The following is a 55,669-nucleotide window of genomic DNA, read 5'->3' as shown; positions in this document are numbered from 1 at the left end:
CGCGGCCGGCAGCGCGGCCACGGAGCGCACGAACGAACCCAGCCGCTGGTAGACCTCCTGCGATTCGGGGTGCCGGGCATCCTGCTGCCAGGTGTGCCGGGTGTTGGTCCGGTGGCGCCCGTAGATCACCGTGTCGACGAGCACCGACCGGCGACGCAGCGCCTCGATGAAGTTGAGGTTGGCCCGGTAGAAGTAGTCCCGCTCCGAGGTGGTGATGAACACCGGCGGGAAGCCCTTGTCGAGCCACTCGATCGGCGAGAGGAACTTGGCAGCGTCGCGCAGGGACATGCCGCGGCTTCGCTCGGGCAGCAGCATCCTCAGGAAGTTGAGGCTGAGCACGAACCCACGCTCGAACATCACCGAGAAGTCGGCAATGCTGCAGTGCTGGACGAGACCGCGCAGATGCGCCGGCTCGATCTGGAGGTCGATGTCGTAGTGCTCGGCGAGGGCCTGGTCGCTGGCCGCGGCCGTGAGCAACGCCGCGATGTGACCGCCGGCCGAGTCGCCGCCGATGACGATGCGGGTCGGGTCGCCGCCGTAGTCGACGATGTTGCGCTTGACCCAGGTGAGCACCGCATTGGCGTCGTGCAGCATGTGGCCGATCTTGAACCGGGTGGCCATCCGGTAGTTCGCGTTGACCACCACCATGCCCTCGACCGCCTGACTGGCGGCGTACTTGGTGAGCGGTGCTTTGTCGCCGGAGGTCCAGCCGCCGCCGTGGAAGTAGATGTACACCGGCAACGGATCGCCGGCGGCGTGGGCGTCCGTGTCGTCGTGCGGCACGAGAACGTCGAGGCGGTGGTCCCGGATTCCGTCGCCCACGTAGTCGAGGTCGAAATGGTAGTCGACGGCGTCGATCGGGTCGGAATTGAACTTGTGCAGCTCCCCCGGTGCGACGCGGGTCATGATGGCCTTCCAGAGCCAGACCGGCACCCTCGCCAGCCCGGTTTCCCGGTGGGTGAGGTGGGCATCCGCTGCGGGGCCCGCGGCCGGATCGAACGTGTCGCTGGAGTGCGGTGTCTTCTGGAACATGGTGCCTTACTGCCGATGTGGCGCTGCCGGACGCGGCCAGGTTCTGCCGAGCTGGCGCTGGTAGCGCTTGCATCGTTTTACGGCCGCCAGACGAAGATAGGCGTCGTACTTTGAGATGACCTGAGAATCCCTCATCTCGTTCGGCACTGGCGTTGCGCGGGGGAGGCGCCGCTCGCGCTCCGTGTAATCCGGGCCGGCCGGGGGCGCGTCGACGGGCTAGGCGGCCGCGCCGCCGGCCACCCCGGTGGCCTCGAGCACGCCGCGGGCCAGGGTGTTGAAGTGCACGGTGAAGCCGAGCACGGCCGGGGTGGCCTGCGGGTCGACGTCGAGGCTGGCCACACTCAGGGCGTGCACCACGAACTGGTAACGGTGTGTGCCCGTTCCGGGAGGCGGGCCTGCACCGATGAAGGACGGCTGGCGGGCCTCGTTGGGCATCACGATCGCGCCGGCGGGCAGCAACGGCGAGTTCTCCACGCCGGCCCCGGTGGGCAGGCTGTCGACGTGCGCGGGAATATCGAAGAGCGCCCAGTGCCAGTAACCGGAGCCGGTCGGGGCGTCCGGGTCGTACACGGTGAGAGCGAAACTCTGGGTCTCGGCCGGGAACCCGCTCCACTGCAGGTCGGGTGAGACGTTCGCGCCGCCGGCACCGGTACCGTACTGGGCCGCGGCCAGCGGGCCGCCGTCGGTCATCACCGAACTGGTCAGGCTGAACTGGGGCACCTCGCCGAAACGGGCGAAGGGATCGATCGTTGTCATGCACACTCCATGGGACTGGTGGCGGTCTGGTTGGCCCAGCCTACGGTGGCCGCTGCCGAGCACGATTGCACCCGCGCCATAAAATGGACGGATGGCCATTCCGAAGATCCTGCTCTACTACGTCTTCACCCCCTTGGGCGACCCGGACGCCATCCGCCTGTGGCAGCGCGACCTTTGCGAGGCACTGGGCCTGCGCGGCCGCATCCTGATCTCGAAGGACGGCCTCAACGGCACCCTCGGCGGCGACCTGCCCGCACTCAAGCGCTACGTGCGCAAGACCCGCCAGTACCCGGCATTCGCCGGCATCGACTTCAAGTGGAGCGAAGGCACCGGCATCGACGAGTCCGGTGCGAGCGCGGACTTCCCCCGCCTGGTCGTGAAGGTGCGCGACGAGATCGTGAGCTTCGGCGCCCCCGACACCCTCACCGTGGACGCCGGCGGCGTCGTGGGCGGCGGCACCCGACTGGCCCCGGCCGAGCTGCACCAGCTCGTGGCCGAGCGGGGCGACGACGTGGTCTTCTTCGACGGCCGCAACGCGTTCGAGGCCGAGATCGGCCGGTTCCGCGGCGCCGTCGTGCCGGATGTCGCCAACACCCGGGAGTTCGCGGCCGAACTCGACAGCGGCAAGTACGACCACCTCAAAGGCCAGCCGGTGGTGACCTACTGCACCGGCGGCATCCGTTGCGAAGTGCTCAGCTCGCTGATGCGGGACCGCGGCTTCGGCGAGGTCTACCAACTCGAGGGCGGAATCGTGCGCTACGGCGAGGCCTACGGCGATGACGGACTCTGGGACGGCTCTCTCTACGTCTTCGACCAGCGGATGTCGGTGGACTTCAGCAATCACGCCGCGGTGCTCGGTCACTGCCGAGTCTGCGGCCAGGGCACCAAGAACATGCTCAATTGCCGCGACCTCTCCTGCCGCGAACAGCTCGTGGTCTGTCCGGACTGTGTGGCCATGGCAGCCCCGTCCTGCGCGGCGCACCCGGCGTAGACGGCCCGCTCCCGGGCCGGGCCGGTTCCCGGGCCGGGCCGGTTCCCGGGCCCATCGCCCTCACGCACACAGTAGTTGCTTGCGCACTTACCTAGCGTGTGCAATCATTTAGACCGCGCCTGCAACTACCAGCGTGAGCACGCAATGTGGATGCCCAAATTGCGCCCCCGAACCGTGAAGGAACCAGCATGCCCATTGGATTGATCGCACTCGCCCTCGGCGGCTTCGGGATCGGCCTGACGGAATTCGTCATCGCCGGCCTGCTGCCCGAGGTGGCCGCCGACTTCGCTGTGAGCGAGGCCGCCGCGGGCTGGCTCATCTCCGGTTATGCCCTGAGCGTCGCCGTCGGCGCGATCCTGCTCACCGCCGCCATGACCCGGCTGCCCCGCACGCACGTGCTCGTGGGCCTGATGGTGCTCTTTATCATCGGCAACCTGGTCTCGGCCCTCGCCCCGACTTACTCGATCATGCTGCTCGGCCGCGTCATCGCCGCCCTCTGCCACGGCGCCTTCTTCGGCATCGGTGCCGTCGTCGCGGCCGGCCTGGTGCCGCAGAGCAAGAAGTCCGGCGCCATCGCCATCATGTTCACCGGCCTCACCCTCGCCAACGTGCTCGGCGTGCCATTCGGCACGTTCATCGGCCAGAGCTTCGGCTGGCGGGCCACCTTCTGGGCCATCACCGTGATCGGTGTGATCGCCCTGGCCGGCATTGTGGCGCTCGTGCCGCAGGCCACCGACGACACCGCGCACGTGAGCAACCTTCGCGGGGAGCTGCGCGCATTCCGCTCGAGCCAGGTCTGGTTCTCGCTGGTGGTGACGGTCCTCGGCTTCGGCGGCATGTTCGGTGCCTTCACCTACATCGCGTACACCCTCACCGAGGTGAGCGGGTTCGGCAGCGCGGCCGTGCCGTGGCTGCTCGTGGTCTTCGGTGCCGGCCTGTTCGTCGGCAACATCCTCGGCGGCAGGGCCGCCGACCGACGCCTGGACCCCACCCTGGTGGTGCTCCTGATCGGGCTCGCCGTCGTGATGGCCCTCTTCGCCCTGACCGCCGCGAACCCCCTCGCCACCGTGATCGCGCTGGTCCTCATGGGCGGCTTCGGCTTCGGCACCGTGCCGGGCCTGCAGACCCGCATCATGCTCTATGCCGACAGCGCGCCCACCCTGGCCTCCAGCGCCAACATCGCCGCCTTCAACGTGGGCAACGCCCTCGGCGCCTGGATCGGCGGCATCACCATCAGCCTGGGCCTCGGCTACACCTCGCCGCTCTGGACGGGCGCGGCGATCACCGCCGCCGCCGCGCTCGTGATGATCCTCGCCGCCACCCGCCGCAGCGTGCTCCCGGCGAGCGCGCCGCTGGTGGAAGCGCCCGGGCAACCTGATTGGCCGGGCCGCCCCGCCGGGCGGCCCGGGCGGAACGAAGCCGGATCGCTTTCGATGCTTGGATGTCAGGGTGACCTATGACGTCGAGGCGATCCGCGCCCACTTCCCCGCCCTGTCCGCCGGCTCCACGCACTTCGACAGCCCCGGCGGCACGCAGACCCCGCGCGCCGTCGGCCAGGCCATCTACGACGTGCTCACCGGGCCGCTGTCGATCCGCGGCCGCCGCAGCCCCTCCGAGCGCAATGCCGACGACGCGGTCACCGAGTTCCGGGCCGCGATGGCCGACCTGCTCGGCGCCGACCCGCTCGGCATCGTCTACGGTCGAAGCGCCACCCAGCTGACCTACGACTTCTCCCGCCACCTCTCCCGGGGATGGGCCCCGGGCGACGAGGTCGTGGTGTCCCGGCTCGACCATGACGCCAATATCCGCCCGTGGGTGCAGGCCGCCGCCGCCGCCGGCGCGACCGTGGTGTGGGTCGACTTCGACCCGGCCACCGGCGAGCTGCCCGCGGCCGCCGTCGCCGCGGTTCTCACCGACCGCACCCGCCTGGTGGCCGCCACGGCTGCCTCCAATCTGATCGGCACCCGACCATCGATCGCCGAAATCGCCACCGTGGTGCATGCCGCCGGCGCCCTCTTGTTCGTCGACGGCGTGCACTACACGGCCCACGCCTACGTGGACCTCGCCGCGCTCGGTGCCGACTTCTTCGTCTGCTCGCCCTACAAATTCTTCGGGCCGCACTGCGGCGTGCTGGCGGCCGACCCGGCATTGTTGGCCGGCATCCGCCCGGACAAGCTGCTGCCGTCGACGGATGTGGTGCCGGAGCGCTTCGAGCTCGGCACGCTGCCCTACGAGACCCTCGCGGGTGTCCGCGCCGCCGTCGACTTCCTCGCCGGGCTCGGTGACCTCGCCACCGGCGTGCCGTCGCGGCCGACCGTCAGCCGCCGCGAGCGCCTTCGGGTCTCGCAGCGCCTGGTCGAGGCGCACGAGGATGCGCTGCGCGAACGGCTGGAGACCGGCCTGGCCGCCCTGCCCGGCGTGACCGTCTACTCCCGGGCCGCCGAGCGCACCGCCACGGTGCTGGTGGGATTCCACGGCCGGCCGGCCGCCGCCGCGGCCGAGCAGCTGGCCGAACGCGGCATCCTCGCGCCCGCCGGCTCCTTCTACGCGTTGGAAGCATCCCGCCACCTCGGGCTGGGCGATGACGGCGCACTGCGCGTCGGCCTGGCCCCGTACAGCACTCCGGCCGAGATCGACGCGCTGCTGGACGGCATCGCCGCGTTCATCGCCGGCTGACCTGAATCGCCGCTGTTTCCGCCGGCGGCCAGCGAAATGCCCGCGGACCGGCCACTCTTTCGAATAAACTGACGCAAGCGACAGAGGGGACACGGATGCCAACCGGCGCTGTCATCGAATTCAGGAACATCACCAAGAGGTTCGGCCAGACCACGGCCGTCACAGACCTCTCCTTCACCGTCGAACCCGGCCGGGTCACCGGCTTCCTGGGGCCCAACGGCGCCGGTAAGACCACCACCCTGCGGATGCTGCTCGGCCTGGTGGCGCCGACCTCCGGAACCGCTACCTTCGGCGGACTGCGCTACCGGGACCTGTCCCAACCGCTCGGCACTGTCGGGGCAGCCCTGGAGGCCGCCAGCTTCCACAGCGGCCGCACCGCCGCCCGGCACCTGGCCGCGTACACCCTGGCCGCGGGGCTCCCGCGCACCAGGGTTGCCGAGGTGCTGCGCACTGTGGGCCTGGCCGATCACGCGGACCAGCGCGTCGGCGGATACTCCCTTGGCATGCGCCAACGCCTGAGCCTGGCCTACTCGCTACTGGGCGACCCCGGCGTGCTGGTGCTCGACGAACCGATCAACGGCCTCGACCCAGAGGGCATCAAGTGGATTCGCGGGTTCCTCAGCAGCATGGCCGCCGAGGGACGCACCGTGCTGGTGAGTTCGCACCTGCTCAGCGAGGTGCAGCAGAGCGTCGACGACGTCATCATCATCGCCAAGGGCGAACTCGTGCACTCCGGTCCGCTGTCGAGCCTGGACACCAACGTCGCACCACAGGTCATCGTGGACTCCCCGAACCGGGACGCCCTCGTCACCGCCCTCACCGACGCGGGCCTGGCCTTCACGTCCGGTCGCACCGGCCTGATCGTGGCGGTGCCGGATCCGGGCCAGGTGGGACACATCGCCTTCGCCGCCGGCGTCGAGTTGAGCGTCCTGCACCGGCAGAAGGCGGGCCTGGAAGACTCCTTCCTCGCCCTCGTCGACGGAGGGGACTCCCTGTGAACCCGATCCTGCGCCCGGTGGCCGCCGAATTCAGCAAGATATTCAGCACCCGCATCTGGTGGATCCTCGCCCTCGTGCTGTTCGGCTACATCGCGCTGATCGCCGGCGGCCTGGCCGCCTTCCTGGGCGGTGTGGAGAACGGCTCCATCAGCCCGGATGCCGTCAACTCCGGCGGCGGTGCAGACCTGTCCACCCTGGGCGACCTGCCGCCGCTGATCTACAGCTTCGCGGCTTCCGTCGGCTACGTTTTCCCGGTGCTCCTGGGCGCCCTGGCCACCACGGGCGAGTTCCGCCACCAGACCCTCACGCCCACCTTCCTGGCCACCCCGAAGCGGGGCCGGGTCCTCAGCGCCAAGATCATCAGCATGTTCACCGTGGGTGCCGGCCTCGGCCTGGTCGGGCTGGCGGCATCCGCCGGCCTCGGCGCGCTGGTGCTGAACGGATTCGGGATCGACCCGATGCTCGCCGACGGTGAGACCTGGGCGCTGATCGGGCGCACCGTGCTCGCGATGGCGCTGTGGGCTGTGATCGGCGTCGGCCTGGGCGTGCTGGTGCCCAGCCAGGTCGCCTCGATCGTGATCGTGCTCGCCTTCACCCAGTTCGTCGAGCCGCTGTTGCGCTTCGCGTCCGCCGTCACCCAGATCACCGCCGACATCGGCAAGTTCCTGCCCGGCGCAGCCTCGGACGCCCTCGTCGGGGCGAGCTTCTTCACCCTCGCCAGTCCCGGCGGTGCGGTGCTGGAGAGCTGGCAGGGTGGCCTGGTGCTGCTGGCCTACGGGCTGCTGGCCACAGCGGGCGGCTACTTCACCAGTTGGAAGCGAGACGTCACCTAACCCTTGAGGGAGGCATCCGCCGGGCAGAAAGGCCCGGTGCCCGGCCGGCTCCTGGAATCGCGCCGGGTCTAGGGTGAAGTATGGCTGCCAACGAGTTCCGCGCGATCATCGTCACCCGCACCGAAGACGAGACGGGCAAGCGCCACCAGTCCGCCGAGCTGACGACGGTGACTGATGACGTGCTGATGGATGGCGACGTCACCGTCGCCGTCGAGTTCTCCAGCATCAACTACAAGGACGGCCTGGCCCTGATGGGCAAGCCCGGCGTCGCCAGGGTCTGGCCGCTGATCGCCGGCATCGACCTGGTCGGCACCGTCGAGTCCAGCACCGACCCGCGCTGGGCGCCTGGCGACCAGGTCATCCTCAACGGCGCCGGCATCGGCGAGAGCCACCACGGCGGTCTCGCCGAACGCGCCCGCGTCGCCGGCACCTCCCTGGTGCGCCGACCGGATGCCGTGAGCGCCGTGCGCGCGGCCGCCATCGGCACCGCCGGCTTCACCGCCATGCTTGCCGTGCTCGCCCTCGAACGCGCCGGGGTCGCCCCCGACTCCGGCGACATCCTCGTGACCGGCGCCTCCGGCGGGGTCGGCGGGGTCGCGATCGCCCTGCTCGCGGCGCGCGGCTACCGCGTGGTGGCCTCCACCGGTCGCGGTGGGGAGCTCGGCGACTACCTGCGTGGTCTGGGAGCCGCCGAGATCCTCGACCGCCACACCCTCGACGAAGCCGGCAAGCCGTTGCAGGCCCAGCGCTGGGCCGGCGCCATCGACTCGGTGGGCAGCTTCACCCTCGCCAACATCCTCGCCCAGACGCACCAGGGCGGCGTTGTGGCCGCCTGCGGGCTGGCCCAGGGACCCGACCTGCCCGCCACCGTGATGCCGTTCATCCTGCGGGCCGTCACCCTGGCCGGGATCAACTCGGTGGAGGCGCCGCCGGCCCTCCGCGTTCAGGCCTGGGACCGCCTTGCCGCCGACCTGGACTTCGACCTGCTGGACGGCCTCACCGAGGTCATTCCGCTGGCCGGATCCTTCGACGCGGCCGAGCGCATCCTGGCCGGCCGGGTGCACGGGCGCACCGTCGTGGACGTGCGCCGGTAATCCCTCCGGACGCTGAGGGAACGCCCAGCTAGGCTTCAGGAATGGCCCTTCTCGCTTCAGTCTTCGTCGCCCTCGCGGGCCTCCTGCACGTCTACATCTTCCTGATGGAAAGCACTTGGTGGACCCGGCCGAAGATCTGGCAGCGGTTCGGTCTGGCCAACCAGGCCGAAGCCGAGACGACCCGGCCGCTGGCCTACAACCAGGGCTTCTACAACCTGTTCCTGGCCGTCGGCGCGATCCTCGGACTGCTCCTCTACGTCGGCGGCCTCCAGCAGGCCGGCGCGGCCCTGATCCTGTTCAGCACGGCGTCGATGTTCCTCGCCGCGATCGTGCTCACCACCACCGGCCCCGGACGGGTGAAGTCCGCACTCACGCAGGGTACGCTGCCGCTGATCGGATTCATCCTATTCCTGTTCGCCTAGGCCAGGCGCCCGGGCGGCCCCCGCCGAAAGGACCGTTATGACCCACGTCATCCTCTTCGACCACGCCCAGGGCCTCACCGACGGGGTCGAGGAATTCGCCCAGCGGCTGCGCGACGCCGGCCACGACGTCGTCGTTCCCGACCTCTACGAAGGCCGCACCTTCGACACTCTCGACGCGGGCGTCGCCAACGCCGAAGCCATCGGCTTCGAGACCATCATCGAGCGCGGCGAGCTGGCGGCGGATGCCCTGCCCGAGAACACCGTCTACGCCGGTTTCTCGCTCGGCACCCTGCCTGCCCAGAAGCTGGCGCAGAGCCGCCCGGGCGCTCTGGGTGCGCTTCTGTTCCACGGCGGTATTCCGGCCGCCACCTTCGGGTCGGACTGGCCGAAGACGGCGCCGTTGCAGATGCACGTCGCCGAGGGCGACGAATGGGTGGAACTGGACGAGGTCGAGCAGCTGGCGGGAGACGCCAATCACGCCGAGCTGTCCATCTACCCCGGCTCGGCGCACCTGGTGGCGGACTCGAGCCTCGGAGAGTACGACGAGGACCTGGCCGAGCTCATCATTGAGCGCTCCATCCGGTTCCTCGACCGCCTGGCGTAGGTTCCTACTGGCAAGCGGGGTTGCTGGTCTGGCAGGATGGTCGCATGACCAGCGACGCGCCATCCGTTTTGCAGACCGTGGGCGCACGGCTGCGGGAGCTCAGGCTGCAGAGCGCGAGCACGACCTGATCCTCGGCGTGGGCGAGGTGGCCGAGTTCGACACCCGGGTGCCGCACGCCTTCGGCAGCGCCGACGCACAGCCGGCGGAGATCCTCACCTTGTTCGGCCAGACGGGCGAGCGCATCCACGTGCGCGCCAGCACCGTCCGCTGACTCAGCGAGGGCTCCTAGTCGGTCGAGTCCGGGGCCGCGGGCGCGTCGGGTACCTCCGGCACCACGGTCGGCTCGGCCGGCTCGGCCGGCTCGGCCGGCTTGGCGGGCCGGGGCCGTCTGGCCGGGGTGGCGGGTTTGACCGGCTTCGACGGGTCGGCTGGGTCGGCCAGTGCGACCGGCTTGGCCGGCGTGGCCGGCTTCGGCGTACGCGCCCGCTTGACGGGCTTGGCCGGGACGGCGCCGGGCGCGTCGGCGGTAGCGACCGGTTCGGCCTGCTCCGGCGCGTCGTCGGCCGCGGTGCCCTCGAGCTTGAGCGAGGCGATGAGGTCGGGCGCGTGGTTTGTGGAGAGGATCAACCGGGCGAAGTCGTCACCGATCAGGTCGATCACCACCGCCTGGCGCTTGCGCTTGATGGCCAGGAAGTCCTTGCCGCCGTGGAACTTCCAGGTGCCGATCGCCAGCACGAGGGGCACGAGCGCCCCGGGGGCGCGGATGCCGCGCATCCAGATCCACGGGTCGTCCGTGATCGTCACCGAGCGGATGGTGTCCCGCGCGATCACCAGGTTCTCCCGGCGGAACGCCAGCGTTTTCTCCGCGGGCGTCAGGTGAATCTCCAGCCGGTCCGGGTGCACGCGCAAAGAAGCCATGCGCATAGTCTGCCCGGTCCGGCTGGAAATCCCCCTGTCGGTTCCCCACAAGGCCCCAACTCAGGCCACCCAACCGTTGCCCGTGCGGACAATTGCGCCCGGTGCGCCGGGCGCAATTGTCCGGTTGGGCAACAGTTGGCGCGGGTGAGCCGCGGGTCAGACCGCCGGGCTGGCTTCGGCGGCGGCCTTCGCCGCGGCCGGCAGGGCCTCAAGGATGCGGCCGATCGAGTCACCGTCGTGTGCGGCGGAGACGAACCAGGCCTCGAAGACCGACGGCGGCAGTGAGACGCCGCTGGCGAGCATCGAGTGGAAGAACGGCCCGTACCGGAAGGCCTCCTGGCGCTGCACCTCGGCGTAGTTGCGCGGCGGGGTGATCGCCGCCTCCTGGCCGAAGACGAAACTGAACAGGTTGCCGGCGTGCTGCACGCTGTGCGCGACCCCCTCCGCGAAGAGGGCGCTCGAGACGGCGTCGGCGAGCAGCTCGGCCGTCTCGTCGAGGCGGGTGTACACCTGGCTGTCGGCCGCGGTGAGGGTGGCGATGCCGGCGGCCACGGCCACCGGGTTGCCCGAGAGCGTTCCGGCCTGGTAGACCGGGCCGGCCGGTGCAAGGAAGTCCATCACGTCGGCCCGGCCACCGAGCGCGGCGACCGGCAGGCCGCCGCCGATGACCTTGCCGTACGTGAACAGGTCGGGGGTGTACGTCTCGCCGTCCTCGGCCTGGAGGGCCCAATAGCCGCCCGGGTGCACCCGGAAGCCGGTGAGGACCTCGTCGACGATGAGCAGCGCACCGTACTCGTGCGCAAGGTCAGAGAGGGCGGCGTTGAGGCCGGCATCCGGCGCGACGACACCCATGTTGGCGGCGGCGGCCTCGGTGATCACCGCGGCGATCTGCCCGGGGTACGCCTCGAACGCGGTGCGCACGGCGTCGAGGTCGTTATAGGGCAGCACCAGGGTCTGCGCTGCGGTGGCGGCGGTGACGCCCGCCGAGCCGGGGAGCGCGAGCGTGGCCAGGCCGCTTCCGGCCTCGGCCAGGAGGCCGTCCGAGTGACCGTGGTAGTGGCCGGCGAACTTGATCAGCAGGTCGCGCTGGGTGAACCCGCGGGCGAGGCGGATGGCGGTCATGGTGGCCTCGGTGCCGGTGGAGACCAGGCGGAGCTTCTCGATCGCGCCCACCCTGCCCTTGACCAGCTCGGCCAGCTGGGTCTCACCGGGGGTGGAGGCGCCGAAGGACAGCCCGAGCGCGGCCGCCTCCTGCACGGCGGCGACGACGGCGGGATGCGCGTGACCGAGGATCGCGGGCCCCCAGGAGCTGACCAGGTCGACGTAGTCGCGGCCGTCGGAATCGGTGACGTAGGCGCCGGCGGCCTTCACCAGGAACAGCGGCGTGCCGCCGACCGAGCGGAAGGCGCGCACCGGCGAGTTGACGCCGCCGGGGATGGACAGCTGGGCGCGGGCGAACAGGTCGTCGTTGTGTGTGCCGGCGGTCATCGGGCATCCGTTTCGGTCAGCCAGGCGGCGAGTTCGACCGCCCAGTAGGTGAGAATGGCGTCGGCACCGGCGCGGCGGATGCTGAGCACCGACTCCTCGATGGCGCGGCGGCGGTCGATCCAGCCCTGCGCGGCGGCGGCCTCGATCATGGCGTACTCGCCGGAGACCTGGTACGCCCAGACGGGCACCTCGCTCTCGGCGGCAACGGCGGCGAGCACGTCGAGGTAACTTCCCGCGGGCTTCACCATGACGACGTCGGCGCCCTCGGCGATGTCGATGCGGGCCTCGCGCACGCCCTCGCGGCGGTTGGCGGGGTCGAGCTGGTAGGTGCGGCGGTCGCCGACGAGGGTGGACTGCACGGCCTCGCGGAACGGGCCGTAGTAGGCGGAGGCGTACTTGGCCGAGTAGGCGAGGACGGCGGTGTCGGCGTAGCCGGCTGCGTCGAGGGTGGCGCGCACGGAGGCGACTTGACCGTCCATCATGCCGGAGAGGCCGAGCAGCGCCGAGCCGGCCTCGGCCTGGGCGAGAGCCATGTCGTTGTAGCGCAGCAGGGTGGCGTCGTTGTCGACGGAGCCGTCGGCGGCGAGCACACCGCAGTGGCCGTGGTCGGTGAACTCGTCCAGGCACAGGTCGGTCTGCACAACGAGAGCGTCGCCCACCTCGGCCACGACGGCGCGGGTGGCGGCATTCAGGATGCCGTCCGGGTCGGTCGCGCCGGTGCCGGTGGCGTCACGCACCTCGGGCACGCCGAAGAGCATCACCCCGCCGATGCCGGCGGCGGCGGCCTCGGTCACCGCGCGACGGGCCCCGTCGATGCTGTGCTGCACGATGCCGGGCATCGAGGAGATCGGGGTGGAATCGTTCCCTTCGCGTACGAACAGCGGCAGGACGAGCTCGGCGGGGTGGACACGGGTTTCGCTGGCCAGGCGACGCAATGCGGGGGTGCTGCGCAGTCGTCGCGGGCGGATGACGGGGTTTATCACCCGACCAGCCTAGGCCTCCTGCCTGAGTGCGGCTCCGGGTCAGTGCACCGGACTACGCCTGAGGTACCCCGGAGTGGCCACGCCCGCTCGGCCGGACCGCCGTGATCGCGTCGACGATTCGCGTCACGCCGAAGTCCCAGGCCCGGTCGACATCACCGCCCAGCTGAAAGGTGCCGTTCAGTTCCATACTGATGAAGCCAGTGGCCCACGCGGTCAGGGTGCGGGCGGCCTCGAGGGCATGGTCGGCACCCGCGAGGTCCCCGGCTGCGCGCAGGATGGCTTCACTCGCCGCGGCCGCGACAGCCCGGTCGGCGACCGGCGTGCCGGCCCCCGGCGTCATGACCAGCTGGAAGGCGGCAGGCCGCTCATGGCCGAATGCACGGAGGATGTTCGCGAGCCGCACCGGATTCGCGCCGGTGGTCATCCGCCCGGCCAGCTCGGTCAGCGTCGCCTCCGCCACCAACTGGATCAGCGAGTCGCGACTCTGCACTCGCTTGTAGAGCGAGGGCGTGCGCACGCCGACCCGCTGGGCGACGGCGTGCATGGTGAGCCCGGCGAGTCCGTCCTGCTCCAGCAGGTCGCGCGCGGCGAGCACGATGGCGTCGAGGGAAGTCCGGTCTGGTGTGGGCATGTCGCCAGTATAGCTATTGACGATAGCCATGATGGCTATGTAGCATAGCCATCATGAAACTAACCTCCGCTGTTCATCGCATCGGCAACGACATCGTCGCCGTCTACCTCGTCGACACCCCGGAGGGGGTGACCATCATCGATGCCGGGCTGGCCGGTCATTGGAAAGAGCTGCTCGCCGAGCTCACCACAATGGGCCGCACGCTGTCAGACGTCAAGGGACTGATCCTCACCCACGGTGACTCCGATCACCTCGGTTTCGCGGAGCGCCTGCGGCGTGACCACGGCGTGCCGGTCTACGTGCACCCCGGCGATGCCGACCGGGCGAAGGGCGGCGCGAAGCCCGCGACCGCGAAGCAGACGATGAAACCGGTCGCCGTGCTGAAGTTCGCCGTGTACACGCTCCGGAAGGGCGGCCTGCGCACCACGCATCTCACCGAGGTCCTCGAGGCGCACGACGGCGAGACCCTCGACCTGCCGGGCACACCGCAGATCATCGGGCTGCCCGGTCACTCCGCGGGCAGCATCGCGATCTACGTTCCCGTCGCCGACGCCGTGTTCGTGGGGGACGGCCTCACCACCCGGCACGTTCTCACCGGCGTCGACGGCCCCCAACCGGCGCCGTTCACCGACGAACCTGAGCGGGCGATCGCCTCGCTCCGAGCCCTCGTCGCCACCGGGGCGACGTGGGTGCTGCCCGGCCATGGCGCGCCGTACAACGGCGGCGTCCAGGCCGCGGTCGTCGCGGTCGAGAAGGCGGCGCGGGACGCGCGATAACGCGCCGGCGCGCCGTCGGATCGCGGCGGCGGACCGGACAGGGGAACCGGCGCGCTACAGGTCCCGGGGGGCGAGGCCCACGAGGGCCTCGATGAGGGCCTCGGCGCTGGGCGAGTCGGCGACCACGTCCACGTGCAGGCCCAGAACGGATGCGTCCTTCGCCGTGCGCGGGCCGATGCAGGCGATCAGCGTGGTCCGTGGAATCGGGCCGAGCTGGTCCTGCACCTGCTGGGCGACGCTGCCGCTGGTGACGAGCACGGCATGCACCCGGCCCGCCTTGACGTCAGCGACGACGCGATCGGCAACCGGAACCCCGACGGTGCGGTAGGCGACGACGGACTCCACATCGTGGCCGATCCGGCGCAGGCCCTCGGAAAGCAGCGGCTTGGCGATCTCGGAGCGCAGGGTGAGCACGCGTAGGGGGATGACGCCCTGGGTGGCCGCTTCCCACTCCGAGAGCAGGCCCTTGGCCGAGTTGTCGTCCGACGGCACCAGGTCGACGTGGTAGCCGGCGGCGATGAGCGCCGCAGCGGTGGTCTCCCCGACTGCGGCGATGCGAGTGCCCGGGGCCACGACGGCGCGGTGCGACGACAGCACGTCGACGGTGGTGGCGCTGGTCACGGTCATCCAGTCGAAGTCGCCGGCGGCGAGCCTGGCCAGGGCCGCCTCGAGTGCGGGGGCGTCGTCGGTGGGCGCGAAATTGATCATCGGCGCGACGATCGGCAGCGCACCGCGGGTGCGCAGGTTGGCGGCGACCTGGTCACCCCAGGGACCGCCGCGCGGCACGAGAACGCGCCAACCGGCGAGGGGCTTGTCGGGATTGTGGCTCATGAGGTCACCTTCAGCGGGGCGAACTCGGCGGCACCACCGGCGAGGAGCTCCTTCGCGGCGCGCTCGGCGACGTCGAAAGCGGCATCCTGCAGGTCGGCAATCGAGTGCGACCCGGGGGTAGCAGCGTGCGAAGCCGTGATCCGGCGGGTGCCGTCGGGGCTGTACACGGTGGCAGTGAGGAAGAGCAGACCGTCGTCGATCACGGCGGTCGCCCCGATCGGCGCGGCGCACCCCGCTTCGAGCCGGGCGAGCACGTGGCGCTCGGCGGCCACGGTGGCCTGGGTGGTGGCGTGGTTGAGCACGGCGAGGGCCTTGGCGAGCAGCCGGTCGGGCTTGCCATCCCGCACCTCGATCGCCAGGGCGCCCTGGCCGGGCGCGGTGGGCCAGTCGGAGAGTTCGAGGTAGTCGGTGGCCATGTTCTCGAGCAGGCCCAGCCGGCCGAGGCCGGCGGCGGCGAGCACGACGGCGTCCAGCGTCCCATCGGCGACCAGGGAGAGCCTGGTGCCGACGTTGCCGCGGATGTCGACCACGGCGAGGTCCGGGCGCAACTGGCGCAACTGGGCGGCCCGGCGGGGCGAACCGGTGCCGACCTTGGCGCCCTCCGGCAGGGTGGCCAGGGTGAAGCCGGCGCGGGCGCAGAGCACGTCCCTGGCGTCGGCACGCTTGGGCGTGGCGCCGATGGCCAGGCCCGGGAAGACATCCGTCGGCAGGTCCTTGAACGAGTGCACCACGACATCGCACTCGTCGTTGAGCAGTGCCTCCCGGAGCGCGCTGGCGAAGACGCCGGTGCCGCCCAGGCTGGAGAGGGATTCGCGGGACACGTCACCGTGCGTGGTGATCGGGATGATCTCGACCTCGCCGCCGATCGCCGCCTGGATGCGGTTGGCGACCGTGGTGGTCTGGGCCATCGCGAGGTCGCTGCCCCGGGTGCCGACGCGGATGACGCTCACGGCGCCACTCCGGCGACCGCCGGCTTGAAGCCGAGGCGCACGTTCTCGCAGCAACCCGGCCGGCAGATGTCGTACCAGGGACCGAGGTCGGTCAGCGCGGGCCGCTCGTCGGCGGGGACGTCGTTCAGGCGCTCCTCGACAAGGTCGATGAGCCCGGAAACGTAGACCGGGTCGGCGCCGGGGGTGGGCACGCGCACCGAGAACAGGCCGTGTTCCTTCGCGGTTTCGGTGGCCTCATTGTCGAGGTCCCACATCACCTCCATATGGTCGCTGACGAAGCCGAGCGGCACGATGACCACGGCGCGAATGCCGCGGGCGGGCAGCAGCGCGATGGCGTCGTTGATGTCGGGCTCCAGCCACGGCATGCTGGGCGGCCCGCTGCGGGACTGGTAGACCAGCTGCCACGGCGACTCGAGGCCCCGCATGACCACGTCGGCGACGGCGAGGTGCTGGGCGGCGTAGGCGCCACCCTCCCCGAAGCCGCGCTCGGCGGGGCCGCTCTTGGCGGCATCCGTGGACGGGATCGAGTGCGTGGAGAACAGCACCTCGACCTCGGTGGCGAGGTTGATGCCGGGGTTCGCCGCAACGACATCGGCCAGGCCCTGGCGCACCCCGGCGATGAACGGGGTGACGAAGCCGGGGTGATCGAAGAACTGGCGGACCTTGTCGATCTGCACGGTGCCGGTGAGCCCGGTGCTCTCCAGCGCCGCGGCGAAGTCCTCGCGGTACTGACGGCAGCCGGAGTAGGAACTGTAGGCGCTGGTCGCGATGGCGAGCAGTCGATCCTGGCCGGCGGTGTGCGCCTCGGCGATGGTGTCCGGCAGGTAGGGAGCCCAGTTGCGGTTGCCCCAGAGCACCGGGAGGTCGATGCCGCGACGGTCGAGCTCGGCCTGCAGGGCGGCGCGCAAGATGCGGTTCTGGTTGTTGATCGGGCTGATGCCGCCGAAGTGGCGATAGTGCACCGCGACCTCTTCGAGCCGTTCCTCGGGGATGCCGCGGCCGCGCGTGACGTTACGCAGGAACGGGATCACGTCGTCCTGGCCCTCTGGCCCGCCGAAACCAGCGAGCAGGATGGCGTCGTAGTCGGTCATTACTGCAGGACCTCCACCAGTTCAGCGGTAGTGATTCGGCGGCCGGTGTAGAAGGGCACCTCTTCGCGCACGTGGCGGCGGGCCTCGGTGGCGCGGAGTTCGCGCATCAGGTCGACGAGCTCGGTGAGTTCGTCGGACTCGATCGGCAGCAGCCATTCGTAGTCGCCGAGGGCGAACGAGGAGACCGTGTTGGCGATGGCGCCGCGGAACGCGGCACCCTTGCGGCCGTGGTCGGCGAGCATCTTGCTGCGTTCGGCCTCTGGCAGCAGGTACCACTCGTAGCTGCGCACGAACGGGTAAACGGTGAGCCAGGACTTGGGCTCGACACCGCGAAGGAAGCCGGGGACGTGGCTCTTGTTGAACTCGGCGTCCCGGTGCACACCCATGGCGTTCCACGTCGGCAGCAGGCTCTTGAGCAGGCGACTGCGGCGCAGTTCGCGGTTGGCCCACTGCAGGGTCTGCGCTTCGTCGGCGTGCGTCCACAACATCACGTCGGAGTCGGCGCGGAGGCCGGAGACGTCGTAGATCCCGCGCAGGGTGACGCCCTCGGCTTCGACGAGGGCGACGATGTCGTCAAGCTCGTCCACGAACCGCGGCACGTCCCGGCCGTCGAGGTCGTCGGGGTTGGCCGGGTCCTTGCGCAGCACAGTGAAGAGGGTGAATCCGGAGGGGGAAGCCTCGGGAGATCCAGCCTCTGACGAGGGGTGTGAATCGGGGGTGGGCACGGTCATGTCTACTGCCTCTCCGGCAGCCGGGTGAGTCATGTCTACTAGTCTCTACCGCTTTGCCCGGAGAGCCAAAAGTAGACCACCGAGCGCCGGGATGCCGCTCGGATGCCAACCAGCGGTCGGGTCACCGAACGGCGAGCGGCCGCAGACCCGAAGGAGGGTGCCGGCCGAAGCCGACACCCTCCTGGAAGACGTCTAATCGATCGCGTTATCCGCTCAGCGGCGGTCGAGGATGGTCTTGAGTCCCCACCACACGCAGGTGCCGACGGCGGTCGCCGCGGCGAGCGCGATGCCCGCCAGCGCGGCCGGATTGTCGTCGCCGAGCCGGTGCAGGCCGAGCGTGACGCGGCGGGTGTTGATCTTGACCTGCTTGGGCACGTTGAGCTTGTACTCGATCGCGTCCAGGGTGCCCGCGAGCGCGGCGCGGGCACGGTCGGCCTCTGCTCGCCGTTCGGCGGTGCTGTGGTTTTCCGACTGGGTCTCGTCAGTGCTCATACTGGCCAACTCCCTTGAATGCGTCGACGTCCCTCTGAAGGCTGGCGGTCACGCCATCCGGGTCGTGCTTGGTGCCCTTCTTGACCCGGTTGAGGCCGATCAAAGCGAGGATCACCGCGACGAGGAGCAGTACGACGGCGACGATCAGTGCCGCCAGCCAGAGCGGCAGCACCAGGTCGAGCGCGATGACCGCCAACGCGATGAAGACGATGACGGCGAAGAACGCGAACACCGCGGCACCGACGAACAGGCCGATGCCCAGGCCCACGTTCTTGGCCTTACCGGAGATGTCGGCCTTGAAGGCGTCGATCTCCGCCTTGATCAGGGCGGTGATCTGGCCGGGGAGTTCACTGATGAGCGTAAGCAGTGACTGCTTGCTCTTGGGGTTGTACCCGCTGGTGCTCACTGGCATCCTTCCTGGATGGTCGGCTCTGGGGTCACTGTGAATCGGCGTCGGCGGCAGACGTGGCCGCAGAGTCAGCCGACGCCGCTGCCGCCTTCGCGGATGTGGTGGCTGCTGCCGCCGCTTTGCCGGCTGCCGTGGCACTGCCGGCTTCGGTGCTCTTGACCGTGCCGGTCTTGTCCTGCACGGCAGAGACGACCTTCTTGCCCGCTTCGAACAGGGCTCCGGGAACGTCGCCGACGCGCTCGAGGGCGAAGTCGCGCACCTCGTTCACTCGACGCTGCACGGGCGGCCGGCTCCACAGGTCAGAGGCAGCGGATGCGATCTGGTCGTAACGCTTACGACCGGCGCGAGCGCCCAGCACGTAGCCGACGAGTCCGCCCGTGATGAAAAGTAGCTTTCCCCGCATTGTGACTCCATTCCTTGACGTTCATGTTTTTCCCAGCGTAACCCCCCTGCCCGGCGAGGAACATGTGCCCGAAGGAAGAACAGCCCTGATCAGAGGTCTAGCACTGCCCGTCTGCCGCGGATACCCGCGTTGATCGCATCCGGAATGACGGAGGCCAGCCCGGTGCCGGAAAGCCAGCCGCCGGTGACGTCGAGTCCGGGGGTCGCCTCGACCATCTCGCGCACCCGGCGGATGCGGTCGGGGGCGCCGAGCGTGGCGGGGGAGAGCCCGTCGCTCCACAGGGTGCGGGCGAAGCCGCGGACCTGGGCCGCGGAGAGGTCGACCCCGAGGATGGCGGCGGCGTCGTGCACGGCCAGGTCCAGCAGCTCGTCGTCGCTGAGGTCGAGGGTGGGCACGCCGGCGCCGGCCCGTCCGAAGGACAGCCGAACGACGTGCCGCCCGGCCGGGGTGAGGGCGGCGAGCCAGTCCCACTTGGCCGTGGCGTGGGTGAGTGCCTTCGCCGTCACGCCGGGGGTGTCGACGGCGACGAGCACACCCGTGCCACGAGGATGCGCGTCCAGGGCCGGGGCGTCGAGCACCAGGGTGGCGAGCTCCACGGCGGCCGGCGCCGGCCAGTCGAGCGCGGCCAGGGCGGCGAAGTCGACGCCGAGCGGCTCCAGCAGGGCCAGGGCGGCCGCGGCGGGCACGGCGAGGATCACGTGGCGGGCCTCGAGGGTGCGCGGCGCGGCGCCGATGATCGTGCCCGCGTCGGCCGGGTCGGCGGCGGCGCTCTCCGGCGCGAGGTCGACCAGCCAGGTACGCGTGGACGTCACTGTGCCGTCGGCGGCGACGGTGTCGGTATCGACGGGGCGGAACCCCGTCACCGGGGTGGCCGGGCGGATCTCGGCGTCGAAGCGCTCGAGGTCGGCCACGAGGGCCGCCACCAGGCGGTGCATGCCGCCGTCCAGTCCCCGCACGGCGGAGCCCGCCGGGGCGGCGGTGCGCAGAGCCAGCACCGCGCCGGACAGCGATCCGACCGTGGTGAGGGCGTTGTTCAGGCCGGGTGCGACGACGTCCACCTCGAGGTCACGGGCGTCGGTGGCGTACACTCCGCCGGCGACGGGGCTGACGAGGCGGTCGAGGACCTTCTTGCCCATCCGCTTCTCGACGAGCTCGCCGAGGCTGTGCTCCCGCCCGATCTTGAGCACCGGCATCACCCGGTCGGCGTAGGCGCGCAACGCGCCGGACCAGCCGATGGCGCGGCGCACATCGTCGGCCAGCGGCGAGCCGGGGATGCCGAGCACCCCGGCGGCCGGCAGCGGCACGCTCATCGCGGCACCGCCGGCACGGTTCGGCGGCAGGTGCAGCCAGGCGCCGGCCGGGTTGGGCTCGATGATCTGGTCGGTGAGGCCGAGATCGTCGAGGAACGCCGCGACGGTGTTGCCGCGCACCGCGAAGCTCTCCGCCCCGCTGTCCAGCAGCAGGCCGGCCACCTCCTGACGCCCGACGGCACCGCCGACGGCGTCGGCCGCCTCCAGCACCGCAACGCTGAGCCCGAGGTGGGCGCACTCACGGGCCGCGACCAGTCCGGCGACACCGCCGCCGATGACCAGAACGTCTTTCATGACCGTGCCTTCCGTCTCCGGCGCTTCGCGCCGCGGACTCGCTGCTCGCTACAGGGCGAGCGAGGGGGTGGAGCTGGTTGCGTGCACGAACTCGACCAGCCGGGTGAGCACGTCGGGGTTGGTTTCCGGAGGCACCCCGTGACCGAGGTTGAGGACGTGGGCGGGGGCCGTGCGGCCGCGTTCGAGCACGTCGAGGACGTGCGCCTCGAGCACCGGCCAGGGCGCGTTGAGGAGGGCGGGGTCGATGTTGCCCTGCACGGGCACCACCCCGCCGAGCCGCCGGCTGGCCTCGTCGAGCGGCACCCGGTAGTCCACGCCGACCACGTCGGCGCCGATGCCGTGCATGGCCTTGAGCAGTTCACCGGTGCCGACACCGAAGTGCACGACGGGCACGTTGCGGCGGATCGACTCCGGGTCGGCGGCGCCGTCGCCGACGGGCTCCGCGTAGGTGAGGTCGCGCACATGGGCGATGGCGGCGGTGGAGGCCGGGGCGACGAAGCGGGAGTAGTCGCTGAGCGACAGCGCGCCGGCCCAGGAGTCGAACAGCTGCGCGGCGCTGGCGCCGGCGAGCACCTGCGAGCGCAGGAACCGGCCGGTGACCTCGGCGGTCCACGCCATCAGCGCCGCCCAGGCAGCCGGGTCGGAGTGCATGAGCGTGCGGGCGTGGATGTGGTCCTTGGACGGCCCGCCCTCGACGATGTACGCGGCCAGGGTGAACGGCGCCCCGGCGAAACCGATCAGCGGGGTCGAACCGAGCTCGGCGACGGTGCGGGCGACGGCCTGCCGGATGGGCTCCAGCGCGGTGTCGAGCACGGCGGGGTCCAGGGCGGTGAGGCGTTCGACATCCGCCGCGGTGCGAACGGCCCTGGCCAGCACCGGACCCTTGCCGGCGACGATCTCGACGTCCACGCCCACGAGCTTCAGCGGCACGACGATGTCGCTGAACAGGATGCCGGCGTCGACCCCGTGCCGGCGGATCGGCTGCAGGGTGATCTCGCTGGCCATCTCGGGGTCGAGGCAGGCGTCGAGCATCCGGGTGCCGACCCGCAGCTCACGGTACTCGGGCAGCGACCGGCCGGCTTGGCGCATGAACCACACCGGGGTCACGGCGGGGCGGGTGCCCTGGTACGCCCGGATCAGGCGGGAGTCGGCGGTGCGGCCGGCGGAAAGTGGGTGCAACTCGTCGAGGTTCATCCGTTCAATTGTCTCCTAAATCTTGGATTCCACACGATTCCCGACCGCACTGCTACACAACGTAGAATCAAGCAGTGCTGATTTGTCTGTCCGCGAACCACAAGAACTCCAGCTTCGACGTGCTCGAAAAGCTCTCCGTCGGCGCGGACGCCGCCGCCGGCGGCATGCTCACCGGGCACCATGCGCTCAGCGGCGCTGTTGTCGTGGCCACCTGCAACCGGTTCGAGGCCTACCTGGACCTCGACGAACCGTTCGGTGTCTCCCCGCTGCCCGCGGTCTACGCGGCCATCGACGCCGTCAGCGCCAGCACCGGCGTCAGCGCCGACCTGCTGCGCGACACCCTCGACCTCGTGCACGGCAACGGTGTCGCCGAGCATCTCTTCGCCGTGACCAGCGGGCTCGAGTCCGTCGTCGTCGGCGAGGGCGAGATCGCGGGCCAGGTGCGCCGCTCGCTCGAGGAGGCCCGCGCCAAGGGCACCACCAGCCCGGAGCTGGAGCGATTGTTCCAGCGGGCCTCCCAGACCTCCCGCGGCGTGAAGAACCGCACCGGCATCGGTGCGGCCGGCCGGTCGCTCGTGCGGCTGTCCCTGGAGCTGGCCGAGAGCCGGGTCACCGACTGGGCGCACACCCGGGTGCTGCTGGTGGGCACCGGCCGCTACGCCGGCGCCTCGTTGGCCGCCCTCCGCGACCTCGGCGTCACCGATGTGCGGGTCTACTCGCCGTCCGGCCGGGCCGTACGCTTCGCCGCGTCGCACGACATCGCGGCCGTTCCGACGGATGCCGCCGCCCTGGCCGCCGAGTCGGCGCTGGCGGACCTGATCCTCACCTGCACCACCGCGGAGCACCACGTCATCGACGCGGGCATCCTCACCACCGGCCGGGCGCTGCTCGCCGCCCGGCACAGCGCCGCGGCGCCCGTGGCGAGCCTCAGCGGCGACACGCCCGCCGTGCGTTCCTGCCCGGTCGGCGACACCGAGATCGCCCGTCAGCTGGTCATCGACCTGGGCCTGCCGCGCAACGTCGACCCCGACGTGAGCGACGTGCCCGGCGTCGAACTGCTCGACCTGGAGACCATTCGCATCCACGCGCCGCTCGAGCAGCTCAACGCCACGAGCGAGGCTCGCAAGCTGGTGGGCCGGGCGGCGAAGAAGTTCTCGGCCGTGGCAGAGGAGCAGAGCCTTGCGCCCGCCGTGGTGGCGCTGCGCTCCTACGTCTTCGACATCCTCGACGCCGAGATCGAGCGGGCGCACGCCCGCGGCGACAACAGCGAACAGACCGAGTCCGCCCTGCGGCACCTCACCGGGGTGCTGCTGCACACGCCGATGGTGCGCTCCCGCGAACTGGCCAGGGCCGGCGAGCAGGCCGCATTCCTCGGCGGCCTCGAGGCGCTGTTCGGCATCGACGTGACGTTGCCGGAGCTCGGCGCCGAAGCGGCCCACCTTCCCGCGGCCGGCGACGCCACCGCCGCCTCCTGACGTGCGGGCGGTCTGGTTCGACACCTTCGGCGTGCTGCCCGAGCTGCGTGAGGTGGCCGACCCCGAGCCCAGCGCCGCCGGCGTTGTCGTGCGGGTGGAGGCCACCGGTCTCTGCCGCAGCGACTGGCACGGCTGGCTCGGCCACGACGACGGCATCGGCCTGCCGCATGTCCCGGGTCACGAACTCGTCGGCGTGATCGACGCCATCGGTCCCCTCGTCACGTGCTTCGCGGTGGGCCAGCGGGTCACGGTGCCGTTCGTGTGCGCCTGCGGCGACTGCCCGGAATGCGCGAGCGGCAACGCGCAGGTCTGCCGCAACCAGACCCAGCCCGGCTTCACCCACTGGGGTTCGTACGCCGAACGGGTGGCGTTGCACAACGCCGACATCAACCTCATCAGGGTGCCGGACGACCTCGATGCCGGCGCCGCCGCCCTGCTCGGCTGCCGGTTCGCCACGTCGTACCGCGGTCTGGTCCACCAGGCCAGGGTCGTCGCCGGAGAGACCCTCGTGGTGGTCGGTTGCGGCGGGGTGGGCCTGTCGGCGGTGATGATCGGTGCGGCGCTGGGCGCCCGGGTGATCGCCGTGGACATCAGCGTGGACGCCCTGGCCGCCGCCGCGCGCGCCGGCGCGGTCTACACGGTCAACTCCAGCGGGATGAGTGACGACGCGGTGGTCGAGCGGATCCGCCTGCTCTCCGACGGGGGCGCGCAGGTGTCGGTGGAGGCACTCGGCCGGGAGAACACGGTCGGCATCGCCATCCGCTCGCTGGCCACCCGCGGTCGGCACGTGCAGATCGGCCTGCTCGCCGAGGACCCGCGGTTGCCGCTGGGCGAGGTGATCGGCCGGGAACTGGCCGTGCTCGGCAGCCACGGCATGCCCGCAAGCGACTACCCGGAGCTGATGGCCCTGGTCGCCGGTGGCTCGTTGCGCCCGCAGGACCTGATCGCCGCCCGCATCCCGCTGGCGGAGGCGCCCGGCGCCCTGGCCGCAATGTCAGCCGCGCTGCCGGCGGCCGGCGTCACCCTGATCGACCTGACCCTGCCTTAACCCCCGGGTTCCCCGCGCCGGATCGCGGACGCTGCGCGGGTACGGCGCCGCTGCGCGGGTGGCGCGCCACCCGCGAAACGGCGCCCGACCCGCGCAGCGCGAAAGGCGGGTCAGGCGCCGGATGGCGCGGGTCAGGCTCCGCGCAGGCGCACGGCCAGGTAGGCGTCGAGCTCGGCCAGCGACACGCGCTCCTGCGCCATGGTGTCGCGGTCACGCACAGTGACGGCCTGGTCGTCGAGCGAGTCGAAGTCCACCGTGATGCAGTACGGCGTGCCGATCTCGTCCTGGCGGCGGTACCTGCGGCCGATGGCCCCGGCGTCGTCGAAGTCGACGTTCCAGGACTCGCGCAGGCGCGCGGCCAGCGAGCGGGCCATGGGCGAGAGGGCCTCGTTGCGGCTCAGCGGCAGCACGGCGGCTTTGATCGGGGCCAGGCGCGGGTCGAGCTTGAGCACGGTGCGCTTGTCGACGCCGCCCTTCGCGTTGGGCACCTCCTCCTCGTGGTAGGCGTCGACCAGGAACGCCATCAGCGAGCGGGTGAGGCCGGCCGCGGGCTCGATCACGTAGGGGATCCAGCGTTCGTTCTTGGTCTGGTCGAAGTAGGAGAGGTCCTTGCCGGATGCCTCGGAGTGCGTCTTGAGGTCGAAGTCGGTGCGGTTGGCCACACCCTCCAGCTCGCCGAACTCGCTGCCGGTGAAGCCGAAGCGGTACTCGATGTCGACGGTGCGCTTGGAGTAGTGCGAGAGCTTTTCCGCGGGGTGCTCGAAGAGGCGCAGGTTCTCGATGTTGATGCCGAGGCCCGTGTACCAGCTCATCCGCTGGTCGATCCAGTACTGGTGCCATTCCTCGTCGCTGCCGGGCTCGACGAAGAACTCCATCTCCATTTGCTCGAACTCGCGGGTGCGGAAGATGAAGTTTCCGGGGGTGATCTCGTTGCGGAAGCTCTTGCCGATCTGGCCGATGCCGAACGGGGGCTTCATCCGCGCCGCCTGCAACACGTTGGCGAAGTTGACGAAGATGCCCTGCGCGGTCTCGGGGCGCAGGTAGTGCATGCCGGCCTCGTCGTCGATGGGACCGAGGAAGGTCTTGAGCAGGCCGGAGAACGCGCGCGGCTCGGTCCAGGTGTGCCGGTTGCCGCAGTTGGGGCAGGCGATGCCGTCGATGCCGCCCTCCGGGACACGGCCCTTCTTCTCTTCGAACTCCTCCACCAGGTGGTCCTCGCGGAAGCGCTTGTGGCAGCTGGTGCACTCGACCAGCGGGTCGGAGAACACCTCGACGTGGCCGGAGGCCTCCCAGACCTTGCGCGGCAGGATGACGGAGGAGTCCAGGCCCACGACGTCGTCACGGCTGGTGACCATGAAGCGCCACCACTGCTTCTTGATGTTCTCCTTCAGCTCCACGCCGAGGGGTCCGTAGTCCCAGGCGGACTTGCTGCCGCCGTAGATCTCACCGGCCTGGAAGACGAAGCCGCGGTGGCGGGCGAGGGCGATAACGGAATCAAGACGGGAAAGTGCGGCCACGGTGGCTCCAATGGTCCAGAAGGATGGTCAAAACACCGGGCGGGGCCCGGGAACGGATTCGTCCATTTTAGCCAACCTCGGCGAAGCCCCCGGTTACGGGCATTGCCCGCGGCCCTGCAGGCGGGTACGGTCGGGTCCATTCGGGTTCTGCGCCCCAGTCCTGCGGCGCCGACGGCTGCCACCCGACGCCGGGGGAGGATCGTCATGTGGCAGGACGACCCGGCCGTCGCCCCGGTGACGCGGCGCACGCTTCTCGCTTCGCTCGGCCTGTCGCTCACCCTGGCCGGCTGCGCCGCGATCGCACCCGAAGGCCCGGATGCCGCCACGGACGCCGCGACCGCCACCGCAACGCCGCGTCCCTACCCGGGGGCGGTGCCGCCGGCGGTGCCCGCCCGACTGCCGGCCCCGGACCTCACCCGTGTGCCGGTACCGTCCGGGACGCTCTCCGGGCTCCCCGGCGATGGCGCCCTGCTGGCCTGGACCGTGGACGACGGCTCGAGCAGCGAGGTCGTCGCCCGGTACGCCCGGTTCGCGGCCGATACCGGCATCCGCCTCACCTTCTTCGTCACCGGGTCCTACCGAGCCTGGACCGACAACGCCGAACAGCTGCGCCCACTCGTGGCGAGCGGGCAGATCCAGCTGGGCAATCACACCTGGTCGCACCCGGACCTCAGCACACTCGCCGATTCCGAGGTCACCGGCGAGCTCTCCCGCAACCACGAGTTCCTGGCCGAGACCTTCGGTGTGGACGCCCGGCCGTACTTCCGGCCGCCGTTCGGGGTGCACGACGACCGGGTGGATGCGCTGGCCGCCGATCTGGGCTATTCGGTGCCGACCACCTGGTACGGATCGCTCTCCGACTCCGGCCTCATCTCCGAACAACAGGTGGTCGACTTCGCCACCGAGTGGTTCCTGCCGCAGCACATCGTGATCGGCCACCTCAATTTCCTGCCTGTCACCAACGTCTTCCCGCAGCTGCGTGCTCTCCTGTACGACCGCCGGCTGACCTGCGTGACCCTCAACGACGTCTTCACCAGCGCGGCCCATCCCTGAAAAGAAAAACCCCCGGTCCTCAGGCGATAGCCGCTGAAAATCGGGACCTATGGCACTGGGGCCGAGCCCATCGGCTGTTACGGTTGCGGGGTAACCCGGCAAACCGCTGTGAGTTTCTGTGTATCTCAACGAGGAGTACCAATGGGCGCGAAGTCCGGCACCACCGGCGCAACCAATGAACCAGACCTGACCCAGGACCCGGCGATTCCGCCGGTCGCGCTGGATCCGAAAGTCCACGAGGCCGAGGAGGCCCACTGGACGCCGGTGAAGATCGCCACCTGGGTGGCCATCGCGCTGCTCGGCGGGCTCAGCTGGGTGATGCTGGCCGTGGTGCGCGGCGAGACCGTGAACGCCATCTGGTTCGTCTTCGCCGCGATCTGCACCTACCTGATCGGGTACCGGTTCTACTCCAACTACATCCAGAAGCACCTGCTGCGCCCGGATGACCGGCGCGCGACGCCCGCCGAGTACAAGGCGGACGGCAAGGACTACGCCCGCACCGACCGCCGGGTGCTCTTCGGGCACCACTTCGCCGCCATCGCCGGCGCCGGCCCCCTGGTCGGCCCGGTCCTGGCCGCCCAGATGGGCTACCTGCCCGGAACGATCTGGATCATCGTCGGCGTCGTGCTCGCCGGCGCGGTTCAGGACTACCTGGTGCTGTTCTTCTCCATGCGCCGCGGCGGCCGGTCGCTGGGCCAGATGGCCCGCGACGAGCTCGGCCGGGTCGGCGGCACCGCCGCCCTCATCGCCACGCTCACGATCATGGTGATCATCGTGGCCATCCTCGCCCTCGTCGTGGTCAACGCCCTGGCCGAAAGCGCCTGGGGCGTCTTCTCGGTCGGCATGACCATCCCGATCGCCCTGTTCATGGGCTGCTACCTGCGGTTCTGGCGTCCGGGCAAGGTCACCGAGATCTCCATCATCGGCTTCGTGCTGCTCATCGCCGCCATCATCGGCGGTGGCGCCATCGCCGGCACCGAGTGGGGCGCGGCCATGTTCCACATCGACAAGGTGCCGCTGGCCATCGGCATCATCGTCTACGGCTTCATCGCCGCCATCCTGCCGGTCTGGCTGCTGCTGGCCCCGCGCGACTACCTCTCCACCTTCATGAAGATCGGCACCATCGGCATGCTCGCCATCGCGATCGTCATCGTGCGGCCCGAGATCCTGGTTCCCGCCGTCACCGAGTTCGCCAAGACCGGCACCGGCCCGGTGGTGAGCGGGACGCTCTTCCCGTTCCTCTTCGTCACCATCGCCTGCGGAGCCCTGTCCGGCTTTCACGCCCTGATCGCCTCCGGCACCACACCCAAGCTGATCGAGAAGGAGCGCCAGAGCCGCTTCATCGGCTACGGCGGCATGCTGATGGAGTCCTTCGTGGCGATCATGGCGCTCGTCGCCGCGCTGTCGATCGACCAGGGCATCTACTACGCCATGAACGCCTCCCCCGCCCTCACCGGCGGTACCGTTCAGGGCGCCGTCGCGTTCGTGAACGGCCTGGGCCTGACCGGAGTGAACCTCACTCCTGAGATGCTCACCGAAACCGCCAGGAACGTCGGCGAGGAATCCATCGTCTCCCGCACCGGCGGCGCCCCCACCCTGTCGGTGGGTCTGGCCCACATCATGCAGCAGGTCGCCGGTGGCACCGGGATGATGGCGTTCTGGTACCACTTCGCCATCATGTTCGAGGCACTGTTCATCCTCACCGCGGTGGACGCCGGCACCCGCGTGGCCCGGTTCATGCTGCAGGACACCCTCGGCAACGTCATCCCCAAGTTCAAGGACACCTCCTGGCGCGTGGGTGCCTGGATCTGCACCGGCATCATGGTGGCAGCCTGGGGCGCCGTGCTCGTGATGGGCGTCACCGACCCGCTCGGCGGAATCAACACGCTGTTCCCGCTGTTCGGTATCGCCAACCAGCTGCTCGCCGCGATCGCGCTGGCGGTGTGCATGGCCATCGTGGCCAAGCGCGGCCTGTTCAGGTACATCTGGATCGTGGCGCTGCCGCTGGGCTTCGCCGCCGTGGTCACGATCACCGCGTCGTTCCTGAAGATCTTCTCCCCCGTGCCCGGCGTGGGCTACTTCGCCCAGAACGCCGCGTTCTCCAAGGCCCTGGCCGCCGGGGAGACCAGCTTCGGCACGGCCACCTCGGTCGAGGCCATGGAGGCCGTTGTGCGCAACACCATGGTGCAGGGCATCCTGTCGATCGTGTTCGTGACTCTGGCGGTCATCGTGATCTTCACCGCGCTGCAGGCCACCTGGAACGCGTGGCGGAACCACTCGAACGCGACCAGCGAGGACCCCGCCGTGCGGTCGCGAATCTTCGCGCCGGCCGGCCTGGTCGCCACACCGGCGGAGAAGGCGACTCAGGCCGAGTGGGATGCCCGGCCGGTCACCGGCACGAGCAAGGTCCGCGGGCACTGATGGGCGCCGTCACCACCGTTCGCACCGTGGCTGCCGGGCTCGCCTGGTACGTCAGGGCGGTCTCTGGTGAGGACGCCTACGACCGGTACCTGGCGCACCATGAGTCGGTGCACGGTGACGACGCGGCGGAGCCGGCCATGACGGCCAGGGAGTTCTGGCGCGACCGGACCGACCGGCAGGACGCCAACCCGCAGGGCCGCTGCTGCTGAGCGAGGCCGACTGCACGAGCTGAGCCCGCCCGGGGAACAATCCGGGCGGGCCGTAGCATTGAGGCGATGACGAACTCAACGAAGCCCCCGCTCAACAAGGACACCCGGCTCTGCATCTCGCTGGCCGCCCGGCCGAGCAATTTCGGCACCCGGTTCCACAACTACCTCTACGAGCAGTTCGGCCTGGATTTCGTCTACAAGGCGTTCACCTCCAGCGATCTGACCGGCGCCATCGCGGGCGTGCGGGCGCTGGGTATCCGCGGTTGCTCCGTGTCGATGCCGTTCAAGGAGGACGTGATCGCGTTGGTCGACGAGCTCGACACCTCGGCCACGGCCATCCAGTCGGTGAACACCATCGTGAACGACGATGGCTACCTGCGCGCCTACAACACCGACTACATCGCCGCGGCCGACCTGCTGGCGAGCAACCACCTCGACCCGGCCACCCCGTTCCTGCTGCGCGGCTCCGGCGGGATGGCCAAGGCCGTCGCCGCTGCACTCCGCGACTCGGGCTTCGCGGCGGGCACCATCGTGGCCCGAAACGAGGAGCGCGGCCGGGCCCTGGCCGACGAGCTCGGCTACAGCTGGATCGCCGAACCGGGTACCGCGACGGCCCCGCTGTTGGTGAACGTCACCCCGATCGGCATGGCCGGCGGCGCCCAGTCAGCCGAGTCCGCCTTCACGGCAGCGGCGATCGCTGCCGCCGACACCGTCTTCGACGTCGTGGCCCTGCCCGCCGAGACACCGTTGATCCTCGCGGCGCGCGCCGCCGGCAAGACCGTCATCACCGGCGCCGAAGTGATCGCTCTGCAGGCCGCCGAACAGTTCGAGCGCTACACCGGTGCGCGCCCCACCCCTGCCCAGGTGCAGGCCGCCTCGGCCTTCGCCCGCGGGTGAGCGCGGCGCCGTCTGGTCACCCGGACATCCCGGTCGCGGCGATCGCGCTCATCCGCGACCGCCGGGTGCTCATGGTCACCGCCCGCGCCCGCGACGTCTGGTACATGCCCGGCGGCAAGATCGACCCCGGCGAGTCCCCGGCCCAGGCTGCCGCCCGCGAAGCTGAGGAAGAGGTGTCGGTTCGGCTGGACCCGGCCGCCCTGGAGCCCCTGTTCACGGTGCTGATCCAGGCCCACGGCGAGCCGGAAGGACGCCTGGTGCGGATGAGCGTCTTCGGCGCGGACACCGACGCCGAACCCGCGGCGAGCGCCGAAGTGAGCGCGGTGCACTGGGCCGCATCCGGAGACGAGGACAACTGTCCGCCCGCCGGCGTCGAGGTGCTGCGCCGGCTGCACGCCGCCGGCCTGATCGACTGAGGGTCCCGCGCCCGGTCCCAGCCGGAGGCGATACGGTGGATCATTCACCACAGCCACGCAGCATCAGAGCTGTAATCGGCTCCCCCTGCCTGAAGGAGACCCATGTCTGCGCTCGACCAACAGTTGATACCCATTTTCGAGGAGGTCCTGGGCCGAAACCCCGGGGAGGCCGAATTTCACCAGGCGGTGCGGGAGGTGCTGGAAAGCCTCGGACCGGTGGTGACCAAGCACCCGCAGTACGCCGACTCCGCCGTGATCCGCAGGCTCTGCGAACCGGAACGCCAGATCATCTTCCGGGTGCCGTGGGTCACGGATTCGGGCAAGATCGAGGTCAATCGCGGCTTCCGGGTGGAGTTCAATTCCGCGCTCGGCCCGTTCAAGGGGGGCTTGCGGTTCCACCCGAGCGTCAACCTCGGGATCGTGAAGTTCCTGGGCTTCGAGCAGATCTTCAAGAACTCCCTCACCGGCCTTCCGATCGGCGGCGGCAAGGGCGGCTCGGACTTCGACCCGAAGGGCCGTTCGGATGCGGAGGTGATGCGGTTCTGCCAGTCCTTCATGACCGAGCTGTACCGGCATCTGGGCGAGTACACCGATGTTCCGGCGGGTGACATCGGCGTCGGCGGCCGTGAGATCGGTTTCATGTTCGGCCAGTACAAGCGAATCACCAACCGCTACGAATCCGGCACCCTGACGGGCAAGGGGCTGAGCTGGGGTGGCTCCCAGGTGCGCACCGAGGCCACCGGGTACGGCACGGTCTTTTTCGTCGACGAGATGCTGAAGGCGGCCGGCGACAGCTTCGACGGCAAGCGCGTGGTCGTGTCCGGCTCGGGCAACGTCGCGATCTACGCCATCGAGAAGGTGCACCAGCTCGGCGGCACGGTGGTCGCCTGTTCCGACTCCGGCGGCTACGTCGTCGACCCGGCCGGCATCGATCTCGCTCTCCTCAAGGAGATCAAGAACGGCCAGCGGGGTCGGATCTCCGAGTATGCGGCCCGGCGCGGCAACGACGTCGCGCACGTGGCCGACGGGTCGATCTGGGATGTTCCCTGCGACATCGCCCTGCCGTGCGCGACCCAGAACGAACTCGATCTGGAGGGCGCCGGCGCGTTGATCAGCAACGGCTGCCGGATCGTCGCGGAGGGCGCGAACATGCCGACCACCCCGAATGCGGCCCGGCTCCTGACCGAGGCCGCCGTGCGGTTCGCTCCCGCGAAGGCCGTCAACGCCGGCGGTGTGGCCACCAGCGCGCTGGAGATGCAGCAGAACGCGTCCAGGGACTCGTGGACCTTCGCCCACACCGAGGAGCGTCTCGCCGAGATCATGCGCGGCATCCACGACCGGTGCCTGGAAACCGCGGATGAGTACGGGACGCCGGGAAGCTACGTGGCCGGGGCCAACATCGCCGGCTTCACCCGGGTCGCCGATGCGATGCTCGCGCTGGGCGTCATCTGACCGATCGCGACGGCCCGCTCGTGCACGGTGCGCGGGCGGGCGCGCGGGCGTACCCTGCCTGCATGACCGACGAGCTGCCGCTGCCCTGGGCCGACATCCGGCTCTGGGAGATCGGCATGCTGCAGCAGTCCACCGGCAGCGGCCTGGAACACTGGCTGGCCCGGATCGGCGAACTGGCCCCGCCGGATGTCCCCGCGCTGCGCGACTGGCTGACCATCGAGGGGGTATCCGGCTACCCACGCGCGCTGCTCGTGCATGAGACCTTCGGCTACCCGGACTCCACGGTGCGGGCCGCGGACGAGTTGATCGACGCTCAGTACGCCGACCGCCCCACCCTGCGACCGATCCTCGACGCGGTGCTGCTCTACGCGGGGGACCTCGAGGACGTGAGCATCCAAACCCGCACCACGCACGTCGCCCTGACCGGGCCGATCCGCACCTTCGCGGTGGTGCAGCCCAGCACCACGCACCGCGTGGACCTGGGCCTGCGGATCGAGATGCCCCCGGATGCGCCGAACACCCGGCTTCGTCCGGCCAGCCACCTCGGCGCAGACTTCCCGGCCCGGATCGCGCTCACGTCCACCGGTGAAGTGGATTCCGAGGTGGCCGCGTGGCTCAAGTACGCGTATGACTCCACCAACTGACCGGGATGCCCGGTTCCGCACGGGGGTGAGTGCTGGCGCGCTGATTCTTAGCGCCGGGTCAGCCGCCGTGCGGCTCGGGTTCGCTGCTGAGGAGCAGCCCCTGGCCGCTGTTGGCCGAGATCGCCAGCGCCTCGATCCAGGCCCGGTTGAGACTCGGCGTCGTGCCGCCGTAGTACTTGAAGTACAGCGGGATGCTGGCGTGCAGCCACACGCTCGACCGACCGTCGCCGATGTTCGGCGCGTCATTCCAGGACAGGAAGAAACTTTCGCCGCGGCGCAGTTTCGACCCGATGACGATTTGCAGGTGCACAAGGGCGCGGTCCTCGAATTCAATCTCGATACCGTCGTAGATCAGCTTGCCCATGGTGTGGCCCCCTTCGCACGGTAGCACTCCACGGCGAGGCGCCCTGCATCCTCTAGTTTAGGACTGCGCGTCTCCGGCCGGGCGAGGTCACGCGTCGCAGACGGGTACGCTGGTTTGCGAGAATGCTGCCATGCCCAAAATGCATGCCAGCCCCGCCGCCGCCTCCGATCCGGTCGCGCGACGGTACGGGGTCGCCGTCGGCACCGGCCGGGCGACGCTGTCGCCGACCATCGAGCTGCAGCTCGGGCACCGCTCGGTGCGCCTCTTCCTCACCACACCCGTCACCGATGACCAGGTCGAACTGATCATCGCGGCGGCGCAATCGGCCTCGCAATCCTCGAACCTGCAGGTGTGGAGTGTGGTGGCCGTCCGGAACGCCGACCGCAAGCGCCGGATCTCGGAGGCGATCGGTGGCCAACCCTACGTGGCAGACAGTTCGGTCTTCCTGGTCTGGGTCGCCGGCTTCCGCCGAGCGGCCAATATCGTCCACTCGCGGGGCGCGCAGGTCGAGACGCTCGGCTACCTCGAGAACACGCTGGTCACCGCCGTTGACTCGGGGATCGCCGCCCAGAACGCGCTTCTCGCGGCCGAGTCCCTCGGCCTGGGCGGCGTCTTCGTCGGTGCGGTGCGGAGCAACCCGGAAGCCCTCATCACCGAGCTCGGCCTGCCCGAGTACACCTTCCCGGTGTTCGGTGTCGCCCTCGGTCACCCGGACCCGTCGGAGCAGGCCGGGATCAAGCCGCGTCTCCCCCGGCGGGCGGTGCTGCACCACGAGCAGTACGACACCACGGCCTGGCGGGAGACCGCGGCGGTGTACGAAGAGCGGCTCGGGGAGTACTTTGCCGGTCACGGCAAGGACGGCTACAGCTGGGCCGACATCCTGACCAATCGGATCGGGAGCATCGAGGGCCTGCACGGCCGGGACTCCATGCGCGCCTCCCTGACCGACCAGGGCTTCGCCTCCGACTGACGGACGCCCCCACGACCGTCAGTTGCCCCAGCCGGGACGACGGGAGTGGAGGAAGGCCACAGCAGCGCTGTTGGCCAGCCGGAGGGCGGGAATGACCGAACGCCCCGCCGCAAGGGCCGCGATCAGGGCGCCGGTGTGGGCGTCCCCGGCGCCGCTGGTCGAGGCCACGGCGGCCGGCACGGCGCTGACCCGGAACGGCGGCCGGCCGGCGACGGCAACGATGCACCCCTCGGCCCCGACCCGCACCACCGCGTGCGCCGGCGGGCGGACCGGTGACCCGGCCAGCGCCTCCATCACCGCTTCGGCGGCGGCCAGGTGTTCGGTGAGCGCGACCGCCGCCATTCCGGCGTCGGCGACACCGGTGAGCAGGGTCGCCTCCCTGGCGTTGCAGGTCCACCAGTCCGCCCGGGCGAACAGCGCGCCAAGGTCGCCGGGAGCCAGCTCGTGGCCGAGCGGGCCCGGGTCGACGACGAGGGTGGTCTGCTCCGGCAGCCCGGCGAGGGCGGCCAGGATGGCCAGTCGGGTCACCGGGTGCGCGAGGCCGTACCCGGACAGGAGCACCGCATCCGTGGGCCGCACCGCCACCCGGCCGAGCGAGCCCGGCTCCAGAAGTCCTTCCGCGCCCGGCATGGTCACGAAGGTACGTTCGCCCGAGGGTTCGACCAGCACCAGGCAGAGGCCGGTGTCCACGTCCGTCAGCGGCGGCAGCGCGGTTTCGATGCCGGCGCCCGTGAGCGCGGCTCGGGCCAGGTCGCCGAACGGCCCGGTGCCGGTGGTGCCGGCGTGCACGGTGCGCAGCCCACCGCGGCGCGCTGCCGCCATGGCGGTGAAACCACCGCCGACCTCGAGCGCACTCCGGGAGGCGAAGACGTCACCGCCGCGTTCCGGCAGGGCAGCCACGAACATGACGGCATCGACCACCACCGTGCCCAGGCTCACCAGCCGCTCGATCGAACGCTCCTCCGGCAGGCTCATCTGGGCTCACCCGCCCGGGGAGCGCAACGCCAGTAGTCCGGCAGCGACCGGCGCGAAGTCGAGCCGGTTCACCCGCCGCACCGTGTCGATCGCCTCCGCGGGGAACCCGGCGGTCCCGTGCGCGGCACCGCCGATCGCCCCGGCCATCGCGGCGATGGTGTCGCTGTCGCCACCGAGGGACGCGGCGGCCAGGCAGGCCCGCCACGGGTCATCCGGATACAGCGCGAGCACGGCGAACGCCGCGGGCACCGACTCTTGGCTGGCCAGGCTGGTGCCCACCAGCTCGTAGACCAGGTCGAGGGATTCCTCAGGCCAACGGGCATCCACCAGGCCGACCGCCCAGCGGATGCGCGGCGCCACCTGCCCCGCCCCGACCCAGAATCCGTGGTCCGCGCCGAGCCTGGCCGCTTCGAGGGCCACCGCGGTCGCCTCGGCCACCGACGCGCCGTCCAGCGCGGCGCTCACGGCGGCGGCCACCGCGGCGGCTCCCGCGATCGCGACGCCGGTGTTGTGGGTGGCCTGGGCGCTGGCGACCACGCGGTCGACGAGGGCGGGCAAGTCAGTGGCGGGCATCACGATTCCCACCGGCGCCACGCGCATCGCGGCCCCGTTCGACGCCCCGAAGCGGCCGGACTCGCTGGTGGGCTCCCCCGCCAGCACCCGGGCCAGGGCGCCGCGGGTGGACGGGCCCAGCAGGTCGAGGGACCCCTTGGCCCGCATCTGGGCCTCCCAGTCCATCAGGGCCGTCGCGAAGGTCGCCGTATCAACCTGGCCAGCCCCCGCCACCAGCAGGCGGGCCAGCAGCAGAGCCTGGTCGGTGTCGTCGGTCACCGAACCCGCGGGCAGGCCGGCGGCCAGCGGATGGTCGTCGGCCGCCGGTTCGAACCCGGTGATTCCGGCCGACCCGAACCGGTGGAGCACCTCGGGGCGCGACATCATCTGGCAGGGCATGCCGAGGGCGTCGCCGATGGCCAGGCCGGTGAGCGTGGCCAGGGCCCGGTCGCCGGCACCGGCCGGCGGCCCCAGCGGCGCTCCCGTCGGCGTCACCGGGCGAGCCCGCGTTCGGCGAGGATCTCCTCGACGGTGGCGATCTCGATCAGGGGGGCGTAGAGCGCCATCGTGTCCAGCGCCCGCTGGTGGTCGGCGGGGCTGAGGCCGGCGCAGGCATCCGCCACGACGCGCACCCGCACTCCGTCGTCGGCCGCTGCGAGGGCGGTGGACAGCACGCAACAGTCGGTGGACACCCCGGCGAGCACGATGTCGCGGGTCTCGCCGAGTGCGGCGCGGGTGGCGGGATCCCACTTGCCGAAGGTGGGCCGGGTGATGACCACGGCGTCGCCGGGCGGCAACGCCGGCACGAGGTCGTACAGGGCCGCGTTGTCGGGGTCGAGCGCGAACGGCCATTGCTCGTAGTAGGGCACCCACGCGCCCTCCGGGTTCTCCGGCGCCACGAACCGGGTCAACGCGGTGCGACCGGGGAAGAGCTGGCGCAAGCGCACGGCCCCGGCTTCGGCGTCGGCGAAGCGCGGGGTGAACCACGCGCTGGTCGGCTCCCCGAAGATGCGTTGCAGGTCGACGAGGACCAGCCACGTTGTCATGCGCGCTCCGCCGCATCCTGCGCGTCGGTGAGGTGGTCGTCGGCGTCGAGCGGCAGCGCCTCTTGGCGTCGCACGGCGCCGCGGCCGAACAACAGCGTGCCGCCGAACCCGATCACCAGCGCCACGAGCACGCCGAGGTTGGCGAACGCCCAGTCGCCCTCCCGGCCACCAAGCCCGAGGGGTTCGAGCAGGTAGCCCTGCCAGGCCAGCCACTCGGCGAAGCCGTTGGTGACCATGCCCCAGCCGACCACGGCGCCCAGGACGATGAGTACGATGGCGCTCCAGCGGACGCTGCCGTACCGGCCGTCCGGGTCGAAGAGATCCCTGGCCGCGTAGCCCTTGCGGCGCATCAGCACGTCGGCCATGAAGATGCCACACCAGGCGGCAACGGGAACGCCGAGCGTGATCAGGAACCCCTGGAACGGGCCGAGGAAATCGGCCGCGAAGAAGACCACGTAGATCGCGCCGAGCACCATGATCACGCCGTCGATGCCGGCGGCCACCGGCCGCGGCACCCTGAGGCCGGTGCTGAGCAGGGCCAGGCCGGAGGAGTAGATGTCGAGCACGGCGCCGCCGACCAGGCCGAGCACCGCGGTGAGGGCGAACGGGATGAGGAACCAGACCGGCAGGATGGTGGTCAGCGCCCCGATCGGGTCGCTCGCAATGGCGTCTCTGAGGCCGGGCGACGATCCGGCCAGGAGCAGGCCGAAGAACAACAGGATCAACGGGGCCAGCGAGGCGCCGAAGGTGGTCCAGGCGACGACGCCGGCGCTCGAGGCCGTGCGGGGCAGGTAACGGGAGTAGTCCGCGGCGGCGTTGACCCAGCCCAGGCCGAAGCCGGTCATCATGAACACCAGCGCACCGATCACCTGGGGTGTGGAGCCGGCCGGGATCGCGGCGAGGGTGGCACCGTCGATCTGGGTGAAGGTGAGCACGATGTAGATCACGGTGAGCACCGCGGTGATGATGGTGATCCACTTCTGCAGCTTCATGATGAAGTCGAAGCCGAGGATGCCGCCGGTCACGATCAGCGCGGCCACGACGATCAGTGCCACGACCTTGGTGGCGTTGCCGCCCTCCCAGCCGAGTTCGCCGAGCACCGTCGCGGTGGCGAGCACGGCGAGGGAGGCGAGCACGGTCTCCCAGCCCACGGTGAGCAGCCAGGACAGGGCGGAGGGAACCCGGTTGCCGTTGACGCCGAACGCGGCCCGGCCGACGGTCATGGTCGGGGCGTGCCCGCGCTTGCCGGCCAGGGCGATGAAACCGCAGAACAGGAACGACACCACGATGCCGACCAGGCCCACGATGCTGGCCTGCCAGAACGAAATGCCGAAGTCGAGCAGGAACGAACCGTAGCTCACCCCGAGCACCGACACGTTGGCGGCGAACCACGGCCAGAACAGGTCGCGCGGATGCCCCCGGTGCTCGCTCGAGTCGATCGAGTTGATGCCGTTCAACTCCACGCTCAGCGCGGTGGCCTGGTCGCCGGAATGCTCACTCATGCGATGAGACTACCCGTGAGACGAATCCCTCGGTGGCCAAACCCGCGCTTTTGTCCCGCCGCTGCCTGGCCGGCCGCGGGACGGGTGTCAGTGCACGTATTCGAGGAGGTCGAGGCCGACCGAGCGCATGGCGTCCAAGACCGAGAGGCGCGCGGAAAGCGAGGTGTCCTCGAAGTAGACCGAGACGGCGTAGGCGACGCCCGCACGCGGTCCGCGCAGCACGCCCACTTCACTGCGCACCCCCGCGTCGGTGCCGGTCTTGTTCACCAGCAGCACCCCGTGCGAGGGCTCCCGGTGGGCGTGCGGCGACAGGCCGAAGGCGCCGGCCACCATCGACAGGTCGGTGTTCAATGACAGCCAGCCGAGCACGCGTTCGCTGCCCTCGTCGTCCAGGATCTCGCCCCGGGCCAGGGCCGTGAACAGCCAGGTGAGTTCGTTGGCGCTGCCGATCGACAGGTTGGGGGCGTCGTCGGGGCCGCGGGTGTCGCGCACCAGGTCGAGCAGTCCGGTGCGGCCGAGGCCGAGCTCCTCGGTGCGGCGGCGCACGGCCTCCAGGCCGACGGCGCGCAACAGCACGTTGGTGGCGAGGTTGTCGTTGGTGGCGCCGATGAGGGCGGCGAGGTCGGCGACGGGCAGCGACGGCGCCTGCAGGTGCTGCCAGAGGCCCGAGCCGGCCACCGAGTCGCTCACGGTGCGGTCGAGGATCGTGTACGCGCCGAAGTCGGGGTCGCGCAGCTGCGAGGCCACCTCGATGAGCAGCAACACCGTACCCACCCCCGCCATGGGCATCACCACGTGGTCGTCGACGGAGAACAGCACCCGGTCGGTGGCCAGGTCGGTGGCGCGGGCGGACACCTGCGCGCCGCCCATGGCGAGTTCGCCGAGCGACTGGAAGCCGCGCTCGAAGCTCGTCGGGGCCGGGGCTTTACGGTGCTTGCCGTGCTGCTCGACGGCGTGCCGGGAACGTCGTTCTGATTCCTGTGCTGGCGCCACCACTCGTGCTCGTGTCCTTTTGGTTCTCGTGGGCTGTCCTCAGCCTCAGCGATCACCCTAACCCACCCGCTGGACCACGCGGCCGGAGCTACCAGATCGTGACGCGCTTCTCAGGGGCGAGCCACGCGGCATCCGACTCGGTGACCCCGAATGCGCTGTAGTACTCGTCGATGTTGCGCACGATCTGGTTGCAGCGGAACTCGTTCGGCGAGTGCGGGTCGATGGCGAGCAGCCGAACGGCCTCCTCGTCGCGCAGCTTCATCTGCCAGGCCTGCGCCCAGGAGAGGAAGAAGCGCTCGGCGCCGCTCAGACCGTCGATCACCAGCGGCTCCGCACCGGCCAGGGACAGCAGGTAGGCCTTCCAGGCGATGGAGAGGCCGCCGAGGTCACCGATGTTCTCGCCGATGGTCAGCGCACCGTTGACATGGTGGTCGGGCACCTGGGCCGGGGCGAGGGCGTCGTACTGCTCGATCAGCGACGCGGTGCGCTCCTCGAAGGCGGCCCGGTCGGCCTCGGTCCACCAGTCGGTGAGGCGGCCGTCGCCGTCGTACTTGGAGCCCTGGTCATCGAAGCCGTGGCCGATCTCGTGGCCGATGACCGCGCCGATCGCGCCGTAGTTGGCGGCGTCGTCGCGCTTCACGTCGAAGAACGGCACCTGCAGGATCGCGGCGGGGAAGACGATCTCGTTGAAGCCGGGGTTGTAATACGCGTTGATGGTCTGCGGAGTCATAAACCACTCGTCGCGGTCGAGCGGGTTGCCGATCTTGCCCAGCTCCCGGTGGAACTCGAACTCGCCCGTGGCGCGCACGTTCTTGATCAGGTCACCGGGGTCGATGGCGAGGCTGGAGTAGTCGCGCCACTTCACGGGGAAGCCGATCTTGGGCGTGAACTTGTCGAGCTTCTCCAGGGCGCGGCCCTGCGTCTCGGCGGTCATCCAGTCCAGGCCGGTGATGCTGGCCCGGTACGCCTCGACGAGATGGCCGACAAGCACGTCCATGCTGGTTTTGGCGTCGGGCGAGAAGTGCCGCTCAACGTAGATCCGCCCGACGGCCTCGCCCAGCGAGCCCTCCACGAGCGAGACGCCACGCTTCCAGCGGGCCCGCATCTGCGGGGTCCCGGTGAGGGTGCGGCCGTAGAAGTCGAAGTTGGCCTCCACGAAGTCACTGGAGAGGTACGACGCGCTCGAGCGGATGACCTGCCAGCGCAGCCAGTCGCGCCAGGCGTCGAGCCGGTCTTCGTTGAGCATCTCGGCCAGGCCCGTGACGAAGCTGGGCTCACGCACCACGACCTCCTCGAAGGCCACCGCCGGGGCGTCCAGGCCCTGCAGCCAGAGGTCGAGGTCGGCGCCGGCCGCGAGGGCGGAGATCTGGCCCCAGGTCTTGAGGTTATAGGTCTTCTCGCTGTCGCGGGTGCGCACGTTGTCCCAGTGATGGCTGGCGAGCTCGGTTTCGAGGGCGAAGATGCGCCCGGCGCGGGCCGCGGCGTCGTCCAGGCCCGCGAGACTCAGCATCCGCTCGACGAAGGCGACGTAGGCCTCACGCACGGCGGCGAACTTCTCGTCTCGGTAGTAGGACTCATCCGGCAGGCCGAGGCCGGCCTGCTCGACGAAGACCAGATAGCGCTCGGGGTTGCCCGGGTCGTTGTCGACGTAGAGCTGGAAGGCTCCGGCGACGCCGGCCCGCTCGAGGCGGCCGAGGGTGGCAAGGAAGACCGGCACCGAGCTGATGCCGTCGACGGTGGCCAGGTCGGCGGCGAGTGGGGTGGCGCCGAGCTGCTCGATGCGCTCCTCATCCATGAAGCTGGCGTAGAGGTCGCCGAACTTGCGCTCCTCCGTTCCCGCCGCGGCGGTCTGCGCCTCGAGAATAATCGCCTGCACGGCCTTTTCGGCCTCTTCCGCGAGTAGATAGAAGGATCCCCAGCGCGCCTTGTCGCTGGGGATCTCGGTGCGAGCGATCCACTTGCCGTTCACGTGGCGGAAGAGGTCGTCCTGCGGGCGCACGCCCGGGTCGAGTTCGTCGGTGTCGATTCCGGATGCAGTCACCTGATCAGTCATCGCACCAGCCTAAACCTCGCCGCGCACTGCTGGGACTCGTGGGACCATCGGCCGTGTTGGGGCGTGCGACCGCCGTGGGAGCATGAGCTCAGACGGCGCTCCAGACGGGTCGCCAGTGACCCAGGAGACCTCCCATGCGCGTCATCACTTTGCCAGAGTTCGGCTCCGCCCTCGAGCTGACCGAGATCGACACCCCTCAGCCGGCGACGGGAGAGGTGCGGGTTCGCGTGCACGCGGCATCCGTCAACGGCTTCGACCTCGCCGTGGCCGCCGGGTCACTCGAAGGCCTGATGGAGCACCGTTTCCCCGTGGTGCTCGGTAAGGACTTCGCGGGCATCGTGGACGCCCTCGGCGACGGCGTGACCGACTACGCGGTCGGCGACCGGGTCTTCGGCGTTGTCACCAAGGCCCACCTGGGCGATGGCTCGTTCGGCGAGTTCGTGGTCGTCCCCACCTCGACGGGGCTCGCCAAGCTGCCCGCACAGATCGACTTCGCCCGGGGCGCCGCCCTCGGCCTGGCCGGCACCGCCGCCTCGGCCGCGGTGGCCGCCGCAGAGCTGGGCGCCGGCAGCACGGTGTTGATCGTTGGCGCCACCGGGGGCGTGGGCAACCAGGCCGTGCAGCTGGCCGCGGCCACCGGCGCCACCGTGATCGCCACCGCCCGCACCGCGCTGGGCATCGCCCAGGTGCGCCTGCTCGGCGCGACCGAGGTCGTCGATCACACCCAGAACCTCACGGCGGCCGTGCTCGCCAACCACGCCGACGGCGTCGACGTGGTGCTGCACTTCGCCGGCGACGCCGCCACCGTGCTGCCCGCCGTGCGTGCCGGCGGCCGCTTCGTCAGCACCCTGATCGGCTCGCCCGACCAGCTGATCGCCGCCGGCGTGACGGTGGTGCCGATCTACGCCAACCCCACCACCGCGGTGCTCACCCACCTGGTCGAGAACCTGGCCGCCGGGCGCACGTCTGTGACCGTGCAGGGCAGCTACGCGCTCGAGGATGCCGCGGAGGCCCTCGACGACTTCGGGTCCGGCGCCCGCGGCAAGCTCGTCCTCCTCCCCTGAGCCTGCGTCTCTCGGCCCTAGTTGGCGCCGAGCAGTTGGGAGATCTGCTCATAGAAGACGCCAGGGTCGCCGGCGAGCGACGCCTTGACCATCGCGGTCCAGTCGTCGACAACCACCTCGATCGCGCCGGTCGCGAGGCCATCGAACGACGACCGGGGAACATCGCGAGGATCAATCTTGGGACCGTCGTAACCCGAGGAGATGTCGGTGTCCGCCGCCCCGAGCAGGACTCCCTGCACAAACGTGGACTGCGAAGCGAGCTCGAGACGCACACCATTGGTCATGTTCCACTCGGCCGCCTTGGCCGCTGCGTAAGAACCAGAACCCGGGGCGGCAAACCAGGACAGCGCCGACAGCACGTTGACGATTGCGCCGCCGCCGTTGGTCGCCAGGACCGGTGCGAATTCGCGAATGACGTCGAGCGTGCCCCAGAAGTGCGTGTCCATCTCGCGGCGAATCTCGCTCAGCTCGCCCGTGACCAGCGAGGCGCCGGTCGCGATGCCGGCATTGTTCACCAGAAGGGTCACGTCCTGGGCGTTCGCCGCCGCCGCGACGACGGAGTCGTGGTCCGTGAGGTCGAGCCGCATCGGCACCACCCGGTCGTCGCCGAAGTCGAGGGTCTCAGGACGTCGGGCTGTCGCGTAGACCTTGGACGCCCCGCGCTCGAGCAGTTCGAGAACGGACTCCTTGCCGATACCGCGGTTCGCTCCGGTGACGAGGGCGATCTGGTTCGTGATGTCCATGCGATGCGTGTTCCTTTTCTTGTCGGCCAGGTCGGATGCGACCAAGCATCGACTACGCTAAACGTTGACGTTGACGTCAGGGGCAAGTCCCCACGGGAGGGAAACTAGGGAGGCCGGATGCGTATCGGCGATATCGCACACCGAGCAGGGGTGAGCACGCGAGCTCTGCGTTACTACGAGGAGCAAGGGCTGCTTGCATCGGAGCGCACAGTGACGGGACAACGCATCTACCCGGAATCGGCTGTCGAGCGGGTGCGGTTGATCCAGCAGTTCTTCACCGCTGGTCTCGCTAGTCGCACGATCCTGCAGCTGCTGCCCTGCGTCGAAACCGGCACGGCTTCCCCTGAAGTTTTCACAATCCTGGAGCAGGAGCGGACTCGCATCAATGCCGCCATGGCCGATCTGGCCGCTGCGGGTGAGGCGCTCGATCGTATGATCGCGATCGCGCACCATCCGAGCCCAGAACACTGTCCGGCTCTCCGCGAACCGGCCTGGGCGCCCTCTGACGGATCCACCAGGACTCGACCGACGCTCGCCACCATCTCGACCGGCGTTGCGCCCTGAGACTCATCAAACTCCTACAACGCCAACCCATCGACCGGGAGATCCTCCGGTTGGCCGTGCCTGCCCTCGGGGCGCTCATCGCCGAACCGCTGTTCCTTCTCGCCGACTCGGCGATGGTCGGACACCTCGGAGCTGTGCCGCTGGCCGGGCTCGGCCTGGCGAGCGCCGTGTTGCAGACGATCATCGGGCTGATGGTCTTCCTCGCGTACAGCACCACCCCCGCCGTGGCGCGGTGGCTCGGGGCCGGGGACCGGCGGAAGGCCGTCTCGGTGGGCGTCGACGGGCTGTGGCTCGCGCTCGGCCTCGGCGTCGTCCTTGCCGTGACCGGCTGGGTCGGCACGCCCGCGCTGGTGGGTGCCTTCGGTGCCGAAGCCGATGTGACCCGCGCCGCCGCGGACTACCTGGGCCTGTCGATGCTCGGTGTGCCGGCGATGCTGCTGGTGTTCGCCGCGACCGGGCTGCTGCGCGGGCTGCAGGACACCCGCACCCCGCTATGGGTGGCGGGGCTGGGCTTCCTGGTGAACATCCTGCTCAACCTGTGGTTCATCTACGGCCTGGGACTGGGTCTGGCCGGCTCGGCACTGGGCACCGTCCTCGCCCAGTGGGGAATGGTGGCCGTCTACGTCGTCGTGGTCGTGCGGCACGCCCGCCGCGAACGCGCGCCGCTCCGCCCGCACCGGGGCGGCCTCGTGCGCGGGGCGACGAGCGGGGGCTGGCTGTTCCTGCGCACCGCGAGCCTGCGCGCGGCGATGCTCCTGGCGGTGTTCGTGGCCACCAGCCTCGGCTCCCCCGAACTCGCGGCGTTCCAGATCGCGATGACCCTGTTCGCTGCCCTGGCCTTCGCGCTCGACGCCCTCGCCATCGCCGCCCAGGCCCTGGTGGGTAAGGCGCTCGGCGCCGGCGACGCGCAGCAGGTGCGCCAGGTGCTGCGCCGTTGCCTGGAGTGGGGCATCGGCGGCGGCGTGGCGCTCGGCCTGGTCGTCCTCGCCGCCAGCGGCGTGCTCGGCCGGGTGTTCACGAGCTCGGTTGAGGTCACCGACCTACTGCCGGCGACCCTGGCCGTGCTCGGCCTGTCCGTGCCGCTGGGCGGGCTGGTCTTCGTGCTGGACGGGGTGCTGATCGGTGCCGGCGACGCTCGCTACCTGGCACTGACCGGCCTGGTCAACCTGGCCGCCTTCGTTCCGCTCGCGGTGCTGGTGCTGTTCTGGGCCCCCGCCGGCGCGGCCGGGCTGGCCGCCCTGATGGCCACCTTCGTCTTCGGCTTCCTCGGCGCCCGCGCCGTGACTCTCTCCCTGCGCGTCCGAGGCACCGCCTGGGTGCGCCTGGGCTCCCAGTAGTCCCACGTTGTCCACGACCGCACGCCGACGCGGGAACACCGGGTTCTGCCGAACCTGACTCAGGGTTCACGGGCACGGTAGCGTGGATCAGATGACGAACATGCGCGGTCGGCGCGACCTCAGCCGCTGGCGGAATGCCGTCTTCGTGCTCTTCTTCGTGAGTGGCCTGGGCCTGGCGTCGTGGGTGTCGCGCATCCCCACCGTGCGCGACGACCTCGCCCTGCGCACCGACCAGGTGGGCCTGCTCATCTTCGGGCTGTCCGCCGGCTCGATCCTGGGGCTCATCTCCGCGGTCTGGTTGCTGTCGGCGTTGGGCGCCCGCAGGGCCCTGGTGGTGTGCATCGGCACGTCCTCGGCCGGCCTGGTTCTGGTCGGCGCGGCCGCGACACTCTGGGGGTCGTCTCCGCTCGCGTTCACCGCCCTGGTCCTGGTGGGCTTCGGCATGGGCTCCACCGACGTCATGATGAACGTCGAGGGAGCGGCCGTCGAACGTGAGCTCGGTGTCACCCTGATGCCCCTGTTGCACGCCTGTTTCAGCCTGGGCACCGTCGTCGGGGCGCTCGTGGGCGCCGGGGCCGCCGCCCTGGTCATCACCGTGGGCTGGCACCTCACTATCGTCGCCGCGCTGGCGCTGGCCGCCGCGGTGCTCGCGGTGCGCTTCATCCCGTTGCGCCCGGCGCTCGGCGACGCGAGCGACGCCGCGGACCACTCCCTCGTGCGCCCGCACTGGCGTGAGCGGATGCGCAGGAGCCTGGCGGTGTGGCGCGACTCGAGCATCCTGTTGATCGGCGTCATCGTGCTCGGCATGACCTTCGCCGAGGGGTCGGCCAGCGACTGGCTCGCCCTGGCCGTGGTCGACGGGCACGGGCAGAGCGACGCCACCGGGGCGCTGGTCTTCGGGGTGTTCGTGGCGGCGATGACCGTGGGCCGGGTGCTCGGCGGCCCGGTGCTGGACCGGTTCGGCCGGGTGCCGGTGCTGCGCGTCTGCTCAGGCCTCGGTGTGGTCGGGCTCATCCTGGTGATCCTGGCGCCGGCCATCTGGCTGCTCATCGTCGGCACCGTTCTGTGGGGCCTTGGCGCCTCTCTCGGCTTCCCGGTGGGCATGTCCGCCGCCGCCGACGACACCGCCAACGCGGCCGCCCGGGTCAGCGCCGTCGCCATGATCGGCTATTTCGCCTTCCTGGTCGGCCCGCCGGTGTTGGGCCTGATCGGTGAGCATCTCGGCATCCTCAACGCGCTCTACGTCATCGTGGTGTTGATGGCCCTGGCCGGCCTCGCCGCGCCCGCCGCCCGCGAGCGCGCGAAGACCCCCGTGGCCGGTTAAGCTCGTTCAGTGCGCCTCGTAATAGCCCAGTGTTCAGTTGACTACGCCGGACGGCTCAGCGCGCATTTGCCGCTGGCCACCCGCCTGCTCATGCTCAAGTCCGACGGCAGCCTGCTGGTGCATTCCGACGGCGGCTCGTACAAGCCGCTGAACTGGATGAGCCCGCCGTGCAGCCTCGCCGTGTCGGCACCGGACGAGTTGCAGGTCGAGGCCGGGATCACCGAGCTGTGGACCGTCACGCACGCCAAGACCGCCGACCAGCTGATCGTGAGCATCTACGAGGTGCAGCACGACTCCGCGCACGAGCTCGGCATCGATCCCGGCCTGATCAAGGACGGCGTCGAGGCGCACCTGCAGAAGCTGCTCGCCGAGCACATCCACCTGCTCGGTGACGGCCACACGCTGGTGCGCCGCGAGTACATGACCGCGATCGGGCCGGTCGACATCCTGGCACGGGATGCCTCCGGCGCCTCGGTGGCCGTGGAACTCAAGCGCCGCGGCGACATCGACGGCGTCGAGCAGCTCACCCGCTACCTCGAGCTGATGAACCGCGACCCGCACCTGGCGCCGGTGGCGGGCGTGTTCGCCGCGCAGCAGATCAAGCCGCAGGCGCGGATGCTGGCCGAGGACCGCGGCATCCGCTGCCTGGTGCTCGACTACGACGCCATGCGCGGCCTCGACGACACCGCCTCCAAGCTCTTCTAACCGGCCCCGCGCGCCCCAACTGTTCCCCGTCCGGACATTTGCACCCGGCACACCGGGACCAATTGTCCGCAGTGGCAACAGTTGCCGGCGGTTGGTGGACCGGCGGCGTTACGGCTGACCAGCCGTGTGTTCGGGTGCGGGCGGCGCGCTCGGGACCGGCGCCGACGGGCCGCTCGCCTATACCCTGATTGAATTACAGGTGCAAGAGTTTCGCCCGCCCGGGCCTAGGATATTGCGAGTGAACCCCACCCTGACGCGCACCTGGAGCGCCATCCTCTTCGATCTCGACGGAACCATCACGGATTCCGCCCCCGCGATCACCAACTCCTTGGCCCGCACCTTCGCTCTGCTCGGCCGCCCCGTGCCCAGCGACACCGAGCTGCTCGCCTACGTCGGCCCGCCCCTGCTCGCCGCGTTCGGTGAGTACGCCGGCATGACGCCGGACGAGGCGCTGGAGGCGCTGGCCGTGTACCGCGCCGACTACCAGGGCCCCGCCGCCCTGGACACCGCGGTCTATCCCGGTGTCGCCGGCCTCCTCGAGCGCATCCACGAGTCGGGCATCCCGCTCGGCCTGGCCACGAGCAAGCCCGAGCACACCGCGATCGCGATCCTTACGCACTTCGACCTCGCCAAGTACTTCACCATCATGGTGGGCGCTACCGAGAACGAGTCCCGCAGCAGCAAGGCCGACATCATCGCCGAAGCCCTCGTGCGCTTCACGGCAGCGGATGTCGACACGAGCGCCGTGGTCATGGTCGGCGACCGGATCTACGACGCCGAGGGCGCCACCGCCAACGGCGTGCCCACGATCCTCGTCGAGTGGGGCTACGGCTCCCCCGCCGAGGCTGCGCTGGCCACCGCCGTCGTGCACTCCACCGACCAGCTCGGCAAACTGCTCCTCGGCTGACCGGCGTGCGGCCGAGCCGCTCCGCCCAGTTGCGTCACATTGCCCCTTCACGGTCGTGAGGGGGCATTTTGCGCGCAACTCGTGGCTGGCCGGTGGGCCGACTTGCGGCAGAAGTCCCCTTCGCGCGCGTCGAAGGGCACTTCGCCCCAACTCGCGGCCGGACCCGGGGCTGGGAGCTCAATCCCGGGGCAGCCGGATGGTGGAGGTCCAGCCGAAGTCGGCGACATCCGTGCTGCCGCCCGCCGCGGCGGCCCGGGTGACGTGGCTGCGGGCGTGCTCGATCGCCGCATCGTGGTCGGTGAACAGGTGGTTGCGGTGCCGCAACGACGTGATCACGCCCACCCGGGTGACGAGCTTGAGGTGCCGCGGCTGGATGCCCTTGACCAGCACCGTGATACCGCGCCGCTCGAGCGCCTGGATCATCTCGGTGATCACCCGGGCGCCGGTGGCGTCGAGGATCTGCAGCTGCGACATGCGGATGATCACCACCGTGATGTGGCTGCTCTGGCTGACGCGTTCGAGCATCCGTTCGGCCGCACCGAAGAACAGGGCGCCGTCGAGGCGGAACAGGGCGATGCGTTCGTCGCCGGGCTCGGGATCGCCCGCCAGCTCCTCGCGGTGCACACCGCTGGACGCGGAGACCGTGCGCAGCGCGAAGAACGCTGCGAGGACGATCCCGATGCCCACGGCCACGATCAGGTCGACCGAGACGGTGACGAGGGCGGTGATGACGAACACCGTGGCGTCGGAGCCGGTGGAGCCGATGATGCTGCGCACGGTCGCGATCGAGATCATCCGGGCGGCGGTCACCATGAGCACCCCCGACAGCGCGGCGAGCGGGATCTGCGACACCACCCCGGTGGCCAGGTAGACCACACCGATCAGCACGATCGAATGCACGGCGGCCAGCCGGGTGCGGCCGCCCGAGCGGATGTTCACGGCCGTGCGGGCGATCGCACCGGTGGCCGGCATCCCGCCGAAAATGCCGGAGGCGATGGAGGCCAGGCCCTGGCCCACCAGTTCCCGGTCGGCGTCGTACGGGCCGGTGTCGGACAGCGACACGGCAACCCGGGCGGAGAGCAGCGACTCGATGGCGGCGAGCGCCGCGATGGTGAGTGCCGGGCCCACCAGGGAGCCGAGCTGGCCGAGCTCGAGCTGCGGCAGCATCGGCGCCGGAAGGGAGCTCGGCAGCTCGCCGATACGGGCCAGGGGCAGGTTGGCGAGGTTGGCGGCCACGAGGAGCACCATCGCCACGGGCACCATCACGGTGGACCAGTCGACCGTGCCGAAGGACTGCACGGCGGCCACGAAGGCGTGGCTGCTGGGGCCGGCGGGGGAGCCGATCGCGGCGTGGACCTGCTGCAGGAAGATGATCACCGCGATGCCGAGGCTGAAGCCCTCGATCACCGGCCAGGGAATGAACGTCACCGCCCGGCCGAGCTTGAGCGCCCCGGCGGCGATCACGAGGAGGCCGGCCATGAGGCTGAGCACCGCCGCGACGCCCACACCGTGGGAGGCCACGACGGGGCCGAGCACCACGACCATGGCGCCGGTGGGGCCCGATACCTGGATGTTGGAGCCGCCGAACACGGCGGCGATCACACCGGCGACGATGGCGGTGATGAGCCCGCTCTCGGCGCCCGCGCCGGAACTGACGCCGAAGGCGAGGGCGAGCGGCAGCGCGATGATGCCCACCGTGAGGCCGGCGACGAGGTCGCCGCGCCAGGTGCGCTTGACGTCGCGGTAGTCCTGCCAGGTCGGCAGCAGGGCTCGCACATACCGCCCGGTTGCGGATGCGGCCGTGCCGAGCACGCTCACCGGGCCACCGCGTCGGCGGACCCGGCATCCGACCGGGCGAGGCGGGGCAGTCCCACGGTGTTGCTCAGGTTCTTCTGGGTCGTTTCGAGGATCTCCACGAGCAGCTGCCGGGCCACCGCGAGAAGGTCGGCCACCTGCGGACAGGCCAGCCGGTAGAAGACCAGGCTGCCGCGGCGCTCGGCCAGCACCAGGTTGTGCCGGCGCAGCACCGACAGGTGCTGCGAGAGGTGCGAGGCCTCCAGCCCGGTGTCGGTGAGCAGATCGGATACCGACAGGTCGGACTCCGCCCGAGCGAGCACCTCGAGCACCCGCACCCGCACCGGATGCGCCAGACCCTTGAAGAGGTTCGCCGTCACCTCGTAGAGCGGGCGATTGGCATCCGCGAACGGGTCGGCCGCGTCGTGGATTAGTGATTCCATAAATTCATCTCATCGCGCCGCCACAGGCCCTTCCGGGGCCGAAGGTCCCGCACAATGCGCCGGGAACCACATCGAGGCGGGACATCACCGGCCGCCGTCCGGATTAAGCGTGGCGCAATACCCCCGATACCCACCGGGGGCTGGAAGTCGAGCGGCGCAATCCGGCCGCAACCTAGCCCTGGCAAGCTCGATCTCGGACTAGGAGAATCGTGACCGCAGTGAAGCCGCAGGCAGAGCACACCACCCGCCCGTCACTGCGGCCGATTGTGGCACCGCTGAGCGGTCTTCTCATCGCCCAGTTCGTCGCCGGGCTGAGCGCCACGATCGTCGCCACGTCGATTCCTTCGATCATGCAGAACCTGCCGGGTCCCACCTCGCACTCCAGGTGGATCGTCGCCGCGACCATCCCCGGCAACACCGCGACCACCCCGATCTGGGGCAAGCTCGGCGACCGCTTCAACCCCAAGGTCATCCTGCAGGCCGGGCTGATGTTCTTCGCGGTGGGCTCTCTCGTCGCCGCCCTGTCGCTGAACACCACGCAGCTCATCGTGGGCCGGGCGCTGCAGGGCATCGGCCTCGGTGGCATCCTGTCGCTCGTCGTGATCGTGATCGCGGCCCTGGTCGAGCCTCGCCAGCGTGGCCGGGTCAATGCCTGGCTGAGCAGCATGCAGACAACGGCCACCCTCAGGGGACCGGTCATCGGCGGGCTGATCGTGCAGACACCGGGCCTGGGCTGGCAGTGGTGCTTCCTGCTCAGCATCCCCGGCGCGCTGGCCGCGGTGATCGTGATCGCGGCGACCCTGCGTATCGTGCGCACACCGCACGAGCGGATGCGTGCCGACTTCGCCGGCGCCGGCCTGATCGCGCTGGACGTGACCTCCTCGCTCATCTGCATCTCGGCGCTCCCGCACGCGGCGACGTCGGTCTGGCTCGTCGCGGTTCCGGGCGCCGTTGGCCTGATCGCACTGACTGTGGCCGTCTTCGTGGAACTGCGGGCGGACGATCCGATCCTGCCGCTGCGGCTGCTTGCCGCCCGCATTCCCTGCTCTGCGTCACCGCGACCTTCTTCTCCGGCACGACCCTGTTCAGCGGCTCGGTCTTCATCACCCAGTACCTGCAATTCGGCGTCGGCCTCGCGCCCGCAACCGCGGGAGCCCTGCTGACCCCGATGGCGCTGGGAACCGTGGCCGTGGCCTTCGCCGCCGGCCGGTACATCAGCCGCACCGGCCGGACCCGACCGGTGCTTATGGTCGGCGTCTGGCGCTCTTCGCCGGCAACGCCGTGCTGTCCCAGATGCACTTCTCCCCCATCGCGATGGCGGTGATCGGCACGGTCCTGATCGCCTGCGGCCTGGGCGCGGTGATCCAGAACCTGATCCTCACCGCGCAGACCACGGTGCCGTTCGGCACCATCGGGTCGATGAGCTTATCGGTGTCGTTCTTCCTTTCCCTCGGCGGCACCATCGGCCTGGTCGCTCTCGGCTCGGTGCTCACCTCCCAGGTCGACACCATGCAGGGCTCAGGGGCGACCCACTCGGAGGCCTACCTCGTGGGCATGCCGATCATCTTCGGGCTGTCCGCGCTCATGGTCGTGCCGGCGCTCATTGCCGTCATCTTCCTCCCGGCGATCCATCTGCGCGGTGGGCAGAGCGCCGCCGCCACGGTCACGGGCAGAAGTGCCGACCCCACCGACGGGGCAATGTTTCACAGCGCGTGACATCAACCAGCTCTGACCGCAGCCACCGCCAGCGCCGGATGACTACTGCTGAGCGCGGCGCCTACTCCGCGTTGGGATTCGCGACCGTGGCCTGGGCGGCCGCGGGGGGAAGCGACCCGATGGGGGCGCTGCGGTGGGTGCGCATGTAGAACTCGCGCTTGAGGGTCTCCCAGCGGTCAAGGGTGACGGCGTTTGCGGAGGTCGACTTGTCGGACACGGGGGCTCTATCTTTCTTGGGACTACATTCACTCAAACGAGCGGCGTTCGTCTGCATGAGGCAGGGCGTCATTCACAATGAATCGCCGTGAAGTACGTGGCGCCGCTGTCGGTGGGTTCGGTCACCATCGACCAGCTCGGCCCTGGCGAATTCTTGAGGCCGTGAAATCAGTTTAGAAACGCGTCGCGCTCCGCGACAGGGACCAAAGTCCCCCATTCGGGACCGGCCAGGACCTCGCAAAGGCCTCGGATTCAGCACATACATAGGTGGAGGGTCCAGACTGTACGAGGCCCGAACCGAACTGGAGATTTCTGCGTGCGCACTGTTCCTACTTTCCTCACCATGACGGCGCTTGCCGCCATCGCCCTCAGCGGATGCGCCGCGTCGCCGGACACGGAGGCGACGCCATCCGCAACGGCCGCCGCGATCTCGTGCACCGACCCGGGAACCACGTCGGATGCCGTGACCGTCACCGGTGACGCCAACGCCGAACCGACCGTGACCTTCGAGAGCCCCCTGGCCGCGGAGCAGACCGAGCGCACCGTCGTCACCGAGGGAACCGGCGACGCCGTGGAAGAGGGCGACTCCGTCTCCATCGCCTACGCCGCGTACAACGCCACCAGCGGCGCCAAGCTCACCTCCGGCGGCTTCGGCGATGACGCGGGCCTCACGGTCAACGTGGTCAGCAGCCAGAGCGCGATCGCCGGCATCCTCAAGGGTGTGGCCTGCTCCAACGTGGGTGACCGCGTCGCCGTCGTCATCACCCCCGACGACGGCTTCGGCGAGACCGGCAACACCGACCTGGGTGTCGCCGCCACCGACCAGATGCTCTTCGTGATCGACGTCAAGGAGATTCTCCCCACCCGCGCCACCGGTGAGGACCAGGAGCCCACCGACGGCTTCCCGACCGTTGAGCTCGCCAAGAACGGTGAGCCCACCGTGACCATGCCGAAGACCGACCCGCCGGCCGAGCTCGGTGTCGAGGTACTCAAGAAGGGCGACGGCGCCACCGTCACCGACGCCTCCACCGTGACGGTGCAGTACAGCGGGTCCCTCTGGGCCACTGGCGAGGAATTCGACTCGAGCTGGGGCACCGGCCCCACCACCTTCGCGGTGTCCGGCCTGATCACCGGCTTCACCCAGGGCCTGGTCGGCCAGACCGTCGGCTCGCAGGTCGTCATCGTGATCCCGCCGGGCCCGTTGGGCTATGAGGGCGGCAACGACCAGGCGGGCATCAGCGCCACGGACACCCTGGTCTTCGTCGTCGACATCATCTCCGAGGCGTAACAGCCTGTAGCCAGCCCCGCTGGTCGAGACCGTCGGAACAGACGCGTCAGCACTGTTCCGGACCGCCTCGGCCAGCGGGGCTTCGTCGTTCCCTGCCCAGCGCCTGCACAGAGTGCCGGGCTAACCTGTGACCAGACCGCAGAACGCGGTTCCGGACGACGGTTCAGTACTCGGCACGCGACAAGACTGGCCACAGGAGTGCTCTGTCATGTCGTGGTTAATTCTGGCCGGGTCCGGTGTCTTGGAGGCTGTCTGGGCGACGGCGCTCGGCAAGTCCGAGGGCTTCACAAAGCTCTGGCCCACCGTCGTTTTCGGTGTGGCCCTGGTCTTGAGCGTGGGCGGCCTGGCGATCGCGATGCCCACGATCCCGATCGGAACCGCCTATGCGGTCTCGGTGGGAATCGGAGCCGCCCTCACGGTGCTCTACGCCATGGTCTTCGGCGGGAGCCGGCCTCCCTGCTGAAGATCCTTCTCATCCTGGGCCTCGTCGGCTGCGTCATCGGCCTCAAGCTCGTGGACGGCGGCCACTGACCCCAGCGTCGCTCCGTCTTGTCCGACCCCGCGACGTGCCTGCGTGTCGCTGCCGCGGCCGACAGGGTTGTCTCACCGGGTCTCGACGGGATCGACCAGCGGATGGTTGTGCTTCGTAGGTCGTCTTTTCGAGCCTTGAGAAGCTCGACCAGCGGATGGCGGCGTGACGTGGGCTCAGCGCTGGTCGGCTCAGTGGTCGTGCTGTTCGAGGGCGGCGGGGCTTTTGCTGTGCAGCTGGATGAGGGTTTGGCCGGGATCCGCGGACGCGGGTGGCCTGAGCCAGTAGGCGCCGGAGTGTTCGAAGATCTGCCAGCCTTGGTTGTGCAGTAGCCGGTGGTGCGGGTTGCACAGCAGGATGCCCAGGCGGATGTCGGTGCTGCCGTGATCGCGCAGCCATTCCTCGAGATGGTGGGCCTCGGTGCGGGACGGGGGTCTATCGCAATCACCCCACCTGCAACCGCCGTCGCGGGCGGCCAACGCGGTGCGTTGGGCCGGGCTGAAGAGTCGTTCTTCGCGGCCGAGGTTCAACGGTTGCCCGTCGGTGTCGAATCGGACCTCGACGGTGCCGGAGGTGCAGACGATCCGGTCGATGGTCTCGCGAGATACCGGGGCGGGGTTGCCTTCGAGGAAGCCGTGCCCGGTGCCGTCCGGGATGGTCACCAGGGCTTCGGTCGGGTCGACGGTGGGGACGGACGTTTCGGCCTGTCCGGCGGGTGGCTGTGTGGCGGTGGTCAGGATCCGCACGGCGGGGGTGCGGCCGCCGAGCATCCGGTCCGGGTTCACCGTGCTGCCGGCTATGAGCAGGTCGACGAGGCCGTCGGCGGCGATCTGGTTGGTGCTGCGCGGGTCGTCTTGGACGGCTGTGGCCCAGGCGGCCCGGTCCGGGTCGACGAATCGCACGCCGCCGCGGCGGGGCCCGGTGAGGCCGTCCAGAACGGATAGGAGGTATTCGCCTTGCTCGGGTGGGAACAGGCCGTGGAGGTGGACCTGGCCGGTGTCGATCTTCCAGGCCCGCAGGTACCGGTCGTCCCAGGCTTTCTGCTCCCGCACGGCGATGCCGGCTTCGTCGAGACTGTCACGCATCCGCCGGGAGCGTTTGAGCAGCTCGTCCACCGTCATCCGCGTGGCCTCGTCGAGCAGCGTCTGCACGGCGTCGGCGAGTTTGGCGCCGGTCACGACGGTGTCGATGTCGCCCAGGCCGGCGCGGATCGCGTGCGCGGCGGCGACGGACAGCGCGCCGGTCGCGGCGGCGCGGGAGATCGGGGTGTACCAGGGCAGTGCCACCGGCTCGGGCGCCGGGTCGTCGAACAGGTCCGGTGGCGTGCCCGTCCCCTCCATTCGGTCGTCTTCGTCGGCCTCGTCGAGCAACCGTCGCGCCGTGTCTTCCGCGACCGCGGCGTCGGCCGCTTCGGTGTCGGCGAGCATCCTCCCGACGTCGACGAGCTTGCGGGCGTCCTGCCGGGTGGAACCGGTCAGGTCCTGGATCAACTCGGCCGGGCCGAGGAACCCCTGCTGCGCCGCCAGGCCCTGCTGGCCCAGCTCG

At 70.2% G+C, this 55,669-nt stretch carries 56 protein-coding genes, 2 pseudogenes and 1 riboswitch (1 of these 59 cut by a window edge); of the genes and pseudogenes, 30 read left to right on the top strand and 28 right to left on the bottom strand.

Annotation, left to right across the window (positions count from 1 at the left end; all coding sequences use genetic code 11):
- Together JWP54_RS01630 and JWP54_RS01625 are read right to left on the bottom strand one after the other, a co-directional pair.
- Positions 1-1,032 carry the 5' portion of an alpha/beta hydrolase gene (locus JWP54_RS01630; RefSeq protein WP_297366440.1) on the bottom strand. It extends 66 nt beyond the left edge of the window, so the window shows 1,032 of its 1,098 coding nt (coding positions 1-1,032); it begins with the start codon at positions 1,030-1,032; its stop codon lies off the left edge, out of view.
- Between the two features lie 216 nt (positions 1,033-1,248).
- Positions 1,249-1,788, bottom strand: a complete 540-nt coding sequence (locus JWP54_RS01625) for a YbhB/YbcL family Raf kinase inhibitor-like protein (RefSeq protein WP_297366439.1) — start codon at positions 1,786-1,788, stop codon at positions 1,249-1,251.
- A 91-nt stretch (positions 1,789-1,879) separates the two neighbouring features.
- Between JWP54_RS01625 and JWP54_RS01620 the strand changes: the two genes are divergently transcribed.
- The 9 genes and pseudogenes from JWP54_RS01620 to JWP54_RS01580 form a co-directional block, all read left to right on the top strand.
- A complete protein-coding gene (locus tag JWP54_RS01620; RefSeq protein ID WP_297366438.1) occupies positions 1,880-2,779 on the top strand; it encodes a rhodanese-related sulfurtransferase in 900 nt (299 codons plus the stop codon).
- 188 nt (positions 2,780-2,967) lie between these two features.
- Entirely contained in the window at positions 2,968-4,239 is a 1,272-nt protein-coding gene (locus tag JWP54_RS01615; RefSeq protein WP_297366437.1) for an MFS transporter, read from the top strand.
- Positions 4,229-5,455 carry a cysteine desulfurase-like protein gene (locus JWP54_RS01610; RefSeq protein ID WP_297366436.1) on the top strand — a complete coding sequence of 409 codons (1,227 nt, stop codon included), beginning with the start codon at positions 4,229-4,231 and terminating at the stop codon, positions 5,453-5,455. Before JWP54_RS01615 ends, JWP54_RS01610 begins: the two co-directional genes overlap by 11 nt.
- 95 nt (positions 5,456-5,550) lie before the next feature.
- On the top strand, positions 5,551-6,453 hold the full coding sequence (locus JWP54_RS01605; RefSeq protein WP_297366435.1) for an ATP-binding cassette domain-containing protein: 903 nt from the start codon (positions 5,551-5,553) through the stop codon (positions 6,451-6,453).
- A complete protein-coding gene (locus JWP54_RS01600) occupies positions 6,450-7,286 on the top strand; it encodes an ABC transporter permease (protein ID WP_297366434.1) in 837 nt (278 codons plus the stop codon). Before JWP54_RS01605 ends, JWP54_RS01600 begins: the two co-directional genes overlap by 4 nt.
- Before the next feature lie 80 nt (positions 7,287-7,366).
- Positions 7,367-8,380 (top strand): MDR family oxidoreductase, encoded by a 1,014-nt coding sequence (locus JWP54_RS01595; RefSeq protein WP_297366433.1) that lies wholly within the window; start codon positions 7,367-7,369, stop codon positions 8,378-8,380.
- 41 nt (positions 8,381-8,421) lie between these two features.
- The gene (locus JWP54_RS01590; protein WP_297366432.1) at positions 8,422-8,802 is read left to right on the top strand and encodes a DUF1304 domain-containing protein; all 381 of its coding nucleotides are present in this window, start codon (positions 8,422-8,424) and stop codon (positions 8,800-8,802) included.
- Between the two features lie 37 nt (positions 8,803-8,839).
- Positions 8,840-9,406 (top strand): dienelactone hydrolase family protein, encoded by a 567-nt coding sequence (locus JWP54_RS01585; protein ID WP_297366431.1) that lies wholly within the window; start codon positions 8,840-8,842, stop codon positions 9,404-9,406.
- A gap of 115 nt (positions 9,407-9,521) precedes the next feature.
- A pseudogene (locus JWP54_RS01580) lies at positions 9,522-9,677 on the top strand (XRE family transcriptional regulator); the annotation flags it as partial.
- A gap of 14 nt (positions 9,678-9,691) precedes the next feature.
- On the opposite strand, the gene JWP54_RS01575 reads toward JWP54_RS01580, so the two are convergent.
- From JWP54_RS01575 to JWP54_RS01560, 4 genes are all read right to left on the bottom strand, one after another.
- Positions 9,692-10,324, bottom strand: coding sequence for a hypothetical protein (locus JWP54_RS01575; RefSeq protein ID WP_297366430.1), 633 nt, complete (start codon positions 10,322-10,324; stop codon positions 9,692-9,694).
- A 156-nt stretch (positions 10,325-10,480) separates the two neighbouring features.
- Positions 10,481-11,812 (bottom strand): glutamate-1-semialdehyde 2,1-aminomutase, encoded by a 1,332-nt coding sequence (hemL, locus tag JWP54_RS01570; protein ID WP_297366429.1) that lies wholly within the window; start codon positions 11,810-11,812, stop codon positions 10,481-10,483.
- A complete protein-coding gene (gene hemB / locus JWP54_RS01565; RefSeq protein WP_297366428.1) occupies positions 11,809-12,795 on the bottom strand; it encodes a porphobilinogen synthase in 987 nt (328 codons plus the stop codon). The genes hemL and hemB overlap by 4 nt, the downstream gene beginning before the upstream one ends.
- A 52-nt stretch (positions 12,796-12,847) precedes the next feature.
- The gene (locus tag JWP54_RS01560) at positions 12,848-13,426 is read right to left on the bottom strand and encodes a TetR/AcrR family transcriptional regulator (RefSeq protein WP_297366427.1); all 579 of its coding nucleotides are present in this window, start codon (positions 13,424-13,426) and stop codon (positions 12,848-12,850) included.
- Positions 13,427-13,479: 53 nt separating this feature from the next.
- On the opposite strand from JWP54_RS01560, the gene JWP54_RS01555 reads away from it, so the two are divergent.
- The gene (locus JWP54_RS01555; RefSeq protein WP_297366426.1) at positions 13,480-14,202 is read left to right on the top strand and encodes an MBL fold metallo-hydrolase; all 723 of its coding nucleotides are present in this window, start codon (positions 13,480-13,482) and stop codon (positions 14,200-14,202) included.
- A 54-nt stretch (positions 14,203-14,256) separates the two neighbouring features.
- Here JWP54_RS01555 and JWP54_RS01550 read toward each other — a convergent pair whose 3' ends face one another.
- From JWP54_RS01550 to hemE, 9 genes are all read right to left on the bottom strand, one after another.
- A complete protein-coding gene (locus JWP54_RS01550; RefSeq protein ID WP_297366425.1) occupies positions 14,257-15,033 on the bottom strand; it encodes a uroporphyrinogen-III synthase in 777 nt (258 codons plus the stop codon).
- Positions 15,030-15,983 (bottom strand): hydroxymethylbilane synthase, encoded by a 954-nt coding sequence (gene hemC, locus JWP54_RS01545; protein WP_297366424.1) that lies wholly within the window; start codon positions 15,981-15,983, stop codon positions 15,030-15,032. The genes JWP54_RS01550 and hemC overlap by 4 nt, the downstream gene beginning before the upstream one ends.
- The gene (locus JWP54_RS01540) at positions 15,980-17,074 is read right to left on the bottom strand and encodes a ferrochelatase (protein ID WP_297366423.1); all 1,095 of its coding nucleotides are present in this window, start codon (positions 17,072-17,074) and stop codon (positions 15,980-15,982) included. The genes hemC and JWP54_RS01540 overlap by 4 nt, the downstream gene beginning before the upstream one ends.
- Entirely contained in the window at positions 17,074-17,805 is a 732-nt protein-coding gene (gene hemQ, locus JWP54_RS01535; protein WP_297366422.1) for a hydrogen peroxide-dependent heme synthase, read from the bottom strand. Before hemQ ends, JWP54_RS01540 begins: the two co-directional genes overlap by 1 nt.
- 213 nt (positions 17,806-18,018) lie before the next feature.
- On the bottom strand, positions 18,019-18,297 hold the full coding sequence (locus JWP54_RS01530) for a DUF3618 domain-containing protein (protein ID WP_297366421.1): 279 nt from the start codon (positions 18,295-18,297) through the stop codon (positions 18,019-18,021).
- Entirely contained in the window at positions 18,287-18,703 is a 417-nt protein-coding gene (locus tag JWP54_RS01525; RefSeq protein WP_297366420.1) for a phage holin family protein, read from the bottom strand. Before JWP54_RS01525 ends, JWP54_RS01530 begins: the two co-directional genes overlap by 11 nt.
- A gap of 31 nt (positions 18,704-18,734) precedes the next feature.
- A complete protein-coding gene (locus JWP54_RS01520) occupies positions 18,735-19,109 on the bottom strand; it encodes a hypothetical protein (RefSeq protein WP_297366419.1) in 375 nt (124 codons plus the stop codon).
- An 89-nt stretch (positions 19,110-19,198) separates the two neighbouring features.
- Complete coding sequence (locus JWP54_RS01515) at positions 19,199-20,713, bottom strand: NAD(P)/FAD-dependent oxidoreductase (protein ID WP_297366418.1); 1,515 nt, start codon at positions 20,711-20,713, stop codon at positions 19,199-19,201.
- Positions 20,714-20,761: 48 nt separating this feature from the next.
- Positions 20,762-21,907, bottom strand: coding sequence for a uroporphyrinogen decarboxylase (hemE, locus tag JWP54_RS01510; RefSeq protein ID WP_297366417.1), 1,146 nt, complete (start codon positions 21,905-21,907; stop codon positions 20,762-20,764).
- A gap of 74 nt (positions 21,908-21,981) precedes the next feature.
- Here hemE and JWP54_RS01505 point away from each other — a divergent pair, with 74 nt between their 5' ends.
- Together JWP54_RS01505 and JWP54_RS01500 are read left to right on the top strand one after the other, a co-directional pair.
- On the top strand, positions 21,982-23,382 hold the full coding sequence (locus JWP54_RS01505) for a glutamyl-tRNA reductase (RefSeq protein WP_297366416.1): 1,401 nt from the start codon (positions 21,982-21,984) through the stop codon (positions 23,380-23,382).
- Position 23,383: 1 nt separating this feature from the next.
- A complete protein-coding gene (locus JWP54_RS01500; protein ID WP_297366415.1) occupies positions 23,384-24,430 on the top strand; it encodes an alcohol dehydrogenase catalytic domain-containing protein in 1,047 nt (348 codons plus the stop codon).
- Positions 24,431-24,561: 131 nt separating this feature from the next.
- Here JWP54_RS01500 and JWP54_RS01495 read toward each other — a convergent pair whose 3' ends face one another.
- Positions 24,562-25,947, bottom strand: coding sequence for a glycine--tRNA ligase (locus tag JWP54_RS01495; protein ID WP_297366414.1), 1,386 nt, complete (start codon positions 25,945-25,947; stop codon positions 24,562-24,564).
- Between the two features lie 204 nt (positions 25,948-26,151).
- Here JWP54_RS01495 and JWP54_RS01490 point away from each other — a divergent pair, with 204 nt between their 5' ends.
- The 7 genes from JWP54_RS01490 to JWP54_RS01460 all read left to right on the top strand — a co-directional run bounded on the left by JWP54_RS01490 (position 26,152) and on the right by JWP54_RS01460 (position 33,039).
- Positions 26,152-27,000 (top strand): polysaccharide deacetylase family protein, encoded by an 849-nt coding sequence (locus tag JWP54_RS01490; RefSeq protein WP_297366413.1) that lies wholly within the window; start codon positions 26,152-26,154, stop codon positions 26,998-27,000.
- Between the two features lie 141 nt (positions 27,001-27,141).
- On the top strand, positions 27,142-29,421 hold the full coding sequence (locus JWP54_RS01485; protein WP_297366412.1) for a carbon starvation CstA family protein: 2,280 nt from the start codon (positions 27,142-27,144) through the stop codon (positions 29,419-29,421).
- Positions 29,421-29,630 (top strand): YbdD/YjiX family protein, encoded by a 210-nt coding sequence (locus JWP54_RS01480; RefSeq protein ID WP_297366411.1) that lies wholly within the window; start codon positions 29,421-29,423, stop codon positions 29,628-29,630. Before JWP54_RS01485 ends, JWP54_RS01480 begins: the two co-directional genes overlap by 1 nt.
- A gap of 66 nt (positions 29,631-29,696) precedes the next feature.
- Positions 29,697-30,527, top strand: coding sequence for a shikimate 5-dehydrogenase (locus JWP54_RS01475; RefSeq protein WP_297366410.1), 831 nt, complete (start codon positions 29,697-29,699; stop codon positions 30,525-30,527).
- Positions 30,524-30,943 carry an NUDIX domain-containing protein gene (locus tag JWP54_RS01470; RefSeq protein WP_297366409.1) on the top strand — a complete coding sequence of 140 codons (420 nt, stop codon included), beginning with the start codon at positions 30,524-30,526 and terminating at the stop codon, positions 30,941-30,943. Before JWP54_RS01475 ends, JWP54_RS01470 begins: the two co-directional genes overlap by 4 nt.
- A 102-nt stretch (positions 30,944-31,045) precedes the next feature.
- Entirely contained in the window at positions 31,046-32,395 is a 1,350-nt protein-coding gene (gene gdhA / locus JWP54_RS01465) for an NADP-specific glutamate dehydrogenase (RefSeq protein WP_297366408.1), read from the top strand.
- 62 nt (positions 32,396-32,457) lie between these two features.
- The gene (locus JWP54_RS01460; RefSeq protein ID WP_297366407.1) at positions 32,458-33,039 is read left to right on the top strand and encodes a DUF5655 domain-containing protein; all 582 of its coding nucleotides are present in this window, start codon (positions 32,458-32,460) and stop codon (positions 33,037-33,039) included.
- Between the two features lie 58 nt (positions 33,040-33,097).
- Here JWP54_RS01460 and JWP54_RS01455 read toward each other — a convergent pair whose 3' ends face one another.
- Positions 33,098-33,403 (bottom strand): ATP-dependent DNA ligase, encoded by a 306-nt coding sequence (locus JWP54_RS01455; RefSeq protein ID WP_297366406.1) that lies wholly within the window; start codon positions 33,401-33,403, stop codon positions 33,098-33,100.
- Between the two features lie 130 nt (positions 33,404-33,533).
- On the opposite strand from JWP54_RS01455, the gene JWP54_RS01450 reads away from it, so the two are divergent.
- The gene (locus tag JWP54_RS01450) at positions 33,534-34,373 is read left to right on the top strand and encodes an NADPH-dependent oxidoreductase (RefSeq protein ID WP_297366405.1); all 840 of its coding nucleotides are present in this window, start codon (positions 33,534-33,536) and stop codon (positions 34,371-34,373) included.
- Between the two features lie 18 nt (positions 34,374-34,391).
- On the opposite strand, the gene JWP54_RS01445 is transcribed toward JWP54_RS01450, so the two are convergent.
- The 6 genes from JWP54_RS01445 to JWP54_RS01420 form a co-directional block, all read right to left on the bottom strand.
- Positions 34,392-35,348 (bottom strand): PfkB family carbohydrate kinase, encoded by a 957-nt coding sequence (locus tag JWP54_RS01445; RefSeq protein ID WP_297366404.1) that lies wholly within the window; start codon positions 35,346-35,348, stop codon positions 34,392-34,394.
- Between the two features lie 6 nt (positions 35,349-35,354).
- Positions 35,355-36,395: an ADP-ribosylglycohydrolase family protein gene (locus JWP54_RS01440; RefSeq protein WP_297366403.1), complete on the bottom strand. Its 1,041-nt coding sequence runs from the start codon at positions 36,393-36,395 to the stop codon at positions 35,355-35,357.
- Positions 36,392-36,946, bottom strand: coding sequence for a cysteine hydrolase (locus JWP54_RS01435; RefSeq protein WP_297366402.1), 555 nt, complete (start codon positions 36,944-36,946; stop codon positions 36,392-36,394). Before JWP54_RS01435 ends, JWP54_RS01440 begins: the two co-directional genes overlap by 4 nt.
- A complete protein-coding gene (locus JWP54_RS01430; protein ID WP_297366401.1) occupies positions 36,943-38,448 on the bottom strand; it encodes a cytosine permease in 1,506 nt (501 codons plus the stop codon). The genes JWP54_RS01435 and JWP54_RS01430 overlap by 4 nt, the downstream gene beginning before the upstream one ends.
- An 87-nt stretch (positions 38,449-38,535) precedes the next feature.
- Positions 38,536-39,444, bottom strand: coding sequence for a serine hydrolase (locus JWP54_RS01425; protein ID WP_297366400.1), 909 nt, complete (start codon positions 39,442-39,444; stop codon positions 38,536-38,538).
- An 85-nt stretch (positions 39,445-39,529) separates the two neighbouring features.
- Positions 39,530-41,494 carry a M13-type metalloendopeptidase gene (locus JWP54_RS01420; RefSeq protein WP_297366399.1) on the bottom strand — a complete coding sequence of 655 codons (1,965 nt, stop codon included), beginning with the start codon at positions 41,492-41,494 and terminating at the stop codon, positions 39,530-39,532.
- A 134-nt stretch (positions 41,495-41,628) separates the two neighbouring features.
- Here JWP54_RS01420 and JWP54_RS01415 point away from each other — a divergent pair, with 134 nt between their 5' ends.
- Positions 41,629-42,558, top strand: a complete 930-nt coding sequence (locus tag JWP54_RS01415) for an NADP-dependent oxidoreductase (RefSeq protein ID WP_297366398.1) — start codon at positions 41,629-41,631, stop codon at positions 42,556-42,558.
- A gap of 17 nt (positions 42,559-42,575) precedes the next feature.
- Here JWP54_RS01415 and JWP54_RS01410 read toward each other — a convergent pair whose 3' ends face one another.
- Positions 42,576-43,301 (bottom strand): SDR family oxidoreductase, encoded by a 726-nt coding sequence (locus tag JWP54_RS01410; protein WP_297366397.1) that lies wholly within the window; start codon positions 43,299-43,301, stop codon positions 42,576-42,578.
- Positions 43,302-43,418: 117 nt separating this feature from the next.
- On the opposite strand from JWP54_RS01410, the gene JWP54_RS01405 reads away from it, so the two are divergent.
- The 5 genes from JWP54_RS01405 to JWP54_RS01385 all read left to right on the top strand — a co-directional run bounded on the left by JWP54_RS01405 (position 43,419) and on the right by JWP54_RS01385 (position 48,138).
- Positions 43,419-43,865, top strand: a complete 447-nt coding sequence (locus tag JWP54_RS01405; protein ID WP_297366396.1) for a MerR family transcriptional regulator — start codon at positions 43,419-43,421, stop codon at positions 43,863-43,865.
- 56 nt (positions 43,866-43,921) lie between these two features.
- Positions 43,922-45,202: an MATE family efflux transporter gene (locus tag JWP54_RS01400; protein WP_297366445.1), complete on the top strand. Its 1,281-nt coding sequence runs from the start codon at positions 43,922-43,924 to the stop codon at positions 45,200-45,202.
- A gap of 91 nt (positions 45,203-45,293) precedes the next feature.
- Entirely contained in the window at positions 45,294-46,526 is a 1,233-nt protein-coding gene (locus JWP54_RS01395; RefSeq protein ID WP_297366395.1) for an MFS transporter, read from the top strand.
- A gap of 9 nt (positions 46,527-46,535) precedes the next feature.
- The gene (gene nucS / locus JWP54_RS01390; RefSeq protein ID WP_297366394.1) at positions 46,536-47,231 is read left to right on the top strand and encodes an endonuclease NucS; all 696 of its coding nucleotides are present in this window, start codon (positions 46,536-46,538) and stop codon (positions 47,229-47,231) included.
- A 238-nt stretch (positions 47,232-47,469) separates the two neighbouring features.
- Positions 47,470-48,138, top strand: a complete 669-nt coding sequence (locus JWP54_RS01385; RefSeq protein WP_297366393.1) for an HAD hydrolase-like protein — start codon at positions 47,470-47,472, stop codon at positions 48,136-48,138.
- A gap of 177 nt (positions 48,139-48,315) precedes the next feature.
- Here JWP54_RS01385 and JWP54_RS01380 read toward each other — a convergent pair whose 3' ends face one another.
- Together JWP54_RS01380 and JWP54_RS01375 are read right to left on the bottom strand one after the other, a co-directional pair.
- On the bottom strand, positions 48,316-49,956 hold the full coding sequence (locus JWP54_RS01380; protein ID WP_297366392.1) for a SulP family inorganic anion transporter: 1,641 nt from the start codon (positions 49,954-49,956) through the stop codon (positions 48,316-48,318).
- Positions 49,953-50,375 carry a metalloregulator ArsR/SmtB family transcription factor gene (locus JWP54_RS01375; protein WP_297366391.1) on the bottom strand — a complete coding sequence of 141 codons (423 nt, stop codon included), beginning with the start codon at positions 50,373-50,375 and terminating at the stop codon, positions 49,953-49,955. The genes JWP54_RS01380 and JWP54_RS01375 overlap by 4 nt, the downstream gene beginning before the upstream one ends.
- A 209-nt stretch (positions 50,376-50,584) precedes the next feature.
- On the opposite strand from JWP54_RS01375, the gene JWP54_RS01370 reads away from it, so the two are divergent.
- Together JWP54_RS01370 and JWP54_RS01365 are read left to right on the top strand one after the other, a co-directional pair.
- Positions 50,585-51,538 carry an MFS transporter gene (locus JWP54_RS01370; RefSeq protein WP_297366390.1) on the top strand — a complete coding sequence of 318 codons (954 nt, stop codon included), beginning with the start codon at positions 50,585-50,587 and terminating at the stop codon, positions 51,536-51,538.
- Positions 51,539-51,668: 130 nt separating this feature from the next.
- Positions 51,669-52,091, top strand: a complete 423-nt coding sequence (locus tag JWP54_RS01365; protein WP_297366389.1) for a hypothetical protein — start codon at positions 51,669-51,671, stop codon at positions 52,089-52,091.
- Between the two features lie 61 nt (positions 52,092-52,152).
- Here JWP54_RS01365 and JWP54_RS01360 read toward each other — a convergent pair whose 3' ends face one another.
- Positions 52,153-52,308, bottom strand: a complete 156-nt coding sequence (locus JWP54_RS01360) for a hypothetical protein (RefSeq protein ID WP_297366388.1) — start codon at positions 52,306-52,308, stop codon at positions 52,153-52,155.
- 315 nt (positions 52,309-52,623) lie between these two features.
- On the opposite strand from JWP54_RS01360, the gene JWP54_RS01355 reads away from it, so the two are divergent.
- Positions 52,624-53,595, top strand: coding sequence for an FKBP-type peptidyl-prolyl cis-trans isomerase (locus tag JWP54_RS01355; RefSeq protein WP_297366387.1), 972 nt, complete (start codon positions 52,624-52,626; stop codon positions 53,593-53,595).
- 130 nt (positions 53,596-53,725) lie between these two features.
- A riboswitch (guanidine-III (ykkC-III) riboswitch) is annotated at positions 53,726-53,790 on the top strand.
- Positions 53,791-53,803: 13 nt separating this feature from the next.
- Positions 53,804-54,126 (top strand): annotated as a pseudogene (locus JWP54_RS01350) (multidrug efflux SMR transporter).
- Positions 54,127-54,315: 189 nt separating this feature from the next.
- Here the strand turns inward: JWP54_RS01350 and JWP54_RS01345 are convergent.
- Positions 54,316-55,669, bottom strand: a 1,354-nt coding sequence (locus JWP54_RS01345) for an HNH endonuclease signature motif containing protein (protein WP_297366386.1), incomplete at its 5' end; no start/stop codon positions are given.

This window comes from Cryobacterium sp. (genome assembly GCF_025463825.1).
In the GTDB taxonomy this organism is placed as follows: Bacteria; Actinomycetota; Actinomycetes; order Actinomycetales; family Microbacteriaceae; genus Cryobacterium.
The sequence above is the reverse complement of the archived record's forward strand: the minus strand, read 5'-3'. Positions and strand labels throughout refer to the sequence as shown.

Bases quoted from the DNA above. Each gene is read 5' to 3' on its own strand.
- JWP54_RS01475 (WP_297366410.1), top strand. From the start codon at position 29,697: ATGACGAACTCAACGAAGCCCCCGCTCAACAAGGACACCCGGCTCTGC.
- JWP54_RS01595 (WP_297366433.1), top strand. From the start codon at position 7,367: ATGGCTGCCAACGAGTTCCGCGCGATCATCGTCACCCGCACCGAAGAC.
- JWP54_RS01540 (WP_297366423.1), bottom strand. From the start codon at position 17,074: ATGACCGACTACGACGCCATCCTGCTCGCTGGTTTCGGCGGGCCAGAG.
- JWP54_RS01550 (WP_297366425.1), bottom strand. From the start codon at position 15,033: ATGAGCCACAATCCCGACAAGCCCCTCGCCGGTTGGCGCGTTCTCGTG.
- JWP54_RS01530 (WP_297366421.1), bottom strand. From the start codon at position 18,297: ATGAGCACTGACGAGACCCAGTCGGAAAACCACAGCACCGCCGAACGG.
- gdhA (WP_297366408.1), top strand. From the start codon at position 31,046: ATGTCTGCGCTCGACCAACAGTTGATACCCATTTTCGAGGAGGTCCTG.
- JWP54_RS01605 (WP_297366435.1), top strand. From the start codon at position 5,551: ATGCCAACCGGCGCTGTCATCGAATTCAGGAACATCACCAAGAGGTTC.
- JWP54_RS01450 (WP_297366405.1), top strand. From the start codon at position 33,534: ATGCCCAAAATGCATGCCAGCCCCGCCGCCGCCTCCGATCCGGTCGCG.
- JWP54_RS01460 (WP_297366407.1), top strand. From the start codon at position 32,458: ATGACCGACGAGCTGCCGCTGCCCTGGGCCGACATCCGGCTCTGGGAG.
- hemE (WP_297366417.1), bottom strand. From the start codon at position 21,907: ATGAACCTCGACGAGTTGCACCCACTTTCCGCCGGCCGCACCGCCGAC.
- JWP54_RS01560 (WP_297366427.1), bottom strand. From the start codon at position 13,426: ATGCCCACACCAGACCGGACTTCCCTCGACGCCATCGTGCTCGCCGCG.
- JWP54_RS01615 (WP_297366437.1), top strand. From the start codon at position 2,968: ATGCCCATTGGATTGATCGCACTCGCCCTCGGCGGCTTCGGGATCGGC.
- JWP54_RS01585 (WP_297366431.1), top strand. From the start codon at position 8,840: ATGACCCACGTCATCCTCTTCGACCACGCCCAGGGCCTCACCGACGGG.
- JWP54_RS01490 (WP_297366413.1), top strand. From the start codon at position 26,152: ATGTGGCAGGACGACCCGGCCGTCGCCCCGGTGACGCGGCGCACGCTT.
- JWP54_RS01410 (WP_297366397.1), bottom strand. From the start codon at position 43,301: ATGGACATCACGAACCAGATCGCCCTCGTCACCGGAGCGAACCGCGGT.
- JWP54_RS01365 (WP_297366389.1), top strand. From the start codon at position 51,669: ATGCACTTCTCCCCCATCGCGATGGCGGTGATCGGCACGGTCCTGATC.
- JWP54_RS01395 (WP_297366395.1), top strand. From the start codon at position 45,294: ATGACGAACATGCGCGGTCGGCGCGACCTCAGCCGCTGGCGGAATGCC.
- JWP54_RS01375 (WP_297366391.1), bottom strand. From the start codon at position 50,375: ATGGAATCACTAATCCACGACGCGGCCGACCCGTTCGCGGATGCCAAT.
- JWP54_RS01625 (WP_297366439.1), bottom strand. From the start codon at position 1,788: ATGACAACGATCGATCCCTTCGCCCGTTTCGGCGAGGTGCCCCAGTTC.
- JWP54_RS01420 (WP_297366399.1), bottom strand. From the start codon at position 41,494: ATGACTGATCAGGTGACTGCATCCGGAATCGACACCGACGAACTCGAC.
- JWP54_RS01405 (WP_297366396.1), top strand. From the start codon at position 43,419: ATGCGTATCGGCGATATCGCACACCGAGCAGGGGTGAGCACGCGAGCT.
- JWP54_RS01590 (WP_297366432.1), top strand. From the start codon at position 8,422: ATGGCCCTTCTCGCTTCAGTCTTCGTCGCCCTCGCGGGCCTCCTGCAC.
- JWP54_RS01445 (WP_297366404.1), bottom strand. From the start codon at position 35,348: ATGAGCCTGCCGGAGGAGCGTTCGATCGAGCGGCTGGTGAGCCTGGGC.
- JWP54_RS01430 (WP_297366401.1), bottom strand. From the start codon at position 38,448: ATGAGTGAGCATTCCGGCGACCAGGCCACCGCGCTGAGCGTGGAGTTG.
- JWP54_RS01620 (WP_297366438.1), top strand. From the start codon at position 1,880: ATGGCCATTCCGAAGATCCTGCTCTACTACGTCTTCACCCCCTTGGGC.
- JWP54_RS01435 (WP_297366402.1), bottom strand. From the start codon at position 36,946: ATGACAACGTGGCTGGTCCTCGTCGACCTGCAACGCATCTTCGGGGAG.
- JWP54_RS01455 (WP_297366406.1), bottom strand. From the start codon at position 33,403: ATGGGCAAGCTGATCTACGACGGTATCGAGATTGAATTCGAGGACCGC.
- JWP54_RS01480 (WP_297366411.1), top strand. From the start codon at position 29,421: ATGGGCGCCGTCACCACCGTTCGCACCGTGGCTGCCGGGCTCGCCTGG.
- hemQ (WP_297366422.1), bottom strand. From the start codon at position 17,805: ATGACCGTGCCCACCCCCGATTCACACCCCTCGTCAGAGGCTGGATCT.
- JWP54_RS01485 (WP_297366412.1), top strand. From the start codon at position 27,142: ATGGGCGCGAAGTCCGGCACCACCGGCGCAACCAATGAACCAGACCTG.
- JWP54_RS01555 (WP_297366426.1), top strand. From the start codon at position 13,480: ATGAAACTAACCTCCGCTGTTCATCGCATCGGCAACGACATCGTCGCC.
- JWP54_RS01415 (WP_297366398.1), top strand. From the start codon at position 41,629: ATGCGCGTCATCACTTTGCCAGAGTTCGGCTCCGCCCTCGAGCTGACC.
- hemL (WP_297366429.1), bottom strand. From the start codon at position 11,812: ATGACCGCCGGCACACACAACGACGACCTGTTCGCCCGCGCCCAGCTG.
- JWP54_RS01515 (WP_297366418.1), bottom strand. From the start codon at position 20,713: ATGAAAGACGTTCTGGTCATCGGCGGCGGTGTCGCCGGACTGGTCGCG.
- JWP54_RS01520 (WP_297366419.1), bottom strand. From the start codon at position 19,109: ATGCGGGGAAAGCTACTTTTCATCACGGGCGGACTCGTCGGCTACGTG.
- JWP54_RS01575 (WP_297366430.1), bottom strand. From the start codon at position 10,324: ATGGCTTCTTTGCGCGTGCACCCGGACCGGCTGGAGATTCACCTGACG.